At 46.4% G+C, this 57,671-nt stretch carries 47 protein-coding genes and 1 pseudogene (1 of these 48 running past the window's edge); 20 read left to right on the forward strand and 28 right to left on the reverse strand.

Features of this window, described 5'->3' with window-relative positions:
• Positions 1–129 precede the first annotated feature (129 nt).
• The 4 genes from AC3G2T_RS13045 to AC3G2T_RS13060 are packed head-to-tail and all read left to right on the forward strand — an operon-like array spanning position 130 to position 2,686.
• Positions 130–1,041, forward strand: a complete 912-nt coding sequence (locus AC3G2T_RS13045; RefSeq protein WP_474682860.1) for a DUF4915 domain-containing protein — start codon at positions 130–132, stop codon at positions 1,039–1,041.
• A gap of 5 nt (positions 1,042–1,046) precedes the next feature.
• Positions 1,047–1,571, forward strand: coding sequence for a hypothetical protein (locus AC3G2T_RS13050; protein ID WP_474682859.1), 525 nt, complete (start codon positions 1,047–1,049; stop codon positions 1,569–1,571).
• 38 nt (positions 1,572–1,609) lie between these two features.
• Positions 1,610–2,425, forward strand: coding sequence for a hypothetical protein (locus AC3G2T_RS13055; RefSeq protein WP_488435724.1), 816 nt, complete (start codon positions 1,610–1,612; stop codon positions 2,423–2,425).
• Between the two features lie 30 nt (positions 2,426–2,455).
• Positions 2,456–2,686 (forward strand): hypothetical protein, encoded by a 231-nt coding sequence (locus tag AC3G2T_RS13060; protein WP_474682857.1) that lies wholly within the window; start codon positions 2,456–2,458, stop codon positions 2,684–2,686.
• Positions 2,687–2,768: 82 nt separating this feature from the next.
• On the opposite strand, the gene AC3G2T_RS13065 is transcribed toward AC3G2T_RS13060, so the two are convergent.
• The 4 genes from AC3G2T_RS13065 to AC3G2T_RS13080 all read right to left on the reverse strand — a co-directional run bounded on the left by AC3G2T_RS13065 (position 2,769) and on the right by AC3G2T_RS13080 (position 6,317).
• A complete protein-coding gene (locus AC3G2T_RS13065) occupies positions 2,769–4,547 on the reverse strand; it encodes an AMP-binding protein (RefSeq protein ID WP_488435725.1) in 1,779 nt (592 codons plus the stop codon).
• A gap of 21 nt (positions 4,548–4,568) precedes the next feature.
• The gene (locus AC3G2T_RS13070) at positions 4,569–5,069 is read right to left on the reverse strand and encodes a PIG-L family deacetylase (RefSeq protein ID WP_488435726.1); all 501 of its coding nucleotides are present in this window, start codon (positions 5,067–5,069) and stop codon (positions 4,569–4,571) included.
• Entirely contained in the window at positions 5,066–5,242 is a 177-nt protein-coding gene (locus tag AC3G2T_RS13075) for a hypothetical protein (RefSeq protein WP_474682854.1), read from the reverse strand. The genes AC3G2T_RS13070 and AC3G2T_RS13075 overlap by 4 nt, the downstream gene beginning before the upstream one ends.
• Before the next feature lie 277 nt (positions 5,243–5,519).
• The gene (locus AC3G2T_RS13080) at positions 5,520–6,317 is read right to left on the reverse strand and encodes an alpha/beta hydrolase (protein ID WP_488435727.1); all 798 of its coding nucleotides are present in this window, start codon (positions 6,315–6,317) and stop codon (positions 5,520–5,522) included.
• A 268-nt stretch (positions 6,318–6,585) separates the two neighbouring features.
• Between AC3G2T_RS13080 and AC3G2T_RS13085 the strand changes: the two genes are divergently transcribed.
• Entirely contained in the window at positions 6,586–7,215 is a 630-nt protein-coding gene (locus AC3G2T_RS13085) for a hypothetical protein (protein WP_488435728.1), read from the forward strand.
• A 93-nt stretch (positions 7,216–7,308) separates the two neighbouring features.
• On the opposite strand, the gene AC3G2T_RS13090 is transcribed toward AC3G2T_RS13085, so the two are convergent.
• A complete protein-coding gene (locus tag AC3G2T_RS13090) occupies positions 7,309–7,809 on the reverse strand; it encodes a DUF421 domain-containing protein (RefSeq protein ID WP_488435729.1) in 501 nt (166 codons plus the stop codon).
• Positions 7,810–8,575: 766 nt separating this feature from the next.
• On the opposite strand from AC3G2T_RS13090, the gene AC3G2T_RS13095 reads away from it, so the two are divergent.
• Positions 8,576–9,961 (forward strand): TcaA NTF2-like domain-containing protein, encoded by a 1,386-nt coding sequence (locus AC3G2T_RS13095; protein WP_474682850.1) that lies wholly within the window; start codon positions 8,576–8,578, stop codon positions 9,959–9,961.
• Positions 9,962–10,116: 155 nt separating this feature from the next.
• Here AC3G2T_RS13095 and AC3G2T_RS13100 read toward each other — a convergent pair whose 3' ends face one another.
• Both AC3G2T_RS13100 and AC3G2T_RS13105 read right to left on the reverse strand, forming a co-directional pair.
• Complete coding sequence (locus AC3G2T_RS13100; RefSeq protein ID WP_488435730.1) at positions 10,117–11,343, reverse strand: MFS transporter; 1,227 nt, start codon at positions 11,341–11,343, stop codon at positions 10,117–10,119.
• A gap of 68 nt (positions 11,344–11,411) precedes the next feature.
• Positions 11,412–12,560, reverse strand: coding sequence for a serine hydrolase domain-containing protein (locus tag AC3G2T_RS13105; RefSeq protein WP_488435731.1), 1,149 nt, complete (start codon positions 12,558–12,560; stop codon positions 11,412–11,414).
• Between the two features lie 171 nt (positions 12,561–12,731).
• On the opposite strand from AC3G2T_RS13105, the pseudogene AC3G2T_RS13110 reads away from it, so the two are divergent.
• Positions 12,732–13,002 (forward strand): annotated as a pseudogene (locus AC3G2T_RS13110) (Lrp/AsnC family transcriptional regulator).
• 100 nt (positions 13,003–13,102) lie between these two features.
• Here AC3G2T_RS13110 and AC3G2T_RS13115 read toward each other — a convergent pair.
• Entirely contained in the window at positions 13,103–13,651 is a 549-nt protein-coding gene (locus AC3G2T_RS13115; protein WP_474683028.1) for a pyridoxamine 5'-phosphate oxidase family protein, read from the reverse strand.
• Positions 13,652–13,856: 205 nt separating this feature from the next.
• On the opposite strand from AC3G2T_RS13115, the gene pdxR reads away from it, so the two are divergent.
• The 3 genes from pdxR (at position 13,857) to AC3G2T_RS13130 (ending at position 17,325) form a co-directional block, all read left to right on the forward strand.
• The gene (pdxR, locus tag AC3G2T_RS13120) at positions 13,857–15,287 is read left to right on the forward strand and encodes a MocR-like pyridoxine biosynthesis transcription factor PdxR (protein WP_474682847.1); all 1,431 of its coding nucleotides are present in this window, start codon (positions 13,857–13,859) and stop codon (positions 15,285–15,287) included.
• Between the two features lie 76 nt (positions 15,288–15,363).
• Positions 15,364–16,386, forward strand: a complete 1,023-nt coding sequence (locus AC3G2T_RS13125) for a helix-turn-helix transcriptional regulator (protein WP_488435732.1) — start codon at positions 15,364–15,366, stop codon at positions 16,384–16,386.
• A gap of 144 nt (positions 16,387–16,530) precedes the next feature.
• Positions 16,531–17,325: an SDR family NAD(P)-dependent oxidoreductase gene (locus AC3G2T_RS13130; protein ID WP_488435733.1), complete on the forward strand. Its 795-nt coding sequence runs from the start codon at positions 16,531–16,533 to the stop codon at positions 17,323–17,325.
• 142 nt (positions 17,326–17,467) lie between these two features.
• Here AC3G2T_RS13130 and AC3G2T_RS13135 read toward each other — a convergent pair whose 3' ends face one another.
• Together AC3G2T_RS13135 and AC3G2T_RS13140 are read right to left on the reverse strand one after the other, a co-directional pair.
• The gene (locus tag AC3G2T_RS13135; protein ID WP_488435734.1) at positions 17,468–19,036 is read right to left on the reverse strand and encodes an S-layer homology domain-containing protein; all 1,569 of its coding nucleotides are present in this window, start codon (positions 19,034–19,036) and stop codon (positions 17,468–17,470) included.
• Positions 19,037–19,172: 136 nt separating this feature from the next.
• Entirely contained in the window at positions 19,173–21,296 is a 2,124-nt protein-coding gene (locus AC3G2T_RS13140; RefSeq protein WP_488435735.1) for a hemoblobin-interacting domain-containing protein, read from the reverse strand.
• A gap of 381 nt (positions 21,297–21,677) precedes the next feature.
• Between AC3G2T_RS13140 and AC3G2T_RS13145 the strand changes: the two genes are divergently transcribed.
• Both AC3G2T_RS13145 and AC3G2T_RS13150 read left to right on the forward strand, forming a co-directional pair.
• Positions 21,678–22,055, forward strand: a complete 378-nt coding sequence (locus tag AC3G2T_RS13145; protein ID WP_488435736.1) for a MerR family transcriptional regulator — start codon at positions 21,678–21,680, stop codon at positions 22,053–22,055.
• Positions 22,056–22,089: 34 nt separating this feature from the next.
• Positions 22,090–22,854, forward strand: coding sequence for an SDR family oxidoreductase (locus AC3G2T_RS13150; RefSeq protein ID WP_488435737.1), 765 nt, complete (start codon positions 22,090–22,092; stop codon positions 22,852–22,854).
• 121 nt (positions 22,855–22,975) lie between these two features.
• Here AC3G2T_RS13150 and AC3G2T_RS13155 read toward each other — a convergent pair whose 3' ends face one another.
• On the reverse strand, positions 22,976–24,112 hold the full coding sequence (locus AC3G2T_RS13155; protein WP_488435738.1) for an NADH-dependent flavin oxidoreductase: 1,137 nt from the start codon (positions 24,110–24,112) through the stop codon (positions 22,976–22,978).
• A gap of 374 nt (positions 24,113–24,486) precedes the next feature.
• Here AC3G2T_RS13155 and AC3G2T_RS13160 point away from each other — a divergent pair, with 374 nt between their 5' ends.
• Positions 24,487–24,792, forward strand: coding sequence for a winged helix-turn-helix transcriptional regulator (locus AC3G2T_RS13160; protein WP_474682839.1), 306 nt, complete (start codon positions 24,487–24,489; stop codon positions 24,790–24,792).
• Here AC3G2T_RS13160 and AC3G2T_RS13165 read toward each other — a convergent pair.
• Positions 24,775–24,960, reverse strand: a complete 186-nt coding sequence (locus tag AC3G2T_RS13165) for a hypothetical protein (protein WP_488435739.1) — start codon at positions 24,958–24,960, stop codon at positions 24,775–24,777. The two genes, AC3G2T_RS13160 and AC3G2T_RS13165, sit on opposite strands and share 18 nt — an antisense overlap.
• 37 nt (positions 24,961–24,997) lie before the next feature.
• A complete protein-coding gene (locus AC3G2T_RS13170; RefSeq protein WP_488435740.1) occupies positions 24,998–26,101 on the reverse strand; it encodes a glycosyltransferase in 1,104 nt (367 codons plus the stop codon).
• 194 nt (positions 26,102–26,295) lie between these two features.
• Here AC3G2T_RS13170 and AC3G2T_RS13175 point away from each other — a divergent pair, with 194 nt between their 5' ends.
• Positions 26,296–27,087: a PIG-L deacetylase family protein gene (locus AC3G2T_RS13175; RefSeq protein ID WP_488435741.1), complete on the forward strand. Its 792-nt coding sequence runs from the start codon at positions 26,296–26,298 to the stop codon at positions 27,085–27,087.
• Between the two features lie 30 nt (positions 27,088–27,117).
• Here the strand turns inward: AC3G2T_RS13175 and AC3G2T_RS13180 are convergent, their stop codons facing one another.
• From AC3G2T_RS13180 to AC3G2T_RS13215, 8 genes are all read right to left on the reverse strand, one after another.
• A complete protein-coding gene (locus tag AC3G2T_RS13180) occupies positions 27,118–27,468 on the reverse strand; it encodes a hypothetical protein (protein ID WP_488435742.1) in 351 nt (116 codons plus the stop codon).
• Between the two features lie 47 nt (positions 27,469–27,515).
• Positions 27,516–28,865: a hypothetical protein gene (locus tag AC3G2T_RS13185; RefSeq protein WP_488435743.1), complete on the reverse strand. Its 1,350-nt coding sequence runs from the start codon at positions 28,863–28,865 to the stop codon at positions 27,516–27,518.
• Positions 28,866–29,433: 568 nt separating this feature from the next.
• Positions 29,434–29,766: a hypothetical protein gene (locus AC3G2T_RS13190; protein ID WP_474682834.1), complete on the reverse strand. Its 333-nt coding sequence runs from the start codon at positions 29,764–29,766 to the stop codon at positions 29,434–29,436.
• A 114-nt stretch (positions 29,767–29,880) separates the two neighbouring features.
• Entirely contained in the window at positions 29,881–30,303 is a 423-nt protein-coding gene (locus tag AC3G2T_RS13195; RefSeq protein WP_474682833.1) for a hypothetical protein, read from the reverse strand.
• A 1,346-nt stretch (positions 30,304–31,649) separates the two neighbouring features.
• Positions 31,650–32,066, reverse strand: coding sequence for a hypothetical protein (locus AC3G2T_RS13200; protein WP_474682831.1), 417 nt, complete (start codon positions 32,064–32,066; stop codon positions 31,650–31,652).
• Between the two features lie 105 nt (positions 32,067–32,171).
• Positions 32,172–32,330 carry a GNAT family N-acetyltransferase gene (locus tag AC3G2T_RS13205; protein WP_488435744.1) on the reverse strand — a complete coding sequence of 53 codons (159 nt, stop codon included), beginning with the start codon at positions 32,328–32,330 and terminating at the stop codon, positions 32,172–32,174.
• A 236-nt stretch (positions 32,331–32,566) separates the two neighbouring features.
• Positions 32,567–33,001, reverse strand: coding sequence for a PaaI family thioesterase (locus tag AC3G2T_RS13210; RefSeq protein ID WP_474682828.1), 435 nt, complete (start codon positions 32,999–33,001; stop codon positions 32,567–32,569).
• On the reverse strand, positions 32,998–33,939 hold the full coding sequence (locus AC3G2T_RS13215) for a DMT family transporter (protein WP_488435745.1): 942 nt from the start codon (positions 33,937–33,939) through the stop codon (positions 32,998–33,000). The genes AC3G2T_RS13210 and AC3G2T_RS13215 overlap by 4 nt, the downstream gene beginning before the upstream one ends.
• 188 nt (positions 33,940–34,127) lie before the next feature.
• On the opposite strand from AC3G2T_RS13215, the gene AC3G2T_RS13220 reads away from it, so the two are divergent.
• The gene (locus AC3G2T_RS13220) at positions 34,128–35,579 is read left to right on the forward strand and encodes an aminotransferase-like domain-containing protein (protein WP_488435746.1); all 1,452 of its coding nucleotides are present in this window, start codon (positions 34,128–34,130) and stop codon (positions 35,577–35,579) included.
• Between the two features lie 240 nt (positions 35,580–35,819).
• Here AC3G2T_RS13220 and AC3G2T_RS13225 read toward each other — a convergent pair whose 3' ends face one another.
• The 3 genes from AC3G2T_RS13225 to AC3G2T_RS13235 are packed head-to-tail and all read right to left on the reverse strand — an operon-like array spanning position 35,820 to position 38,307.
• Positions 35,820–36,773 carry a prenyltransferase/squalene oxidase repeat-containing protein gene (locus AC3G2T_RS13225; RefSeq protein ID WP_488435747.1) on the reverse strand — a complete coding sequence of 318 codons (954 nt, stop codon included), beginning with the start codon at positions 36,771–36,773 and terminating at the stop codon, positions 35,820–35,822.
• 54 nt (positions 36,774–36,827) lie between these two features.
• A complete protein-coding gene (locus AC3G2T_RS13230; RefSeq protein ID WP_488435748.1) occupies positions 36,828–37,862 on the reverse strand; it encodes a threonine aldolase family protein in 1,035 nt (344 codons plus the stop codon).
• Positions 37,849–38,307: a MarR family winged helix-turn-helix transcriptional regulator gene (locus AC3G2T_RS13235; RefSeq protein WP_474682822.1), complete on the reverse strand. Its 459-nt coding sequence runs from the start codon at positions 38,305–38,307 to the stop codon at positions 37,849–37,851. The genes AC3G2T_RS13230 and AC3G2T_RS13235 overlap by 14 nt, the downstream gene beginning before the upstream one ends.
• A 234-nt stretch (positions 38,308–38,541) precedes the next feature.
• Between AC3G2T_RS13235 and AC3G2T_RS13240 the strand changes: the two genes are divergently transcribed.
• The gene (locus tag AC3G2T_RS13240) at positions 38,542–39,000 is read left to right on the forward strand and encodes an NPCBM/NEW2 domain-containing protein (protein ID WP_488435749.1); all 459 of its coding nucleotides are present in this window, start codon (positions 38,542–38,544) and stop codon (positions 38,998–39,000) included.
• Positions 38,997–39,134, forward strand: coding sequence for an NPCBM/NEW2 domain-containing protein (locus AC3G2T_RS13245; RefSeq protein WP_488435750.1), 138 nt, complete (start codon positions 38,997–38,999; stop codon positions 39,132–39,134). Before AC3G2T_RS13240 ends, AC3G2T_RS13245 begins: the two co-directional genes overlap by 4 nt.
• 282 nt (positions 39,135–39,416) lie before the next feature.
• On the opposite strand, the gene AC3G2T_RS13250 is transcribed toward AC3G2T_RS13245, so the two are convergent.
• Positions 39,417–40,076, reverse strand: a complete 660-nt coding sequence (locus AC3G2T_RS13250; RefSeq protein WP_474682819.1) for a TetR/AcrR family transcriptional regulator — start codon at positions 40,074–40,076, stop codon at positions 39,417–39,419.
• A 280-nt stretch (positions 40,077–40,356) separates the two neighbouring features.
• On the opposite strand from AC3G2T_RS13250, the gene AC3G2T_RS13255 reads away from it, so the two are divergent.
• Genes AC3G2T_RS13255 through AC3G2T_RS13265 form a run of 3 tightly spaced genes read left to right on the forward strand, consistent with a single transcriptional unit; the run spans position 40,357 to position 43,407 of the window.
• Complete coding sequence (locus AC3G2T_RS13255; RefSeq protein ID WP_474682818.1) at positions 40,357–41,208, forward strand: SDR family NAD(P)-dependent oxidoreductase; 852 nt, start codon at positions 40,357–40,359, stop codon at positions 41,206–41,208.
• Positions 41,205–42,215 (forward strand): zinc-dependent alcohol dehydrogenase family protein, encoded by a 1,011-nt coding sequence (locus AC3G2T_RS13260; RefSeq protein ID WP_488435751.1) that lies wholly within the window; start codon positions 41,205–41,207, stop codon positions 42,213–42,215. The genes AC3G2T_RS13255 and AC3G2T_RS13260 overlap by 4 nt, the downstream gene beginning before the upstream one ends.
• Before the next feature lie 31 nt (positions 42,216–42,246).
• Positions 42,247–43,407 carry an SMP-30/gluconolactonase/LRE family protein gene (locus AC3G2T_RS13265; RefSeq protein ID WP_488435752.1) on the forward strand — a complete coding sequence of 387 codons (1,161 nt, stop codon included), beginning with the start codon at positions 42,247–42,249 and terminating at the stop codon, positions 43,405–43,407.
• 349 nt (positions 43,408–43,756) lie between these two features.
• On the opposite strand, the gene AC3G2T_RS13270 is transcribed toward AC3G2T_RS13265, so the two are convergent.
• The 3 genes from AC3G2T_RS13270 to AC3G2T_RS13280 all read right to left on the reverse strand — a co-directional run.
• Positions 43,757–48,751: an NHL domain-containing protein gene (locus tag AC3G2T_RS13270; RefSeq protein WP_488435753.1), complete on the reverse strand. Its 4,995-nt coding sequence runs from the start codon at positions 48,749–48,751 to the stop codon at positions 43,757–43,759.
• A 748-nt stretch (positions 48,752–49,499) separates the two neighbouring features.
• The gene (locus AC3G2T_RS13275; protein WP_488435754.1) at positions 49,500–52,451 is read right to left on the reverse strand and encodes an S-layer homology domain-containing protein; all 2,952 of its coding nucleotides are present in this window, start codon (positions 52,449–52,451) and stop codon (positions 49,500–49,502) included.
• Positions 52,452–53,254: 803 nt separating this feature from the next.
• Positions 53,255–57,671: the 3' portion of an S-layer homology domain-containing protein gene (locus AC3G2T_RS13280; protein ID WP_488435755.1), read on the reverse strand. The gene runs 71 nt beyond the window's last position; only the last 4,417 of its 4,488 coding nucleotides appear in the window; the start codon falls outside the window, past its right edge; it ends in the stop codon at positions 53,255–53,257.

Here is a 57,671-nt window from a genome sequence, read left to right on the forward strand (position 1 = left end):
AAATACAGATTTGACTCAGACAAGTGTATATTCTTTATAAAATAAGCATTTCATCCAATCGCCGTCCGAAGATCCTACATATCGTAACAAATATGAAACTATCGGAATCATGAGGGAGGGACCATACTTGTGCTGCTATACGGATTGGAGAAAGATCAAGATTTTCAATATCTCGATACGAAGCTCCTGGTAAGCTGCCCGGCCAGCGGTCCGGATGAAGGAGGATTATTTTTACTTGATTTTAAACAGAATTGTTTGAAAAAGCTGTACACCGCCAACTGTATAGGAATGGCATGGGTAAATGACCGGCTCGTCGTTACGACCGGCGACAACCGGATCATTGCTTTTGACCGACAGTTTCAAATCATAGCCAAAACGAAACACCGGAAACTCGACTTTCATGGCGTCGCGAAGCTGAATGATAAGGTCGTACTTGTCGTGGAAACGGCGATCAATGCAATCGGCTGCTATGAGGTCGATACATTCATGCGAATAGGAGAAATTCGATTCAATCCGGCAGACAAAGATATTCATCATATCAACGACATTTGGTTGGAAGGAAATACTTTATACGTTTCGATGTTTTCTCCCTATGACAGATGGTACCTGGACCCGGTAAAAAAAACCGGCGGGATCGTCGCTATCGACTTGACCGGCTTTCACCTCCAAGAACGTACCGACGTAGACCCGGCGAATCATGTCGCCGTCAGCGGTCTGTATATGCCGCATACGGTTATGGTGCACAAAGGCCAACTTGCTTATTGCGACTCCATGTCGTTTTGCGCCGTTGCCGGAAACAAGACGAAGATTCAAGTGTCGGGCTTTACGCGCGGGCTTGCAATAACGGACGATACGGTCTTCATCGGACAGAGCAGAATGAGGCATGTTCTGCGAATACCGCATGAGTTCTCCAATTGCTGCCTGGACGGCGGAATCTATGTATACAGTCCCGAATTTAGAATCTCCCGTTTTGTATCGCTGCCTGCGCAACAGGTATACCAGATTCTCGTAATTCATCAGGACTTTCCATTGGGAGGCTAAGAGAAATGTCAAATGACAGCAAACTTAAGAAGGAATTCAAGGAAGCCAAAAAACTCCATAATAAAGGTGTAGACGGAGACAAAAAAGCGGTGAAACATGCAAACGAGGGGCTTACCAAGCTCCGCAAGGCAGATCCCGACAATGCGTTAATTGAAGCCTATTACGGCAGCTCTATGGCTCTATTGGCACGGGATGCCTCTAAACCTTTGGACAAAGCGGACAAAGCGCAAGAAGGACTGGATGCACTGAATCGGGCCGTTGACTTGGATCCGGACCACAAAGAAATTCGGCTGTTACGCGCGAACGTCTGTCTGCGGCTGCCCGAATCTTTTTTTCATTGCTCGGAAACGGCGATCGAGGACTTCTCCTTCCTTCTTGACCGCTACAAAGAAGATTCCGACTATCTTGCCCCAAAGCTCGCTCGGGAAATACTGCAAAATCTGAGTACTGCCTACAAAAATGCCGGAAAACCGGACGAAGCGAATGCGGTCTCGCAGCAGCTCGCCCAAATGAAATTTAGAGAAAAATGACGGATAAAAATCACAACGCGCAGAAAGGAAGGAATCCATTGACAAACCTGGACCCAAAGAACATGGAAGTACCAACCGTTAGTGTGAGTACTGCATTGCCCGGTCAAAGGCCCGTTGATTCCGCCACATTCGCCGATAGGCTCGACCAGATCATCCTGACTTACAAGGAAGGCGTGGATGGCAGTGCAGCCGCCGTTCAGGAAGCCAATCGGCTGCTGGAGCAGCTGCGGCTGGATCATCCGGCCCAGCCTCTTGCCGACGCTTACCACGGCAGCACAATGATTTTAATCGCCCGGGATAAAACGAAGCCGCTGGAGAAGCTGAAATGGTCGAATAAAGGCTTGAAGCTTCTCGACAAAGCGGTAGCCGACGCCCCGCGGGACAGCCTGATCCGGCTGCTTCGCGGCAAGGCCTCGTACAATCTTCCGGAGAAGTTTTTCCACCGGACGAAGACGGCGATTGAAGATTATACTTTCGTTATCGATCAGGAGATAGGCCAAGAGGGCGTGCTTGAGGACGAAGGGGTATCACAACTACTCTATGAGCTCGGCGAAGCGTACTGCAGGATCGGCCGAAACCAGGATGCGGCGAAGTGCTGGAGAAGATTGGAGAATCAAACGAAAGATCCGGAAATGCAGCGGCTTGTTAAGCAAAAGCTGCAGTCTCTGGAAGGCAAACCGGCGGTTGAAAACATCAAAGCCACCGACAACTCCACATCGATAATGATATTCGCCACCCAAGTTGTCGGAACCGCACTCCAAGGCTGGGCGGAAAAGGAGCAGGAAAAAGAAGCTCGCCGGGAACGACACAGGAGGAGAAAGGAGCAGGAAAAGAAGAAAAAAAGTCGGCACTAGGAATCTGTCCGATGAAAGGAGGTGAGATCCATGTCCAGTTCTCGAAAACATCGCCACAGTCAACTTAGGCAGCAGACCAAACATCTATTCAAAACTGCTCTGACAAGCGGTGCTAACAATATCGGCAAAGAACTTCTGGAAGCGGTGAACGATGTAAATCAACCGTCCGATATTGTTTACGAAAAACTCTTCACTGCCCTGAAAACCGGCGCCTTTGCGGCCGGCCTAGAGCTTGTGAAGGAAGGATTTCGATCGCGTTGAAGAGATCAATTCGCCTAACATGGGCATACTGAAAGGCCTTAAGCCTGTTGAAGGCTTAGGGCCTTTTCGCGTCATCCTTATTCTATTCCCCGCTGCTTTCACCTTTTATACGCTGCAGCAATTCCGCCGCTTTTTCATTAAGCGGCTCGCGGGAGAGCGCCTCGTTCAACGCATCCACAGCCATGGCCGGATCATCCGTCTTCATATAACATTCGGCGAGGGATACCCATACTTCAGCCTCGTCCATCCCTTGACCGATGCAGTAACGGAATTCATCGATCGCATCAAGAGCGCTTCCTCCAAGCATATCCGGCGTATTTAACAATCTGGCGCCGTTCATTCTTCTGGCGAGCGGCAGTGCCGGATCGATTTCGAGGGCCGCCGTAATCTCGTTTTCCAACGCCGAGAGCAGCTTGATTTTGTCCGTCATGCTCCAAACGGCTTCGATCAGGCGTCCATATGCCGCAGCCAGCCAAGCGTGCGCTTCCGCGCTGCGGGGACCCAGCGCCACCGCCTCTTCGAACAATTTTCGCGATTCCTCGTACATGCACAGCTTAAACTTGGAGTACCCGCGATTAATCAAGTCGCGCAGCAGAATGGCGCTGATTGCTTCGGGACCGGCGGTTTCGGTTTCGCGCTTGCATATATAGACCGGATTGTTTTCCGATGCGTGGCGAGTGAGTTCATCCCGGTTTAGGAGCGCACCGACAGCGATCTCAACGGTTACCGGTACCTTGAGCATTTCGGACAGTGAAGCCTGAATCCCTTCCGCCGACCTTTCGGCATAATGCCGCGAATCAAAAACCATATGAAATCCGTTCTCCCGCTGAATCGCTTTCCAAGCTTCAGGCACGGGGGTCAACGAGTATATGGCGTCCTGGATGTCCTTTTCGTCCAACACGGCCTCTCCGAATTTAGTTCTATTCTCCAGCCGGCCGTAATGGACGAGCTTGCTTCCGGTTCGGCCGCAAGTGCACAAGCTGCGCTCGACGGAAATAACGTCTTCATTGAGATAACGCAATAACGGCGAAGCTTGATGAGACAATGTCGTGACCGCAGCGATCCCTCTCACACCCGGCGCAGCGGGACCTGAGCCATCCTCCCTCAGCACTTCAACCGCAAAATCTTGCTCTGCGACGTGCATCACGCCATGCTCGCACATAGCGGCCATATTCGCAATCTCGGCAGAACCGTATATATGGAATACGGGTACCCCCCATTGCCGCTCTAAATGCTCCTTCCGCCGTTCGCCCAATAATTCTCCGGTTACGCAGATTGCCCGAAGAGACGGGAAATCCCCGCTTGGTTCAAAGCCAAGCAAGCGCGCCGTCTCGGCCAACAATTCCATTTCCCGCGGGATTCCGGCCAGGACAGTAACGCCCAGGTGCTTTATGAGTTCAAGCACCCTGGAATAAGGCGCATTCGTGCTGCGCTCGCCCGCGGGAACGATTGTCGAGCCCGCTTGATAGCAGGCTTGGTGCATCAGGAATGCGGGCACCGACAACCCATACGGAAAGCGGATCAGCACAACGTCTTCCGCGTTCAAGCCGACGCCGCACTCTCTCATCCGTCTTCCGCCGGTTTCCAGATCCGCCTTCGTAAACCAAGCGGCTGACGGCTCACCGATCGCGCCGAACGATTCGTGATATTGCGCCGCTTCTTTCCGGTCAACGGCAAGACAGCCGAAAGCGCCCGCCTTCCGGAGCTCGGCTTTTACAGTAATCGGCAATTCGCCGATCCGGTCCAATCCGACGTCCATCGTGCTCCATTCCGCCAATTTTTGCTTATACAAAGGCGAGTTCATTAAACGAACCAGTAATTCGCCAAATCTCCGCTCCCGCTCCTGCTTGTCGTTGGACATAAAAAACTCTCCCTTCAGAAATCATCGCACCTGCCTCATGCTCTCAAACCGAATGTATTTTTTCAGCCACCGAATATTTTGACTTTTATAGTATTTTAAAAGCTCTTTTTTCTTTTTTAATATGTTTTCATCCAGCTTTTTTTTGGATCTGTCGAACACATACAAGTTTTTATCGACCAATTTATGAACAAGCCGCGATAGCGCGATATGCTGAGTATGTCCGTATTCGCCTTTCAAGTTATGGGTAACTACTTTTTTAACGGCTTTCCGTGCCAGCACCCCGGCTAAATCCCTCTTTAAACGTGTTCCTTTAAAATCGCCGTCCCATTGGTCTTTGTACTTCCAAATTTCATACTTTGCATGAACCCGCTTCATGACTTTTTTGAATTCCTTGCGTCTTATTTTGTTATCGCCGTTCGTCACACAAATAACAAGCCAGCCTTTCTCCCGGATCAGCTGCGCGCCGCCAAAGATCGTTTCATCATCGGGATGCGCAACGATCATTAATTTATCGTAGCTCACTTTCCGCTCATCTCCCGCAGCTTTTGCTTATATATTCCGCTAATTTTATTAGCTACTATAGAAATCCCCATATTTCGTGCGATAATGTTTCTCAAGTCCTTGCGCCAAGACACTCTTTGACCTTTGGAGTGCAGACCGTTAAGAATCGCCTTGGTGATATGCTTTTCATCCATAGGCAAGTACCCTTACACCTTGATCCTTCAATATTTCCCTCCCCTTCGCCTGAATGGAGCCAAACAGACTAAATTCCTTCATTATTAATAAAGGATGAATGGAAGGGCCGGAAAGAAACGGCCTATGACCATGCTCTTGCAAAATGTACATTGATCCGCGGCCGCTGCTACCGCAGCCTATGTCGAGAGAATGCTTCGATTCCTGCGCAGCCGGCATTCGAAAACAAAACCGCACCCTTGGATTAGGGTACGGTCTTGGGAAAGCTGCCTTGCATAATTATCCGTTTGTTTCATCGCGCTTATTTGTTAATGGCAGCCAGGCCAGCACATCCTGGATCGTTTTATCCCAGAATGCCCAATCATGCTTGCCCGGCTCTTCCGCATATGTAAAATCCAGAGCGGATTGGCCGAACGCTTGTTTCAATTCGACATTATGATCATAAAGAAAATCTTCCGTCCCGCAAGCCTGATAAAACTTAGGCCGTGCACCTTCCATTTTCTCGCACTGCCCGATTAAATGATACAGGTCATTTTCCGTTCCTTCCTGCGAACCTTCCCCGAAAATGAGCTTGAAGAGCTGCTCCCGGTGCATCGTTTCCCGAAATTTCGCAGTCGAGAAATTAGCGGTGGACAGCCCGGCGGCGGCGGCGAATTGATCGGGCTTGCTAAGCGCCCATTTGAACGCCCCGTATCCTCCCATGGATAGGCCGGCTACAAAATTATCTTCTCTCGCTTCGGACAAAGGGAAGAAAGAGCGGGCAATCACAGGCAGCTCCTCCATAAGGAAGGTGCTATACTGCCCTCCATAAGCCATATTGGAGTAGAAGCTTAAATGAACCTGAGGCATCACGACGGCGAGTCCGAGCTCGGAAACGTACCGCTCGATCGAAGTGCGGCGCAGCCAGATGGTATCGTCGTCGGAGGCGCCGTGAAGCAGCCATAGTGTAGGGTGTTTATCCCTGTTCACGACGCCGTTCATGCCGATTTGCCCCCGGGTTTGCTGAGGCAGAATGACAGTCATCGAAGTGCTTAAACCAAGAACTTCCGAGAAAAAATTACATTGCAATAATGCCATTTGCATTTGCCACCTTTCGCTTAAATGTGGTGAACCTTTGTAAGCCCCTATAGCGAGACCTCTTACAAAATACTTCCGGAAAAACGGTTGGAGATTCATGACCAGTATAAATCCAACTACCGATTGATACAAGCCGGCGGCCGAGGACATGCCGATATCTCCAAGGGTCGATGGAGTCTCCTTGCAAACGGCAGTAAAGTTCGCTAATCTGGTAATAAAACGGATGAAGTCCATGTTCTTACACATGGGAAAAAGAGGAGTAACAATCATGAACCGATTCTATTTGGTTGAATACGCGGCCGGCGCCAAAGGATGCCCTTACTACTTAAGTGGGCGCTTCAATATCGAAGAATACGAGTGGGATATTCACGATCCCGGTTCATATGATGGCGAGATCAAGCAGCAATATATTTTTGACGTTACCGACGGTTTGCTGGACGAGGTATGTTTCGACCTATATGACCCTGGCAACACTCCTCATGTTTCGGAAGCGTTTATCGAGCTGTGCGAAAGCTTCCGGGTGAAATTCCGTACGATCCCGCTCACAATACGGCTCCGGGGTTCGGAATCGGCAAAAAAGAAGTACAGTTTGTTCTTGCCGTATCAGCATGAAAGCTTGCTATGTCGAGAACAATCTGAATTTTGTGAAGAAACCGATTTGGAAACAGGCGGCACGATGATCAACCGTTACTTTCCCGAGCATCCCATGTACGCCTGGATCAAGCAATTCTCGGTTAGACCGACAGAGGCCCATCTGTTCAGGTGCATTGAACTGCATCAGCTCGTCGCAAGCGAAGCGTTTCGGGATGAGGCGTTGCGCAGAAATCTTCAGGGCATCCGGTTCACCCCGATCGATGATAAGTTCATTTACGACCCATGGGGAGATCTTGGAGCGTAATTCAATGTAATGGCGTCGACCCGACTGCAAATAAATCGGAACTCATCTTCGAGAAAAGACATCGTGATCACATCACGAAACTTTCCATACACTTTACTGCCTCTTGATACTTTCAAGATCCTGCCAAGTTACGCTTCGGTATTTCCTTTTCTTGAGTACCGACAGCGTTCCGTTCAGCTCCAGTACCGCGAACTCGACCTGCTCGAGTTCGAAAATTCCCTTCCCTCTCAATCCTTGCCTTAATGCTTCCATCGAGTATTTGTACTTCTTCATCTCCTCCTGCAACAGTACGCCGTCCTTAATAATCACGATCGGCTCTCCGGAAATAGCGGCGTCTGCCTTCTTATTGTGCAGCGATATTCTCATCAGCGCATACCCAATTACACTGATGACGAACAAGCACAAGATGAAATTCAACAAACTGATCTTGATATTGAATGCCATATTACCGCCGATCGTCCCGATCAACATCGTAAGCACGAACAAGTGGTACGAGCTCTGCGCAATCAGGCGCATGCCGATCAACTTCGTGTACAACCATAGCCATAAATAAGCAAGGATCGTTCTTATTATAATCTCTAGGGATTCGTTCAAGTTGTGACCAGGGCCCCTTCGTTCTTCGAGTTGAGAGTTGATGATTCGCGAAAAATCCACCTTTTACCACTATTATTGCTAGGGAGATGTTGCTTTATCCATAAGCCGGATGACTTTGTCATAATTGTCGGCTCGCCGTGGCCAAACATGCTATGGGATGGTAATCAAGCACCTGATGATGTTTTAACCGGTCAAGTGATTGACTCTTATCAAGCAGAGTTCAGCTTAATTTTGTTTTGAGGCGATAACAATACAATATGTTGCCGTTACTTACGGTACGGTTCTCCGAACTGTCTGAAACGGCAAGTTTTTCTTTAAATAACCACCTACTGATTTTTGACTACCGGTACCCATCATTCATCAATTGTTGGCAAATAAGCAAGATCATATGAATAAGCGGGTACCCACTCCGTGTAGAGTCGTTTCCATATGTCCCAAGCTGAAACTGGCTGCGCATCCACTTTCTCATACTTTCTCTCTTTCCCTTGTCCCCCTAGGTAGAACAGCGCTGCACCGGTGAAAACTTCAAACTGCTCATTCCGATATAGCCGAATTAATTAAAAAAAGGTGACTATTTACCATGAAATTTCCAAATACGATGATGCTTAAGGCCCTTCTGTGATTCATGTATCACGTCTTCTATCGATAATTAGAGGTAAAATTTGTATTTATGTAGAATTATGTTGAAATAGAGTTCGGACACATCATTGATGCCGCTTACTTATGAACTTGATAACAACTAAATAAGAAATATGGAGTGTGTATAATGTCTGAAACAAGCGTGGAAAACGAAACAAACAAAACGATAATGGAAGCAGGGTCAAAACCGGAGGCAAAAAAATCAAAAATGAAGCTTATCATTATCCTTGGCTCGCTTCTTGTTATTCTGGCAGTGGGCTGCGGAATCGCCTATAACCTCGTGAAAAACTCGAAGCACAAATCGTTGGTCGATGAATACAATAAAAATTTTGAATCGATCGAGACGGCTAGCTCTGCGTTCAAAAAGCAAGTGGAGACGCCTCCTGCCGACAAAAAAACGCTTCAGGAAATTATTGCTTTTTACAAAGACGCTAAATTAACGACCAATTTTGAAGCCCAAGTGAAAGAATTGAACAGCAACCCCAAGTACGCTTTGTTGACAACGGAAAAGAAGGACTACTCCAGTCTTGACGTGGAGAAGGCAATCACAGAGTACAATGATCGGTCGAAGGATATCAACAAACTCCAGAGTGTCATACAGCGGAGTGATAACATGGATTCGGAAATTAAACAATTAGCGAAACCCGATGACGATTTCTATCTCTTTGATAATAAAATCAATGATCTCATCAATAAAAACAATACCCTGAAGGATGAAGTGCTGAGCGTGGTTTTAGCGGCAAAATTAAAGGATGTCCAATCCAAGTTCGTCGATGCCTTAACCTATCGCGGCAAATACCTGACGGAATTACTAGCCGCCAATGAGGCTGAGGACTCTTTAAAATATTTGGTAAAGGCTTACGAGCGCAATATCTCAGAAATGAACAAAAACAAACAACTGGCACAAGTGAATACGTATTCTTATTCATATATCAATGAAGCCTACAAGGCAGCCGACAACGCAGAATCCAACAGAAACTTTTTAATAAAAAGGGAAAAAGCGCAAAAAAGTCATGCAACCGAAGCGGCTAACATGCTGGCTAAATATATAGAACTAATGGGTACCCAATCAGCAGATCTGTCCAAAGGAGCAGCAAATCCCAACCCACTTCCAGATAGCCCGCCTCGATCATCCGGCGATGAGTTAAAAGCAAAAATGATCGTCGAGATTTATTTAGCAAAAAGCATGTGGGCACTCAAAACAAACAATTTCTCCGCCGTCAGTTCGTTTTTAAGCGATTCGAAATACAAAGAACAAAGTGAATACATGAACTACCTGAACAACAAAGGGATTAAAGAAACAATGACTCTCGCAGAGGCTAAATCTGCCGAAAAATTGGACGATTCCAGCTTCAAAGTCACTACATCGGAGAAGTATAACATCACCTATGATGATGGAAGCCGTAAAACAAAGAGCTTTACTTCCAAATATAAAGTTCTGAAAACTTACGATAACGCATTCCTAATCGAGGAATTACTCGAAGCTAAAGAAACGGAAAGTATCGACAACTAAGCAACTAAAGGGAACCATCACTGGATGTGAGCGCTTTTACCTTAAAAGGCAGAACCCTCTTTACTTAAGGGTTCTGCCGTTCTCAACAATCAGATTAGTTCTCCAGAGGAACAATAAGGGATGCAATGATACCCAAAAGAACCTTCTCTAATGCTTTACAATAGAGCCTCCTCCCGCCGTTCTCGTTTGGATGCCCCTTTTTCCTTTATACCTTTGGAGTTAAAGAAAACAATTTTTATGACAATACAAGCAAGAGCCAACACAATAAAAAGCAAGCCGCTCCATATGGTCCCTTTCACGCCTGCAAAATCAATAAACATCCCGCCTGCTGCCGAACCGATGAACACGCCAAGATTGATGAAAGAAATATACAGTCCGGTAGCAAATTCAGGCGCTTCGGGAGCCTCGGATGTTAACCATATCTGCGTTATAATGAGCCCGCTGGTATGAACCGCTCCCCACAAAACCATGATCAAAATAATAGGTACTATAGACGACGTTTCTCCTAAGTAAAGCAAAAAGTAAGAGAGCGCTAATACAATCGGTTGGAACACAGTCGTTCTTGCCATATTGATTCCAATCAGTCTCCCCGCGAGCAAGTTGCCGGCCACCCCTCCAACGCCGAATACGACAAGCATCACACTGACGGTCTCTCCGTTCATACCCATCACTTGCTCCAAATATTCGGCAGAATAACTATAGACTGAAAACATGGCCGCGAATATAAAAGTTGCAGCGCCGATATTGATCCAAAGGGGGATTTTACGCAATATACCGAGTTGCTTCCCATAAGTTACTTTCTCCGCTTTCGGCGTTTTCGGAAGCATAATGGCGATCCCGATACCAGCAGCGATGTTGACAAGGGTACAGAATAGAAAAGCGGCCTCGAATGAGAATTGATGCTGGATATAGGTTGTTACCGGAATTCCAAGTACCATGCCCATACTGGTCCCGACAAATGCTTTGGCGGAAGCTTGCGTCGCTTTTTCCTTAGCATACAGTGAAATAGCCGTGACAAAAGCCAAAGAAAAATAGACGGGATGGAACAAAGCCGGAATCATGCGAAGCGCCAGCAAAACATAAAAATTCGGAGCGTAAGCTGACAATAAACTGCTCCCGGCAAAAATGAACAAACATGTCATCAACACATTTTTGCGGTTAAGTTTGGAAAGCAGCAATACCATAAAGGGACCAAACAACGCGATGACAATCGCAAACGCGCCAACGAGCATCCCGGCCTGAGATGTACTGATGCCGTAGCGTTCAATGATTGCCGGCAGTATCCCGACAACGCCAAATTCAATGGTGTATACGCCAAATAAACCCAGTGCAATGAAAAATATAGGGTTAATGGTCTTTTGAACAGAACTGAATTGAACCAACCTCTCCACTCCCTTGTATAAAAGAGCCTGGTCCGGATCATACCGTACTAGGCTCTTGAACGCATTCTTTATTGCTTGATTCCGTCGTAAACGGCTTTGCAGAGATCGACGGTAAACTGGCCTGACATGCCTTCCAGCGCGGTATTGGTAAATGCCACAACGCTGAGCTTCCGCTCAGGATCAACGAACCACGAATGGCCGTAGGTCCCGCCCATCCGCCAGGTGCCCGGCGATTCCGGCGTGCCTGCGGCGGCAGGATCCTTAAGCAGCGTAAATCCAAGACCGAAGCCTCTGCCAGGCCAATAAGCCATCGGCAGATCGCCGATCTGGTTTGTCGTCATTTCGCGAACCAGCCGCTCAGGCAGCAGCGGCGTTCCTCCTTTGCGCAATGTTTCCAGCAGCCGTAAAAAGTCTCGGGCGCTTCCGACCATGCCGGCTCCGCCGGAAGGAAAAGCCGATTCGTCGAACGCCCGGCTAGGGGCAAGCCGGAAACCCGCCGTGCCTTCCACGAATGCCACGCTGTCGGGATCATACATAGTCCGCGGCACAGGAACATCATTGGCATAAGCAACGGTCAGCCGCTCCGGGTCAACAGCAGTAAACCCGGTGTCATTCATGCCAAGCGGTTTCAGCACCAAGGAATGAACGGCTTCTTGAAGCGGCATTTCAGCAACCTTGGCGATAACGGCACCCAGCACATCGGTCGCGATCGAATATTTCCACTGAGTGCCTGGCGTGTAAAGGAGCGGAACGGAGGCAATACGGCGCAGGTTCTCTTCCAATGTGATGCCGGCCTGGTCCATCCCATCCGACACCCCTGCACGGTGATAGGGACCCTTCTCCTCCTGAAAGAAACGGTAAGTCAGCCCCGCCGTGTGAGTCATTAAATGCCGAATCGTGAGCTCCGCGATTTCGCCGTTTTGCAAACGCGGCTGAAAGTATGGAAGCCATCGGTCTACGCGGTCGTCTAGCTGGAGCCGGCCTTGCGATACGAGTACCAAGGCAGCCGTTGAAACGATCGGTTTCGATACGGAGGCAAGCCTGAACAAGGCATTTTCTTGCATCGGATTGTTCCTCTCACGGTCGGCAAAACCGGCAGCACCGTTATAAACCGGCACTCCGTCTACCGCCACCTTAACAACAGCGCCAACCAGCCGATTATCGGCAAGAGTACGCTCGATAACTTCATCTATGCTTGTATCCAAATTCTTACTCAACTTGCATCATCCTTTCTCAATAGTTAAAGCCTTGATTACTTTACTATTGTAAGTTTATTATAATTATTAAGTTCAGTGATTTACATAAAGCATTCAAGTTATATCTACCCTAAAACAAAGAAAAACGAGTTAGTTGATGAGAAAATCCTTAAATTTAAAGGAGCGATTTCGATGGACCCTATTGATAAACAAATCCTGTATTATCTTCAAAGCCAGGCAAGAATTTCAATGACGGAATTAGGCAAGTGTGTCGGGTTATCGCAACCCGCACAACTATTTATTGAAAGTAATGACTGAGTCCACACGATCACTCGAAGATTTTGGAAATCAATGCGATAAATACGGGACCTACACAATCCTCATCGTAATGTCATCGCCAATCGAAACTAAGTTTCTTATCCCTTCGCTGGAAGAGGCAAGCGTACTTGCCGAGTTAGAATAATGCGGCTCGGCACCATAAACATGCACTGAAGGCCGCCGAAGTAATCGGCGGCTTGGTTATATGCCATTCAACTATCGTTCCGTTAGCTAGTATCTTGTCGTTAAATCTCTCTTCCGACATTCATGACCGTTCTATACATTTTTTCTGCTTCAATTGGACTTTCTTTTGCCGTCATATGGTGCGGAATAACACGGCAAACTTGAACCGGTCCGCCGAACACAGCCGACCTATACTTGTCCACATGCTGCTTCGACAAGGGGCGGTTATAATAGCCGGGTACGTATTTATTGATCATTTCCTGAAGTACATGGGTGGCTTCATCCAAATCTGTGATTGGCTCTGCTTGTCCAAATATTATTACGCTCATATAAGCCGTATCCGTTTTGGCAGGAATCGGGTCCGTGATGGTTCCGTATTCCTCACATACTGTAAAACATACCTCTGGATTTTCACTCATGACATGATTACGTCTTCCATCTCCAGCCCCATGAAAATAGAGCTTCCCCTCAGTCCATACATAATTAAGCGGTACAACATAGGGGAGGTTTCCATCAACCAACCCAAGATACCCAATTCTCGCTTGGTGAAGGAAACTTTCAATTTTCTCTTGATCCCGGCATTCCCTGTTCTTGTAACGAACCGAATCCATTTCGAAATCTCTCCTTTCACTCATAAGATATTCATCCCACTCCAATTGTCTTAACTCCGATAGTGTTCTAGAGTGTGTCAACGACCAGATTGCAAATACCAGCGTTATTACGGTAGTATATCAATGAATGGATTGTGTTAAAACATCCAAACATCTCAATAATGAACAATCCATAATGATTGGAGCCTATTTGGAGGTGTGTACGATGATGAAAGTAATTCGCAATGATAAGAGACCGATCTGGCAGCAATTGCTTGATCAAGCGATTCATAATATTACTAGCGGAATCTGGGCGCCAGGAGAATTGCTGATTCCTTCCCGCGAACTTGCTCACATGATAGGTGTCTCTCGCTCAACGGTACAAATCGTCTATGAGGAATTGCTAAGTCGAGGCTATACGGTTACATCTCGCCGAGGAGGAACGCGGGTTAGTAAATGGACGCAAATCACAGAGTCAACGAAGAAAATAATAACAGATGGCCCCCTCCCCCCTTCACTTCCCTTGTTGAACTCGGCTGTCGATCATTTACATGACTGGTTCATAGGCAAAGAACAGCGAGAAGTGGATATTGATTTTAGTCCCCATGAACCCTATTTGGATGGAAAATTTCAAAAGAACTGGCGACAATCGCTTTTCCACGCATCCGCTGAAATGGATTTATCAAGTTGGGCTTACGGTAATCCCTATGGTTTCACACCATTGCGTGAGCAAATCCAGCGTTATTTATCACTTGAACGAGGCATCCATATCCAAACAAATCAGATTCTGTTGACCTCCGGAGCTCAGCATAGCATTGACTTAATCGCACAATCGCTTTTATCTGATGGGGACACTGTCTCTGTAGAAGATCCCGGTTTTCCAGCTGCCTGGATGGCGATGAAATATCGGCGCATGAATGTGGTACCCGTTCCCGTTGATGAGTATGGCCTAGTGGTTGAGCAAATTCACCCACAATCCAAACTAATCTTTGCGACCCCTTCGCACCAGTGCGCGGTCGGGGTCGTTATGTCGGAGCCGCGTAGGCAACAATTGCTGCATAAGGCTGCTCAAGAACAATTCTGGATCATTGAAGACGATTATGATAGTGAATTTCGATATCGTGGGGAGCCGCTTCCCACGCTGTTTAGTCAGGAACCTAATAATACCTTGTACCTCATGAGTTTTTCTAAAATGATTGCTCCGGGCATTCGTATTTCGGCTATCGTTGGATCTGTCGAGGCAATTGCTCAACTAGCCAAGGTACAGGAGTTGACTTACCGTCATCTTCCGATTATGGATCAGCTAACACTAACCCACTTCATCAAGAAAGGGCATTTTATGCGCCATATGAGAAGAGTCAGGAATGTGTACCGACGAAGACACGAAGCCATGACAAAGGCTATTATGGCTAGCGGTTTAGGGGAGCGATTCACACTAAGCGGAGTAGAAACGGGATTGCATGTGTTACTTGAAGCTGAAGAATCATATGACGAAGAAACCGTGACTAAGCTTGCTCTACAACAGAGAATACGCGTATACCCTCTTGGACCCTATTGTTTGGAAAGCAAACGAAAGGGATGGGTGTTGGGGTTTGCAAAAGTAGATGAAGCATCTATTGAGCAGGGGATTCATCGTCTTGCGGAGTTGATCTTATAGGGCCGTCTTCAACAAGCAAGAGTATTCTTAAGTGTACTTAAAATTCGCCGTAATTGGTTAAAGGAGGCCCATATGTATGAAATCTCATACCTCTGACCGCATTAAAATCCCGCCGGGATTTTGGGCGGGATTACGTCAACTAGGGATTGCCGCTCACGACGTAGCTCGCAAAGCACGACTGCCGCTCACCATTATTACAGAACCAGTTGTTACCACCGTCCAATATTTCGCAATCTGGCAGGCTTATTCCGATCTCATTGGCGACCCTGCCAAAGGAATCATCCGGCTTACCACCGCCTTTGAAACAGCGAAATACCCACCGACCGTCTTAGCGACTTACCATGCTCGTGACTATCGCGACGCTCTTAACCGAATGGCCCGGTACAAACAACTGTGCCCCCCGGAAAGCTTACGAATCACCGAGGAGGGCGAGCACTGTACAATCGAATTGGAATGGCTGCATACCGAGCAGCCCGGTCCGCCAATGCTGGTTGGTATCACACTGGCATCTCTCTTAGAGCTTGGGCGCCGGGGCACAGGTCAACCTTTGACGGCGCGATCCGTCGAATTCTCGCACGCAATGGGCGATGTACAGGCACTTGAAGCTTACTTCGGGTGCTGTATCCGGATTGGCGCAACATGTAACCGGTTGACGCTTCATCGAAGAGATCTGGACCGCCCCTTTGTCTCGTACAACGAAGAGCTGCTGGAGATCCTGACTCCTGCACTGGACCGCTCATTGGATGAACAGCAACGCAGCCGCTCAATCACCGAGACGGTCAAGTGGATCATGAAACGCAGCCTAACAGGAGGGCGACCCGACGTTCAGGCTATCGCGAGCGAGTTGGGAATGAGCGATCGCACCTTGCAGCGCCGGCTTACCGACGAAGGCACGAGCTTCAAGCATCTGTTGACACAAGCTCGGCATGAGCAGGCACGGGAGTACTTGGCAGACCCCTCGCTCGATATTAAAGAAGTGGCTTTCTTGATTGGATATGCGGACCAGAACTCGTTTTACCGCGCCTTCCGCCTTTGGGAAGGTGATACTCCTTCAAATTGGCGTTCTGAACATTTCGGAAGGACGGCTATGAATGCCTAACCAATTCTACAGAGAGCTAATATTTACTAAGATTCATCATTTGGCGGGTTATACAAGAACTTTGGCGCAGTACGCTAGTTACTGAACCATCCGGACAAGGTAATATAATCTCTATCCGGAGTAATTTAAAAGGAGCAATGTTTTATGGATATGGGATTAAGCAATAAAACAGCTTTAGTTACAGGATCAACGAAGGGGATTGGTAAAGCAATTGCCATTGAACTTGCCAAAGAAGGTGTTCATGTACTAATTAATGGACGAGATTACGAAGAGGTAGAACGAACTGTAAATGAAATGAAGTCGGATTTCCCGGCTACTTCTCCTCAAAATGCTGCAGCCGATATTGTGGATATTGGGCAAAGAGAAGCTTTATTTGAAAAATACCCCAACATTGATATCTTGGTTAACAATATGGGTATTTATGAAATTATGCAATACGAGGACGTTGACGACGAAATATGGGAAAAATACTTCCGTACTAATGTTCTCGCCGCAAACGGATTATCTAAATTTTATTTACCTAAAATGTTGAAAAATGATTATGGCCGCATGATCTTTATTGCGAGTGAAGAAGCAATTATGCCTTCAGGACAAATGCCTCAATATTGTATGACAAAATCAATGCTGTTATCATTGTCAAAAAGCTTATCTAAATTAACAATAGGAACAGAAGTAACAGTCAATACGATCATGCCAGGACCAACACTCTCCGAAAATGTGCATCAAATCATTGAGGGTTTGTACCCTAATGAAGATATGACTTTTTCAGAAAAAGAGAAGAAATTTATGACTACAAACCTGCCTCAATCTGAAATACAGCGATTTATCAAGCCTATTGAAATAGGTAGACTAGCTGCATTTGTATGTAGTCCTTATGCATCCGCATTTAAAGGTTCTCCAATCCGTATGGACGGGGGAATGGTACCGACTATTTATTAACATTTTTCTATTTCCAATCTGACTGCTGCGGGAGAGTCAGGGACAGGATTTACATGAAAAAGCCCGGGATCCCGCGAAATATTTTCGCGCAGATCGACCGGGCTTTGCTTTTGCGTGCAGAATCATTTCAAGTTCATTTACTTTACTTGCTCTTGTAGGCCAACATGTTTAGCAGAACCGTTACAGCCTCTGCTCTTGTCGTTTTATCCGCAGGAACAAATTCGTTCGTACCTTTGCCTTTTATAATGCCAAGTTTTTTCATTGCTGCCACTGCGCCTTTCGCCCACGCCGGAATGTCCTTGTCGTCCGCGAAGCCTGTTGCCGTACTCTCTTCGATAGACTGGCCCAAAGCGTTTGCGATCATCGCTGCCATCTCAGGGCGTGTAATTTCAGCGTCCGGACGGAAAGAGCCGTCCTCATAGCCTTTAATAATGCCTGCTTGTACCGCTTGCGTGACCGCTTTCTGCGCCCAAGTACCGATCTTCGCGGTATCGGAGAACGTCAGCGCCGCTCCTTCTCCTTGCCGCTTCAACGCATTCATCAGCATGACCGCAAATTCCGTGCGTGTCACGGTATGATCCGGCTTAAACGTGCCGTCCGGATAACCGCTGACGACTCCGGTGCTTACCGCTTGCTTGATGCCCGCTTCCGCCCAATGTCCGGATATATCGCTGAAGGTAATCGTTGGCGGCGTATCTGCTGCCGCTTGTCCTACAGCGAATACCGCATACTTCGTAAAGTGATCGACCTTTACGGTGATAGTATTGCCGTTCACCTCGCCGCCAACCTCCACCCAGGACTGCTTCGCTTCGTCATAATAGAAGACGGAGGGCTTCTGATGACCCTTCAAGCTTTTCGGATCGAAGGTAAAGGTCAGCGTGACCGGCTTGCTGAAGTTCTCCGAGAAATTTTTCAAAATTTCGAAAACTGGGCTGGCCAGAACGTCTTTATTCGTTAGAAGCTTTTGAATGTCCGACAATTTTTCTATCGTTAATTTCAGTTCTTTGCCCGAAGCATCGGCAGGAATATAGATCGTAACCGCATCGTCCAAACTAACCTCGCCTATTTTACCTGCGGGAAGCGTTAATTTACCATCCTTTGAGGTAACTTTGTCGCTGCTTTGGGTCGTTGAACCGCCGCTGACGCCGCCACCACCGCCACCGCCACCAATGCCGCCTCCTGCCGGTGCGACGCGGTTCACCGCAACCGTATATGGCTTCTTCGATGTGCCGTCCTGCGCTGTCACTACGATGTTGATGAGGTTGATTCCTACGTTCAGATTGATCGCGCCGCTTGCAACCGCTGCACCGTTTATTGTCATCGCAGCGTTGCTATCGGACACGCTGGCCGCTACGGTTATGCTGGATACAGCGTTATCCACACTAGCACTGTAGGAAGTTTTGTCGGGTGCGAACGCAGGAGTCAGCGTACCGCTCGACAGCGTCAGAGCGCTCAAATCCGCATTGCTGCTCAGTGGTGTCGTCGGTGTCGTCGGTGTCTGTGCTATTACATCAAACTGTTTAGTATCCACCTGACCCGCTTGTCCGGCAATAACGGTATAGGTACCTGCCGGCTCATTGCTTCCCAATGTAAAAGAGTCTGAAAATTGTCCGCTCGTTACCTTGGCGATATCATAAAACACCGTGCTGTTGCCGGGACGAAGCACCTGAATAATGACTTCGCTTAAAGTGGTTGTGCCTGATATCGTCACTGAACCGCCCGGTTGCATCGATGAAATGGGATTCACGGAAATCGAAGCGCTGGCTGAAGCAGCGATTGGCACTAACCCCAAGCAAAGACTGAGTATTAAAAGCAAACTAAATGTTCGAAGCTTCATTTTCTCGCCCCTAGTCATTGTCATTGATATAGTCAATCAGTTTTAGATCATATTCGGTTCGCGTCACTTCTGTAGCCAAATTCAAGCCAACATTCGTCGGGTCATTATTAAATTTATTCACCACGAATGCCCGGACGGTATAATTAGGATTCGTTGCAGCGTCTGTTACATTGAAATTGGCTGAATACATTCCTGTATTAACCTGTAAATTAGAAGCTACAATACTAACCGGCGTCGTTCCGTTCATTAATTCGAAAACAACCGATTGCGTTCCTGTAGTAGAATTAGTACCCACATTATTCAATATATTTACCTTGGCCGTAATTCCGTTGTCCGTAGTTACCGCCGGCGCAGTCATATAAAATAGTTCAGACGATTTACTGGCTCGGCCACTAAAATATTTAGTGCTATAGCCATCCGCATTGATCAGAATTTGGTAATTACCTCCTTCTTGAAAAACACCTTTGTTAATCGTAAGCCTGCCTGCAGCCAGAATATATTCTGAACTTTGAAGTGGTCTGGCAGCTCCGCTGTTGGAAATAATTATGTCTCTAACATTGCTTCTCCATTCAGCGTTATCATTGAACAAAAATTCACTTGCTATATCGCTTAAGAAATATCCTGTAATACCAGGCGTGTTATAAGCAATCACTTGGTCAATCGCTGCGTTCCGTGCATTATCGCCCAAATCGCTTAATGCGTTCGCGGCAACTTTTACCTGAACGGTGCCGCTCTTTTTCGCGTCATGAAAGAAAATGCCGATGCCAGTCCCTTGGATAGTCACAACATCCTGCGCGTCCAAAGGGGAGCCGTCAATCGTAATTTGATCTTTTAAGTGCGATACCCCATTAACAATGGTTCGATCCACTAAACCGCCAACCTGCCAGTTCATGCCCATCCTCAACCAACGGCCATCATACGAAATGCTCCCATTTTCGAATATTAACGCTTGACCAGGGTAAAAGTAACCCGCGTTAACATTATTCTTGAGAATGTTCCCGGATGCATCTTTAAAAGAATTCGCATTAAATTGAAACATATATTGATAACCAGTTATCAATGGCGCTGCAAAATGAATGGTTGCCGTTTTACCCGAGAATGTCACAGTTGCATCTGAAGGAATGCTTCTCCACTGCCAGTAGGTAACATTGCCAAAATACTGTATTCCTGCTATAAAACTCGCAGCATCGCTTCGGGCATTCTGCACATCTTTATTAAAAACCAGAGTTAAATCTTGATAACTATTGGTTAAATAGCTGCTTAACAATTTAAGCGCCATCGTATCTTCGGTTATTGCGCCTCCTTGAAGCATAGGGGTTACCGCATTGTCATTAAGAACATTTCCGTCAGTGTCCTTAAGAGCGCCGCCAATTATTTTAATTTGGTTAGTCGCTCCTGAGAGGGCCGTTGCAAAATCGATGACCAGCTTTCCGGAAACAATGGACACCTTATCGTCTGTGGTCAATTCTGTCTCAGTATTCGTATTGGCGCCATCTTTCAACAAGCGAATGTAATTCTTTAAGTTAGAGATTCCCCCGGAATTGGTATTATCAATAACATCTTCATGAAAGCCAATCGTCACTTCGTGATAGTCGCTGCTAATTACTGCGGTTTGGATGACCGGAGGGGTGACATGCAGAGTCAACACATCATTAAGGTTTCCTGCCGCATCCTTCAGCGTGCCGCCGGCGATTTTAATCAGCGTTTTCGTACCTAGTATGACTTTCACTTCATTTTGGGCAACCAAGTAAATTTGAGTTTGACCGGCAGGGCCCGTACCCGGAGGTGATACAACAATCAGTTCCGATAGCGGTACAAAGTTTACTCCGTCAATCGCTATACTCATGTTCTTTTTCAAATAAACAGCATCAGTCACAGTGCTATCAGTCAAAGCATCTGTATTATTAATTGAAATAGCTTCATTAAAGTTCAAATATACATTATTTCCGTTATTAGAAGTAGAACCGATATAAGCAGGCGGGGTAAGATCAGGATTCGGCTGGGCAGATGCAGGTGAAGAAAACGAAGCTAATACCATCAATCCCAGCAATAAATGAATGGAAACCTTTTTCAGCAGCACCGTATTGACCCTGGCCGCTCTGTTTAAATGCTTCATGATACTTGTTATACGCATAGTGCTTCTTTCACTCCTCTTAGTCATATAGGCCTTCTTACAGTTGACGATAAATATCGAAATTTCCGCTCCTTTTTGTCAACTTTTGTCGTTCATGTCTAACTTTAAAACTATTTCAACAATAAAAAAATCCCCCATTCGGGGGAGAAAGGCAAAAAATGTGGGACTTCGCTCACACAGGTGCCTTAATTCTTTGGCACGCTGCAGTGCCGTTTAACATCGACAACAGCCGGATATCAAAAGAATTGCCAATGCAGCCCGCTAAACGCAGTACTTGACGGGACTCTTCCGGAAATTCAAATTTTTTTGTTGACTTAAACCATGGTTTAAGTCGTATCATATTCCTGTCGGCAATGAAACATAAATTTTGGAGGCCTCCAAATGAAGTATTGTTCAATTAGCGAAGCTGCGGCCAAATTCAATATTCCAGAATCAACGTTACGCTATTATGAAAAAAAAGGACTGTTACCGCTCATCGAGCGTGATGAAGCCGGCAGGCGGTTATTTTCAGAAGATCAACTTACGCTCCTTAAAATCGTTATTTATTTAAAAAACACGCATATGCCAATAAGTGGTATCAAACAATACGTTGATTGGGTAGTAGAAGGAGATAGCACCATTGAACTCCGACTTGAAATGATGAAAAATCACAAACAAGCTGTGCTAGCTGAAATTTCGACGATGACAGAATCCTTAAAAGGAATTGACGTAAAAATTACACGTTATACAAAACGCATTCAGGAAAGAAAAGAAGAATGATGGAATGGCAAAATAATGGAAAAGAGGAATTGTAATGAAACTTTCAGGAAATACAATACTTATTACAGGCGGAAGTGCCGGAATAGGATTAGCTTTTGCAGAGCGTTTTATAAAAGCTGGAAATAAAGTAATTATTTGCGGACGACGCGAAAATGTACTTCAAAATGCGAAAGAAAAATTCCCTAGCCTTATTACTCGTGTAAGTGATTTGGATATGGAATCCGAGCGTACAGCATTATTTGATTGGGTAACAGCGAACTATCCGGAAGTGAACGTGCTAGTTAACAATGCAGGGATCCAACAACGCTTTAATGTGTTAAAAGCGGATGCGAAGAACAATTGGAGTTATTTCAGCAAAGAAATCACAACCAACATGGAAGCACCTTTCCATCTCGCTATGCTATTCGCTCCATTTTTTGCAACAAAAGAAGAGGCGGCTATCATTAACGTGACATCCGGGTTAGCTTTTACACCGTTTGCGATCGCTCCGATTTATTCAGCAACAAAAGCGGCGCTTCATTCATTTACAATGAGTCTAAGACACCAACTTTCCGATACGCCTGTAGAAGTAATCGAAGTTGCTCCTCCGGCGGTGAATACAGACTTAGGTGGAGCCGGGTTGCATACGCAAGGAGAACCGTTAGATGCCTTCGCAGATGGAATTTTCAAAGAACTGGAAAAGGGTAGTAAAAAGGAAATCGGCTATGGTACTTCTGCGGATCGCTTACGCATGTCACGGGATGAAGTCGACGAATACACAGAAAAGATGTACAAAGCCACGAAAAACACAATTGAGTAACTACGCTTACGAAAAAATCTTGAAGAGCTAGCGGGTACGATAATTGAATGACTAAAAAAAGCAGGCCAAGACTGTATTGTTCCAGTTTTGGCCTGCTTTTTGTGATGCTCGTGAAACGGGTTTATTCAGCGAGGGGAAACCAGCCGGGAACATGCAGGATCATTTGCCACAACGGTGCGGGAACGACCAGCTTTTGTTGATCGCCTTTCGTCATCGTCGTGGCGATTTCGGCTTCCCTTCCTTCCATCGTTTTTTCCGCCCAGTCCGGATCTACGACAAGCTCGCGGCCAATCGCAACAAGCGATACACCTGTTTGCAACGCCTTCGCGGCTTCTTCGGGGGTTCGGATGGCGCCGACACCCATGACAGGGACTTTATCACCAACTCGTTCCTGTATAATTTCCATTCGCGAACGGGTATCCTCCGTCCCGCGTCTCGGAGCCGACCAGAAATCGTTCAGGGAAACGTGAAGGTAATCCAGGCCTTTATCCGCCAGCGCATCGATTAATACGAACGTTTCCGCCATCGTAATGCCCGGCGTTTCCGGTTCTTCCGGAGAAAAGCGGTATCCGACAAGGAACGGCTCTTTGGCATGCGCCCGTACCGCTTGCAGGACCTCGTCCACAATCGCCATCGGGAAACGCAACCGATTCTCCACGCTCCCTCCCCAGCGGTCTTCGCGGCGGTTCGTATACGGCGAGAAAAATTGTTGGAGCAAATAGCCGTTGGCTCCGTGAATTTCGATCCCGTCGAAGCCGGCCTCGACGGCTCTTCTCGTCGCCTCGCCGAAATCGCGGATAATCCCTTCGATCTCTTCATTCGAAAGCGGCCGCGGCGTTTTCATCGTCCCGAGACCCAAGCCTTCTGCAGGAGGAACCTCGCTTGCGCCCACGACATCGCCGTCCGGCACGAATTCCGCCGGACACATCCGGCCGCCGTGAAAAATTTGCAGTACAGCTTTTGCACCTTTTTCCTTAATTGCCGCCGCAAGGCGTTTCAAGCCTGGAATGAATGTATCGTCATGCACGGAAATCTCACCGGGGAACCCCTTGCCGCTCGAAGAGACATAAGCGCATGCGGTGATGACCATGCCGACTCCCCCAGACCTTCGGGCATAATAACGGATTTCCGCATCCGAGACGCTGTCGTCCGGATTGGCGGACATCGTCGTCATCGGCGCCATCGCCAGACGATTTTTTAGCTTGACACCACTTCTCAGAGTCAAATCCTCGAATAACGGTTGATAATCAGGTCTCATATTTGTTCATTCCCCTTTGTATCGATAATAAACTAACATAGCTAAAGCTGCCAAATCCATGTCGCTATGCACTTTCGCCTTCATTTAAGTGACCGGCACGGCTAATCTTCGTCTTCAAATATTTTTCGTTATACTCAGACATATCCCCCCAATAGGTGAGGGTCTGCCGAAAATCTGTCCTCTCCTCCATTAGTTATTACTAATAAATATATTACTAAAAGTAAGTATTGACTTAAAAAAATAAACTTGATTAATCTTCCCATTCCCAATACTTACTTTATGTAACATAACTATATAACAGTAATTTAGTTATTTCAAGTAACTTTTGTGTTATACTAATAATAAACTTAATCAGATTAGAGGGATGATCCGTTATGCAAAAACCGAGAACATGCATCGTCACCCAAGCAATGGATATATTAGGTAAAAAATGGGCGATAACCATTTTGCTTCAGTTGCTTTCCGGACCGAAACGTTTCTGCCAACTTGAAGAAGATACAGATGTCAGCGGCCGTCTTCTCTCGGAGCGGTTAAAAGAACTCGAAGCCGCTGGCATGGTCACCCGAACGATTTATCCCGAAGTTCCGCCAAGAGTAGAATACCAATTAACGGAAAAGGGAAAAGATGTGGGGCCGATTATTTCGGATATCTACGGTTGGGCGTCAAAATGGCTGCATTGATGCCTTGTTCGACAACCACATATTGAACCAAGCTTGATCGTCTCGTCTTGCCTCATAACCAAGAGAAGGGCGATCTTCTTTACGTACTGCATGGCTGCTTTCAGATAGTGAAACTAATCCCCTCTTCAGGATTTCGACATGAGCAGCTGCCGCGGCCTGCTGCTCCATTCTTGTGTAACATGCCTCCGGTCTGCTGCGATCATCCTTATGCCGTTTTTATAAATTTTCGGTAAAGTACAATATACTGTCCCCCTACTTTACTTATCGAGAAATCCCTCCTTACCATTTTCGAACTGAATTCACCTAACATCCGTATCCGTTGTGGGTATTTCAGGAGGAAATTTATATCTTTCACAAGTCTGTTTGCATGGAGAGATATCATGGAACCATGGTCACCAAAATTATAACTTTTCATCCTAGCAATGGAATTGGGTCCAACGATCCCGCAATATCCAGACACTCCAGCTGCGATAACCGGTCTGGCGCATGCCATTGCTTCAAGCGCGACACGACCAGTTCCTACGACGATATCTGCTGCATAATAAGCATTTTGAATCGAAGTCAGTGGTCCCTTAACAAGAATAACTCTTCGTCCAAGACGTTGGTTCACTTTCTGGGCCAACTGTGAAAGCTGTCGTCGAAAAGGACCTGGACCATATAACACTACCGCAAATTTTTTGTTGCTTCGCGCAACCTTTTCAGCAGCCAAGATGACTTTTTGGGCTATCGGATATTTATCCCTTTCGAACCTTGCGGCATAGACTAAAAGCTGAGCATCTTGTGGCAAGCCGAGGGCTTTTCTCCATCTTTTTTTAGGCTGATTGGCCTGAAACTGCTTAGTATTGATTCCGTTCGGAATAAGTTGAATTTTATACGCAGGGATTCCACTCCTCCGTAACCATTGTGACAGCCCCGGTGAAACCGAAACAATTTTTTTGGAGGAAACGACTGAAGCTCTTAGATCGTTCTTTGGTTCATAGGTACTATGCACTGTAACTATAAGGGGAATGCCAGGATGCGCGCGTTGAAAACGATTGGCCAATCTAAGCCTAGTATTAGCATGAATAATGCCGTACTTGTTTCGGTTAACAATCTTGTATAAGCCTTGTATCTGGTTCATCAACTTTTCTTTTTGCATGGTTAGTATATGCACGAATATCCCCATTTTTCGTGCAGCAGAGGTTAGCGGGCCTCCTTTTGTTGCAATCCCGACCCGATTACCTTTAATAAGCAAAAATTTAGATAAGGACAATACATGTGTCTCGGTCCCACCGGTTTTAAGGCGATCAATTAACATCAAGACCTTCACTTCTTCAAACGCCCCCTTCCGCGATTTTCAGTTCTGCTTGCATAGCTTATGCTTTCGGAAACCGATATGACCGGACAAATGATGATTCATATTTATTTTGGTTAAATGTTACACACAAAGACGATTGACGAATACGATTATCATGAATAGCTGAGTACGTCCACTACTTTGATGAAGGAGACGATTCGTAGCCTATGACGCCTATTACGTTTAAGGATTTGCGGGGTCCCATTTTGATTGTTGCACCACATCCCGATGATGATGTTCTATCCTCCGGAGGAGTCATTCAAAAAGCCATCCGATCCGGCAAACCAGTCCACATTGTTTATTTAACCAATGGCGATGCAAACACAGATTCCATCCGAAATTTCCTTCATGCACCACCTATTCCGGCCTCTTTTCGCAGACTTGGGCGCATTCGGCATTTGGAAGCTCTTAGAGCGGAAGCATTTTTAGGCGTTCCATCAAATAGGTTATACTTTTTCGGGTTTCCAGATGCTCATTCACTCCCTATAGCTAAAAGTACAAATGAAAACCAAGTGTTTCGCTCTCCTGTTACGTTATGGGACCGTGCCAGATATTCATTTTCCTTTCATAGAAATGCACCTTATACAAGAAAAACAGCTATTTCTTTATTTACGGGAATTCTTAAAAAAGTAAAACCTAAAACGATCATTGTAAATCGAGCAGATGATACACATCCAGACCATCGGGCAGCCAGAATTTTCCTAATGGACGCACTCCGGCGTACGAGAATGAAACCTCTTATCCTTAGCTACTTGATCCACTTTCCGAAATGGCCGTCATTTAAGGAAGCCTTTGTGCCGCCAGTAAGATTAAATACTCGAAATGTACGCGCCCTTTCCTTATCGGCATTGGAGCAAAGAAAGAATCTGCAGGCGTTCCGATTATACCGTTCCCAATTTCATGCTCATGATCGTATCTCAAGACTTATACGACAAAAGGAAATATTTTGGTTGGGTTAACTTTCTAAATATTTGGACAGGACAGAAGTGTTAGAGCAGTATATTAAATATTAGAAATGAGTTGATCCCATAATACAAGTAAGTTAATTTCATTCTCTCGAGCCATTCACTCACCAAATAACCGGAAACGGCATTTTTCTTTACATGTGCTTCTAATTGAATGTATGAATCAAACTTTGTAGTATTTATTAGTGGAACTTCTATCCCATTTGTTATAGCAAGAGGCGGATAAAATTCAACCCAAACTTTATTAGTCCAACGATCTGTTTTATATTTCATGTCACCTTCATAGTTGTTGTAATTCCATCGGAAGCTTGCAAACACATTTAGCATAACAATACAAATAATAAGGATAAACAACGTTAGCTTTCTTTTATCCAAATTATCCCCTCCTAATTGCATGCACAATGACATCGGTATCCAAATTATTATTTCAGCGAAGCAATCGAATCGACTTCGAGCTTAACGTTTGCGTAGTGTTTCAAACTTCCGGAGATGACACATTCGAATGTAAAAGGCGTCCCTTTACCGGGATTAGCAGCATCGGTAATCAGTTCAAGCGGCACCGTCCCCATCAATTGACCCTTCTGATCCGTGAAGGTGATTCGTCCTTTCACTTGATTCGCTCCCTTCGCATCAAGCTCATACTGCCCATTGACGATGCTGAATTCTCCGTCCTGTCTCACACTTACATTTCCAATCCGTAATTTCGGCTGCGCAGGATCGGCGATGTCCATCACCGTAGAAGCATCAAGTTCAGGGTCTTTTTTATCGGACATTCTGGTGATCTGTATCGTTGCGTAAACATACCCTTGATTCAAGCTGCCATCCACCAATATATCCACTGATTTCGAATCAGCACCGTTTAGCTCAGCGCCACCTGTCCTGGAGGCAGCAACTCGCTCTCCCTTTTCATTATAAAAATTGATTTTGAAATCGACGCTCATAGCTTCCTTCACCGCACGCCACTTCGGTCCAAGCTTTATGTCTACAGTCATATGTGTCAGCTTAGGATCTTTTTCATCTATGTGCCTGTAACCAAAGTTGACTTCAAGATTGTGGCGCGCATCCACCGCATCCGCCTCGTACAGCTTAAACCAGACAGGCCCTAGCCAGGAATCGATTCGATGCCACTCGCGCCATACTTCTTTGACCTCTACAGTTTGCGCTGATAGACTGGAGCCTGTTTCCAAACCGTAAGGATATCGCATCAGCGGCGTGAGATTCAACAATTCTACTTCCTCCTGAACCTCTTTTACCCCTTCTAAAAAAGGATATGTAGGACGAATCCATTTGTCCCCGGACCTCGTTTCGATCAAATAATGTTCATCCCATTTCGCTTTCGTTATTACAATTTGAGGCGCCAATTGCCCGCCGGTTGGCTCAGACAGCAAAGGATCGTTATAAAGCCGTTCGACCCGGCTGAGATCTAGTTTCGTCGCCAACGGCTGCGGATTCCCCAGCAAAGCCCGGTTGGGAGCAATCCACCGATCGCCAAGCCATGTGGGGATTAAGTAAATGGGTCTTCTGTAGCCTTCGCCATGCCCCCATCGAACCTCCCTCGTCTTAAGAATTTTCACCGTCTGTGGCCCTAGCAGTCCTATCTCTTTCCGTTGATCATCATATAAGGGGCTATCTTCCAGTATAGTAATCGTATCCTCACCTGGATGAGGAAGCTCTAGGACGGTAGATTCCGCATAGGCAACGTTCGCCCTCCATTCGCCACTCGTACACAGAAAACAGCTGATTGTTAAAGCTAACGCCAATTTTTTTCGCATCGTTTGCTGCACCTCCGTTACTTGCTATTAGATCATCTGCTTAAAATCTGTGGCATCCCCCTAATGATTGCTGGCTACACAATATATACCCCAATAAATGGGAAAAGTTTTATAATACTTATAGTAACTTTCGCACTTCGGACAATATGGCGCATGAGTCATCCAAACACCTGCTTAACAGCGTAGAGAGAATCACCCGTTATAGGAGCACGATTGCCTGGCTGCGCGGAGAAAGCCTGCAAAAATACATCTTTTTGCTCTGTAAGGCACTTGCAAAGTAAAATTCCTGCAATTGCGCAGGCTTTTTGGTGTCCAGATGAGCCTAGGCCCGTTTGAGTCGAAAATTCCTGCACATTTGCAGGCTTTTCTCAAAAACGGACCGCTTTTTCCGAAAAAGCCTGCACTTTCGCAGGTTTTTCGTTTAGCCAAGCCGCTTCACGATCGGCTGCGCACTTTTGAGCAGTTCGGCTCGCTGGGCACGCAACATGTCTTTAAAAATTATTCTGTTTCGCCGACAAGCTTAGCAATCGATCAGTTGTAAGCGCTTAAAAAGGTCCGCTTAACTGCTTTAATTTTTTGTCATCTCGAGTTTATCTACAATCCAACCTAAATCATCTATTAAATAGAAATTATATCTTTGGATACCTCTGTCCTCTTCGTTTTTAAAATTACAATCGCATTCAACCAAATAGATACGATTTCTAAAATTTCTTTCTTTTAAATTAACACTTATAATCTTATATTCATTGGTATTGGATCTCAAATATTGTTCAATTGAAGCTTCCGGACTAGAATCAATATGACTTGTATCTTTGAATAATTTTATAATGTTCACAGAATAAGCAATGGAAATAATCATGAAAAAACTAAGGAGTGCTAATTTAATCTTTGTTGACTTCATAATTACCACCTTATGGTAACCTGATCTGGCTTCCAAAGAACCCCACAATATCTTATGCCCACAACAATGTCGTTTGTTACGCTATGCTACCCGTTAGTATTCATCTACTAAGCTCTAAACAATTGTAGCACAGTATCCTGTTTTCTTACCTTTTTCAATTGCCTCGATATAGCCATCAAAATAATATGATATCTCATCTTCTTTACCATTCTTAATTCTGCATCTTACTTTATCGAATGCAAATATTGAGATTGAATATTCCGGCTCGCCAGTAACTAAAACAGGTTGGTCTCTATCTTGTGCCCAAAAGTACTGGCCGCCATAATTCCTTCTTGCCACTTCGAAAATGTAACTTCCAGCCATAGAAGAAACTGAATCCAGTTCATCATTATCTAATTTATACTCACGTAACTCTTCTAGAATATCGTCTATTTTTCGTAGACTTTGCACACTAAAATCAAAATGTCCTTTATCAGAAAAATTATTTGTAAAGCTTTCTGCCGTTGATATTATGTCTTGTTCTAATCGACTTTTCATAAATTCTAAGCTCCTTAATAGGCTGCCTATCTTGCTGGCAACCTGCAGTGATTGTACTATAGTATCCGTTAGTCACAATGGAGATGCTTAATGGAAATTGGGGTCAATCCTCTACGTTTCCTATCGTTATTTGACCAGTTCCCTTCACCATAAAGTCGGAATGCAAGATCTCGGAATATTTCTGCCACCTCATTGAATCCGTCATGTCGATATGCGTAAAATACTTCCCTAAATCTTGTATTGCGGTGCCCAAAGTGAAGAAATAGCTTCGTTTTCAACAACTGATTATCATCGTTGTATTGACTAACTGTAATTAAATAGTCTCCATGAAAATATGTAATTCTTAAACGACAGTTTTCATTCTTAAAGGATATTTCTTTATCTAAAAGAGCAGGTAACAAGCTATCATCCCCTAAGTTGAAGTTACTATATTTCCATACTACATGTGAATTGCATTAAACTCCCATTACTTCAATTAAAAAAGGAGCTCCATCACTATCGTATCCGTTAGAGTTTTCAGGATATGAGGTTAATCAAAAAGCCCACCTATGGTCGGGAGGCAAGCATTCATCACATAGTAATTTATTATTGTGAACCGCTCCGCTGTCTAATCCAAAAATTGAATTGTTTTTTTCCATGTCTGTTGTCCAACAACCACAATTCGCGCATCTACCGCAATTCATAATATCTGGATTCAAAACCTTGAATGAAGATTGGTTCCATTTTAGGAACACTTTCTCGCCAGCAGACTCTAATGTTCGATTCTCGCACAATTGATTTTCGATTCCTTTGGAAAGTTCATATACATCTTCATCTATTTCGACATAGTAACTGACATTATCCTCATACCTTCTTTAGTAATAATTCAATTGATTCGCCGAAGTGATTAAGCGATCCTGCCCATAACAAGGCTTCCGATTCATGCCGGTAGCTACCGTGTCTCCCATTGGTTTTAAAAAGTAATTAATCTTTGATTAATTTGTCTTGTTAAATCAAAGTTCGTTCTGTATTAATTGAATTATCCTTTTAATGCGTCTTTTGCTGTATTTACTACATAAATAGGAAGCAGACTTCTCCATTTCCCAATCTTCCATCCTCAGATTCTTCTCAATCACTAAAACTTCGTTAAGAAGCTTCTTTTTATTTTCGTCTGATTCCAACTCACCAAATAACTTAATTAGATCTGTATCTGACAACTGGAGCACATCACGATATTGATCCATAAAATATAAAAAAGTGGGTATCTTCACTTCTTCACCCTCAAATAAATTCTTGCTTTGGTGAACGCATCTACATCCATATTTTAACACGATTTATTGAAGATAACTGCCCGTCCCTTAACCATTTTATCGAACCCAATTAGCTATTGTCTCATCTTGCTTTAGGTCGTTCCTCTTATAATAATAGACCGTTCTTTTTACATAGGTAACATCTGAGGAAACAAGAAAAAACTTGTGCTTATAGACCTTATCCTCAAGACATATGACAATCCCTTCGTGATACCCGTATGACCAATCGCCAAGTTGTTTGGATTCTTCCACGGTTGCTAAACGAATTGTATCAATCATAAACAGATTAAGCGGACAAGAGATAAACGAAACTTCGTGGAAGTTAATCTCGATATTGTGATAATAGCTAAAATCAAAGCTGCCTGCCAGAACAACATTCCCTGCATGGTCGGTACTAATTACATAAAAATCACCGATATTCATTTCGTCAATGTGTTGCTGTATTTCTTTTAGCCTATCACTAATGGTCTCCATCAATTTCGTCTCCTCTTCTCACAACCAATACCATATTAATGTAATATTAGCATAATCCTCGTATCTTCTTTCAAGCTAAACTGCTCGTTAGCACAACGCGGCCGCCTAATTATGCTGGCAGCCGCGTCGTAATTGTGCCCATTCCTTTGCCTTGTTTAGCAAGGCGGTTCCTATTCCTTTTCCTCTGCTATTTTCTAATACAATAAGTCTGTCGATAGAAGCAAAATAAGATTCTTCGCTTGTTCTTAATCTTATATGCCCCAAACATTTTCCTCCGGAATAGTATAAGAAAATTTCGGTATAAGTTTCCCTATGACCAAGAAAGGATAATCTTTGCGTTCGTAGTCATCTTTATTATCAAATATCATTTCAACAATTGCAATTCCTTTACATTTCTCCAAAATATCTCTCCCTTCATGCTGGACCTTTTTATATATTCAAAAATAATCTAATTTCATAAGCAGCCATCGCCGCTCGTTTCATGGGCATGTCCTGCGGGCCTACCTGCCTTGCGCCTTATCGCCCCTTAATGTCATACAAGTGCTTGAGGCATGAGCGATGAGTTTACCGTTCTCGTCAGTAATATTGCATTGGATGAACCCGATGGTTTGTCCCCGCTTATACAGCGCAGCATGGGCTTTTATTTTGGCGTTCCACACAGGTCTAAAAAAGTTTACTTTCATCTCGATCGTGGTGAAGGTTTCGTCTTTTTGCAAGGTAGAGCCGTAGGCAATGCCCATGGCCATGTCAGCGAGAATGCCGATGATGCCGCCGTTGCATGTGCCTTGCGGATTCGCGTGTTGTTCCGAAGCCTGCATTTCATACGCAGCCTCGCCATCTTCTACGCTAATTAGCTTCAGTCCCATAAGGCGCTCAACGGGAGACTGCTCCAATTCTCCGTTCAGTACTTTCCGATAATGCTCAAGAATGGTCATTTTGCATATTCACCTGCTTTTTTCCTTTGTCTCTGAATCAAATTATTCATCACCAGCGCGATGATTACGATGAGGGTCCCTGCAAACTGCAACCTTCCGACTTCAACGCCCTGGAGGGCACTGATCGTGACTGTCGTAACAGGGACGATGTTCATAAATAGCATGCCGTTCTCCGGCTTCAAAATTTTATTGCCGACGTTCCACGTGAACACGGCAAGTACGCCTGCGATCAAGATCATATACAGCAGTTCCGACCCTGCGCTTCCGATCCTCTCCACGCTTGGCATCGTCAAGGCTCCGAAAACCGTTGCCGACAGCACGATTACAATATTCATCAAGGATCCGAAGCACGTTGTCAAAGCGGTGTAGCGAAGCGGCGACCAGCCTGCAAATTGACTGCCACCCATCGTATAAATGACCCAGCATAGAGCACCGAGCATAATCAACAGACTGGCGCCAATATGCTCTTTGGTTTGAACGATTAGGGAGGGATCTCCATTTGTTATGACTAGCAGTGCGCCTGAAAGCGCAATGAAAATTGAAATAAAAGTAGACAGCTTGGGTTTACTTTTATTCATAGCCCAATTTACGCACGTCGTCACTAGTGGCATTAACGCCATGATAACGGAGGCAATGATTGCGCCTGACGGTCCGCTGAGCTGTTGTCCGACAAAGGTAAGAAAACCGAAGCCCGAAAACCCTGCAGCGCCAAAAAACAATAACTTCCACGATTTCCCCTCCAATCGGAGAACGTTCTTCCCTTCGAAAACGATCAGCATTCCCAGAAGAATGAGGCCAGCACATATGTAGCGAATCGTTGTGAAATAGAACGGATCGAGAACCTTCAAAGCAACTTGCATGACGGGAAACATGCCTCCCCACGCCAACACAGGAATCAAACAATAGGCGATACCCGTTAGTAAAGTGTTTCTGTTCATTCCTAAAACCTTCTTTCATGAGCTATGTGGATTTTCCGGCAGAATTGATCAGCCTCCTTATTTTCCATCATAAACGAAGGTGAATAGAACAGATCGAGTGGACCAGAACAGAAGGCGGGAATTTCCTGTATAATTGAGACACACGCGCAAGTGCGTATTTCGGGTTAATGGGCTTGGGGGCAAAACATATGAAAAAAACAGTTCTTTCAAGCGGATATGCAGGCAAACTGTTTGAACAAATCTATGACTATATTCTGGATCGGATCCGTCGCGGAGAATGGAAGCCGCATGAAAAGCTTCCCTCCATCCGCTCGCTGGCGATGGAATTCAATGTGCATCGACTGACGGTCTTTAAAGCTTATCAGCTGCTGAAGGAGAATCGGATCGTCGAAGCAAAGGACAAATCCGGCTATTATGTGAGACCGGACAGCAGTCTTCCTGTAGATTCGCTGAATAATCCGATCATTTCCGCTTACGTACATGAAAGCCATCTTTCTGAAATCCATCAGGTGCAGGCCGAATATGTACTGTCGAGATCGCTGCTTGACCCGAACCTGCTCCCCAATCTTTATTTTTCGGAATATGTGAAGCAAGTGTTCGATTTGTATCCCAAAATGCTCGGCACCTACTTTACCTCGCAAGGAGACCAGGAGCTGCGGGATGCGTTGTGCCGTTACTTTACCGATTGCCATAGGTTTCACTTGTCTGCAGACGAATTGTTGATCACTTGCGGATCGCAGGAGGCCATGGATTTGGTTGCCAGAGCACTGGTCAAGCCGAGAGATGCCGTTATGTTGGAGCGTCCTACCTACAGCACGGCGATTGATATTTTCAGAAGACAAGGCGCAGCTATCGTTCCGGTCGAGATCCACCCGTACGGCTACGATCTGGAGCAGGTAGAGAAGCTGATGCAAGCCTACAAGCCGCGGCTGTTTTATCTAAATCCCACCTTTCAAAGTCCAACAGGCTATATCGTACCCGCCGAACAAAGGAAAAGGCTCGTTGAGCTTGCCGAGCGGTATCAATGTCTGCTATTAGAGGACGATCCTTACCGCGACATTTATTTTGGCGAAGAGCCGCCACTGCCTCTTTTTGCTTACGATACGGCAGGATGGGTCATTTATCTTCGCAGCTTCAGCAAATATATCGCTCCCGGCCTCGGCATCGCCATCGTTGCGTGCCGCCCTTCCATCATGAACTACCTGATAAAAGCCAAATTGTTGTCGGACAGCGGGACGCCTTTGGTGAATCAGAAAATTTTTCTGCATTATTTTTTCTCCGAGCGGCTGCAGCAGCATATGGAGAAGCTTCGCATTGCGCTTGCGGTCCGCAAGGATATCGTAGAACAGGAATTATCCACTACCGACTGGCAGTGGAACTCCCCTGCAGGCGGATTCAACTTATGGGTGAAGCTTCCGGAAACTGTGGAGATTGAACGTTTACTCAGTACATGCATCAAGCAATCAATCACCTTTGTGCCCGGAGCGATTTGCGATCCGCTCAAGGAGTACAAATCATGGATACGCCTCAGCTATTCCTATCTGAATGAGCAGCTATTGAGAGAAGGCATCCAGAGGCTTGTCGAATTGGCAGACGGGGACAGCGGTTCACCTAAGAGAAACAATAACAATTTAATATAATGAATCCATTAAGTTTTTTCCATACAACTTCTCTAAAATTATGACCACCTACTTTTTTAATGGTTCCTTAATTTCTTATCCTATATCTTGGGAATTCGTGAAGTTATTCAACAAACCTCCCATCACTTCAACGATCAGGAGCAGGTCGCCGCGGCGCCTGCTCCAGTTGTAGTTATTTCACTATTGTATCCGTTAGCATAATCCTCTAACTTCATCAAGGATACCCTAGTCTCGTATTCTCTAGTGCCGTGTTGAATACCAGTCTAGTACTCGTAAGGCGCGGAGAGTGTTCCAGCGGCTAGGCTCGCCGTCCACACCTTCCATGTCGAAGTGAACTCGATCGGGATGAGAGTTCTCGAGCGGCCATTTCCCGTCTTGGTCTTGTTTCTTCGCCACCAGACCGACGGCCTCGGTGACCCGTTCATCGGGTTCGACACCGGCACTGCGTAAGTAATCCAGACCTCGCAGCACGTCGTAATGCCACGTGGTCGGGAACGAGAAACGTGTCCAATTTGGATCGATCACCTCGCCTGATGATAGGGACCTCAACATGCGACGCTCCAGAAGGTACTCTTGTGCCCGGACACGGGCTTCGGTCACCACAGCAGTTTCACCCTTAGCCTTCTCGTATTCTAATAGTCCTTCCAGGACACAGATGGTGCTGTGGAACGAGGAACGTCGACTTTGAGGTGCGTCGCAATTCCAGCCTCCGTCCTCAAGCTGCTCACCGAGGAGTCGATCAACTAGCCGATCGCTTGCCTCTCCGAAGTAGGCCCCCACTCCAAGAATCCAACCATTGACACAGGGTTCGGTCTCGCCATCGAAGTAGGGTCGGCCACCCATTTGCCGCGGCCAGGTGATGTGGTCACGCACGAGGCCGATCGATCTGCGGGCGTCCTCACCCGACGGATCCAAACCCATGTCCTTTAAAAGCAGCAAAGTGTAGCTCGTGCAAAGCCAGTTCCGAGCGTCGGCGTCACCACCCCAGTTGCCCTCGGAAGATTGCAGGTCGAGAACCCGGGCACCCCAACCTTCCGAAGCAATCCGCGACCGCTCTGCGGCAACAATGCCATCGGGCTCTTCGGTTAGGTCACGCATCACCTGCCAACGGATCGAAGGGTCCGCATCAAGCAGCCACTCTATTACTGATTTCTTTGGTTTCGTGATTTGCCATTCGGGATTTTTCGTTGTCATCTAATGGTTCCTCCTTACTTTGGTCAAGAGATGGCGTACGTCACCAATCACCTATTATAATGCCTTAATATCCCCTATCAGCATTTCGACATTTTCCTTTTTTGTAGCCCAACTGGTACAGAATCTCACGACACTGTGGTTATCGTTGAATTTTCCCCAAATGGAAAAAGAATACTTTTTGGCCAATTCCTTTAACATATCATTCGGCAAAATGGGAAACTGTTGATTTGTTTTGGAATCATATCGGAATGAAAAGCCCTTTTCAACAAATGCCTCTCGAATCATCATCGCCATTTCTACGGCATGGTTAGAAATTTCATAGTATAAGCCATCTTCAAATAAGGTTTCAAACTGAATCCCCAATAATCTTCCCTTAGCCAGTAATCCTCCCTTTTGCTTGATCAAATACCGAAAATCTCTTTTAAGATCATCGTTTATAATGACTACTGCTTCCCCAAACAATAATCCAATTTTTGTTCCCCCGATATAGAACACATCACAAAGTCTGGCTATATCTGCCAAGGATAAATCGCTGTCTTTTGAAACTAGACCATAACCTAATCTTGCGCCATCCATAACCAATGGCAAACCGCATTCCCGACAAATTTTGCTTAATTGCTCCAATTCGGATTTACTATAAGTCGTTCCATTCTCGGTAGGGTTTGAAATGTAAACCAAGCCTGGCTGTACCGTATGCTCATGAGTGACATCATTCCAATGAGCGTCATAAATTTCTTTTACCTGTCCAGCTTGAATTTTCCCATCCTCACTCGGTAAAGTAATCACTTTATGTCCGGTAGACTCAATTGCTCCCGTTTCATGTACAGCTATATGACCCGTAATTGCTGCAACCGCACCTTGGTGTGGGCGCAATATGGAAGCGATAATAGTCGTATTCGTTTGTGTTCCTCCAACTAAAAAGTGTATATCTGCATTCTCTGCACCACACGCTTTTCTAATATAAGTCCTGGCTTTTTCACAGTATTCATCCGTACCATATCCAGGTGTCTGCTCTTCATTGGTTTCCCATAAACGTTGCAAAATTCGCTTATGAGCACCCTCTGCATAATCATTATCAAATCGAATCATCCTCTATCCTCTCCAACCTATCCAATTTTTTCTGAATAAACAACATGGAAGCATGTATATCTTTAATTTCTCTTTGTGATAAACCTTGCATTAATCTCACTATTTGCTCATCTGATCTTTCATTCAGCTGCTTAAATAGATCGGTTCCTTTGGGGGTCAATCGAATCAGACTCGTCCTGCTGTCTAAGGGTGAATTTTCCTTAATAAGGAGTCCGTCTTTACTAAGCTTGGCAATAATTCTGCTCATGTAGCTGCGATCAATTTCCAGTTTTTCAACCAAATTGTTTGCTATACACGGCTCCACGAAACCAATCTCTAAAATTACCCGAGCCTCTGTTAAAGAATATCCGGTATCCAACACATGCATATCCAAAACACCGAGTATATTCGTGTAAAACCGGTTGAATTTTCGTATATCTGCAATAATATTTTCATTAAGGTTCATGGCGGCCCTCCTTTTTAATGGACTCAGTCAACAATTAATATAGTTTATTTAGTGGACTACGTCAACGTTATTTGTTCCGGTTATTGAAAGCGCGAATAGTCGAGTTGGAATGGTGATATAATCCATTGGAGGTTATAAATCCAATAAATGGTTGCGTAAAGGCAGTGTAGTGCCGTAATACTCAATAATGGAGATGGATGAAAGCTAAAGAAATCTGAGCGGGTTCTCACTATTGTGTCAATAGCGGTATTAGGCGTATTAGGTCAAACAAGTACGGCCAGCATCACATTTAACGGTGTGTCCGGTACCTACGATATCCTTACACGTTATGTCGGGCAAGTTCAAAATGGAGTAAGCAGTACAACTTCGACCAGAAACATGTCGCCTGCAAGCAATGCGGTAACTGTAACGACACCGGTCACACCGCAGGTTTATTTGAGCGATCTTACCTGGGTATCTGCGACAGCGGGCTTTGGTACTGTGCAAAAGGATAAGAGCGTGGACGGAAAGACATTAAAACTGAACGGAACAACTTATTCTCAAGGTCTCGGAACACACGCCACAAGCAACATTACTTATAATCTGAACGGACAATACACATGGTTCCAATCGTTTATAGGCGTTGATGATGAGGTAAGTTCAAATGCGACCGTAGTCTTCCAAGTATGGGCGGACGGCAACGCCAGACGATGACTCCAACGAGTGCAACGAAATCCGTTGATGTTAGTGTAGCAGGTGTAAATCAATTGGTGCTAACTGTAACCGACGCAGGAGACGGAATAAACAACGATCATGCCGATTGGGCGAATGCGAAGTTATCCAGGTAATCATATATACAGAAACGGGACGGAGCAGTCGTCATACCTGCTTCGTCCCGTTTTTTAACTTTTCGATGCTTAGCCTTGAATCGAATTCTGTTGGGAGACAATTAAGTTTTGAAGTACTTTTTACAAAGCATATACCCTCAGTTCGCAAAAGTCTTTTAAATTATCGTTCAGGCTGCACAATTAAGTCGCAAACATAATCATGTAGAGTCTGGTTTACTGGAGCAGATTTTTACAGAAAATTTTGTGCAGTGTGTGACTTGTCAACCGGAGCAGGATCCCGTATTAGGCGCTATGATCTGGCAACAATGATCTGGAAAGTAAAGACAACGTTTGTTTGTATACCGCATGGGCCGATTGTACATTTCCTAAGTGTCCACCCATGTAAAGATGAATAACGCCATGGAGTGAGGCCCAGACGATACGTACAACGGATTCCGTGTCATACTGGCCGGGAATCAACCCTTGCTCTTGCGCATTGCTGACCACGGTCAATAATTGCCGCATGGCTGTTACGGTGCCATGCATACTTTCCTCGTCCGGTTTGAAATCTGCGAAGGCTCCTCCGAACATCAGCTTATAATAGCTGGAGTAACGCTGCCCGAATTGCCAGAAGGTTTCACCTAGATTCAGCAAATGCTGCGCCGGATCAGCTGCTTGCGGCGTCCCCTCGAATTCGTTAGCGAGAAGCTTACAACCTTCCAGATACAACTGCTGAGCCAAGCCCTCTTTATTGACAAATAAGCTATAAATGATTTTTGTCGAGCAATCCATTTTCTGCGCTACTTTACGCACCGTAACGGCTTCTGGACCCTCTTCTTGCAAGAGCGTTGCCGCGGCATCAACAACAAGTTTGCGGAGATTTTCAATATTTTGTAAGCGAGCCTCTTGGTAGGTTTTCAGCACTCGTGTGTTTGTATGAACAGAGTTATCCTGGTCGCTCATAATCATCTTCCTTCAGTTATCATGTTTTCGTTAGGAAACAAAGTTTCTTAATTTCTTATCAAAAATTTTATACAGTTGATGGGTAGTTGTCAATGAGACATGGGATGTTTCTAAGATCGTATTGACTTTCTTAAAAAGCGTAGTTACAATGATATTAATTAGAAACACTGTTACCAATCATGTGGTGACTCTTATTTTTTTGGGGAACTGAGGATTCCTTTAACTACATGGTAACAGCGTTTCATTATTATAACATAGTATCTAAAAGGAGAGTAGCACTATGAAAATTCAAGGAAAATGGGCGCTCGTCACTGGAGCTTCTTCCGGTATTGGAGAGCAATTCGCAAGACAACTAGCCAAACAAGGCAGTCACTTGGTACTCGTGGCTCGATCAACGAGTAAACTTGAGAGCCTGGCAGATGAGCTTAGAAAGAAGTATGGCATCAAAGCCGAGGTTATCTCTATGGATCTTGCGAAAGAGGGCGCACCCAGCGAGTTATATCGGCAATGTGAACTTTTGAAAGTGGATATCGAACTGCTAATCAATAATGCAGGCTTTGCTACACATGGTTTGTTCGAGCAAGTGTCAGGTGAGCGTCAACATGAAGAAGTTATGCTCAATGTCGCTGCTGTTGTAGATATGACGCACTTGTTCTTGCCAAACATGTTGCGCAAAAACTCAGGAGCAGTTATTAATGTGGCTTCAACCGCCGGATTTCAACCGCTTCCCTTTATGGCCGTATATGGGGCGACGAAAGCTTTTGTCTTGTCGTTTACTCAAGCATTATGGTGGGAAAATCGCGACCGCGGCGTGAAATTCTTCGTACTTTGCCCTGGTTCGACGGACACCAGCTTCTTTAATGTTGTAGGAACGGAAGAAGCCTCTGTCGGAAAGAAAGATACGCCGGAAAGAGTCGTAGAGGTTGCACTTCGCGCGTTGAAGGAAGGGAAAATATACGTCGTTCCGGGTGTGCAGAATTATATCGGGGCGCAGTTATCGCGATTCATAACACGCAAGCAAGGTCTTCGACTTGTTGGAGGCATGCTTCGTCCGCGCGGAGGATCCGGCAATAATAATAATTATAAGAATGCAGGTAATCAATCTGATCTTGCTGGGAGGACAATTCAATGAAAGCTATACAACTGACAAACGGCTTCGGCTTTGAGGAATTAAACTTAACGGAACTCGACATACCAACGCCAGGCCCCCATGAGGTGCTGATCCACATGAGGGCAGCTTCTCTCAATTACCGGGATCTAGTGATCCTCAGCGGATTAATGCCGATTGAAATTAAATTTCCTTTCATTCCATTATCAGACGGAGCGGGAGAAATTGCAGCCGTTGGCCAAGGAGTAACAAGGTTTCAGGTAGGAAATAGAGTAGCGGGTAATTTGCAACAGCGATTCATGGCTGGCAGTCCAAGAGCAGAAGTATTAAGAGACAGTCTAGGAGGTCCGTTGAACGGAGTGGCGGCCGAGTATGTCGTTCTACATGAAGACGGAATCGTTCATATTCCCGATCACCTCACTTGGGAGGAGGCTGCCACCTTACCGATCGCGGCATTAACCGCATGGAGCATGCTAATCGAATACGGTGGATTGCAAGCGGGTGATACCGTGCTGCTGCAAGGAACAGGCGGGGTTTCCATCTTCGGGCTTCAATTCTCTCTCATGGCTGGTGCACGAGCGATCGTTACATCGAGCAGCAACGACAAGCTGGTACGAGCAAAAGCTCTCGGTGCCTGGCAAACGATCAACTATTCGGAAGTTCCCGATTGGGATCAAGCCGTGTTAGAGATGACTGGCGGCGTCGATCATGTTCTGGATGTTGGAGGAGCGGCAACGATGGTCAAATCCATAAATGCACTTCGCATTGGAGGGACCTTGAGTATGGTCGGGTTCTTATCGGGCTTGACCATTCCGGAATATGATGTCACGGGCATCTTGCAGAAAGCAGCAACTATTCGCGGCAGTCAAGTCGGCAACCGGAATCACTTTGAAAAGATGAATCGAGCGATTGTCCATCATCGCTTACATCCCGTCATCGACCGTGTATTCCCTCTGGAGCGAATTGGAGAAGCCTTCGCGCTCTTGGCTGAAGGGAAGCAATATTTTGGGAAAATCGTAGTCCAAATTTAAATCTCACTTAAAAGACATAGGAGGCACTCTAATGCCAAATGCACAAGTTCGTTCCGTTAAATCTACTGAAGGTGTGAATCGCCCTAAACGCTCAACACGTATAGTGCGCAGAGCAGGGCTATCGCTGCTTACGGTGCTCCTTCTTGGAGTCATCGTTTTCTTACTAGTTCCTTCACCTATCGAACCGGTAAAATGGCTGGCGCCGACGGCTCCCTCTTTTCAAGAAGCAGGCCCATGGAAACAGAACAACAAACTTAGCGCTGCTCAGCTAGTCACAGATGCTCCACAATTCCCGGAATTCATAACATTTGATAAAGATGGCCAGCTATATACAGGAGATTCGGACGGAAAAATTTACAAGGTTCCTTTCGATGCAGAAGGCAATCCACAAAAGGCCCAGGTGTTTGCAGATACCAAAGGAACGCCTAATGGCCTTAAATTCGATGCCAAAGGCGATTTGATCGTTACGGATATCAAGAGGGGACTGCTGTCTATAAACCCATCCGGGAGCATAGAGGTATTGGCTGATCAAGTGGACGGCAAGCCGATCTATTTAGCTAATGAGCTTGATATTGCCCGGGACGGCTCCATTTATTTTTCGGATACCTCGAACTATGGACGTGTGACATTCAGAGAAATTGCCGAGAACAAGCCGCATGGACGCTTGCTGAAGTACGATCCAATGACCAAACAGACGACCGTCTTGCTAGAAGGCCTTTATTTTGCAAACGGGGTTGCCTTATCTGCGGATGAAGATTTCGTGCTTGTGGCGGAATCGTATCATTATCAGTTGACCAGATACTGGCTCAAGGGTCCAAAGAAGGGGACATCTGATATTTTTGTGGACAATCTCGCAGGCTTTCCAGACAACATTACTCGTGATGAGCAAGGTCATTTCTGGGTCGGGATCTTTACGACTCGCCTTTCTTTTGCTGATCAGATGCATCGCAGCCCGTGGTTGGCCGGTTTCATGGCCAAATTGCCGGAGTCGCTGCTTAGCGGCGCAAGCGCACCGGCGAAGCATGGGCTTGTCGCGGAGCTCGGCCCGCAGGGAGAGCTTATCGGAAGCTGGCATGATCCGGATGGTTCGCTAAATGGCATAACTACGGCTGCAAGCCATAACGGATATTTATATATAGGAACGGCACCAGGAGGCAGCAAGGGCGTTCATCGCGTGCATTTAACAAGATAATGTTGGAATCCGTGCTAGTGAGATAGCATCCATGTCAATGACTATCTTTTAAGGTGGTACTTACATGGATGTTTCTTTCTAAATGCTAATCCAATACTTTAGTATCCCTGACCTTTTCGAATCTATGTATAAGATCCACTGGGAGATTTTATTTTCTTCCAAATCTTTTTCGATTTCAGTGTTCTTCCCCGTCAGGCTTTCGGATGACGTTAATAATATCCAGTATCTACCACTAACTGCATAACTCATGAAGCTAAATATATATCAAATTTAAAATATAGCAACACCGCCGATTGAGAGTTCTACCTCTCAATCGGCGGTGTTCTAAAACTCAAACTCTATATTGAAATTAATCTATCAAATTAGATTTTTTCAATAATCTTTCAACAATAACAGCAATCTCTGCTCTTGTGATATTTTGATTTGGTGCTACTGTTGAATTTGTTTTTCCGTTAACAATACCAGCATTTACGCAAGTGGCTACAGCAGATTGTGCATAGTTTGCTATATCATTTGCGTCAGCGAATTTCGCAAGAGAAGAAACGTTACTATCTCCGTTTAGTTTTGTAATGTTCATCACTCTTGCAATCATCACCATTGCGTCTTGCCGTGTAATGTTTCCGTTAGGGTTGTATTTGTTTTGTCCAACGCCTTGTACAACGCCATACTCATAAGCTGTTTGTACATAACCTGTAAACCAATCATTTGTTGTATGATCAGCAAATGAAGAAGCGTTGGCAGATGGTTTTAGTCCAAGTGCATTGACGATAATAGCAGCAAATTCTGCACGAGTCATATCTTTGCTAGGGTCGTACAAGTTATTTCCAACTCCGCCTACAACCATTTTAGAACCCATATTATTGATTGAAGATTTTGCCCAGTTGTTTGCAACGTCGCTAAATGCAACAGGGTGTGATACAACAGCATATGTGCTGTTTGTTAAGCTTTTAATTTTTGCAAAGTGTTTGCCATCTATTGTTGCTACAGTCGTTGGAACATGGCGTACTGCACCGTTTGGATCGATGACAACACCTGTACTAACCTTGCTAGGGTCAACACCATCAGGAAGCGCAATCGTACGCTCAACAAAGGAACTAAACTTGCTAATATCTACTGTTTGACTATTGTATGTGCTTGAGATATCAAAGTTAATCGGTGCTGTCAAGACAGTCATATTGTTTTTTGCAGCTGCATTTGAAACAAGCTGAGCTTGCTCGCTTGTAGCATTAGAGATTGAAACATTAAAATTGATGTCTGAAAGAGTTACATTTTTGCCAAGAGCATTTGAAACTGCACTGATGTTGATTTGTGAAGCAGGTAGGGAATATGACGCAACTGGTGTTTGGATAACAAGGGTTGCTGATTTGCCCTCCATATTTTTAAAATCCTGTCCACCAAGTTGTACACTCATAATGTCTGATGTTTGTGTGAACGGGATCGTGAATGTTGAACCGTTTGCACTACTATTTAATTGAGCTGTCAAACTTGCTGAGTCAACTGCGAAAGAAGTATTTGTTCTACCATCGCTTGTTTTGTTTTGAGTAACTTTACCTGATAGGGTACCGTTGATTGTTGTTGGAGTAGTGCCACCAGTGTTTTCTCCGCCAGTGTCGCCTCCACCAGTGTTGCCTCCACCAGTATTGCCTCCACCAGTGTTGCCTCCACCAGTATTGCCTCCACCAGTGTTGCCTCCACCAGTATTGCCTCCACCAGTGTTGCCTCCACCAGTATTGCCTCCGCCAGTGTTGCCTCCACCAGTGTTGCCTCCGCCAGGAGTGGTAGTAGTCAAATAAAGTGCACGTATTACGTTATTTCCCGTATCACCTATATAAATACCGCCATCAGGTCCAACAGAAATTCGGGTAGGTTGGTTAAGCTTGGCAGATGTAGCAACATCTCCATCGCCGCTATAACCTGCTTTACCGTTTCCTGCAACTGTTGTAATAACACCTGTTGTTTTGTTCACCATGCGGATGGCATGGTTTCCTTGATCTACAATATACATATTGTCTGCCGAGTCAAAGGCAACGGACGAAGGATTAGTAAGCTGGGCAAATACGGCGCTACCCCCGTCGCCACTATAGCCTTTCAAACCATTTCCTGCAACGGTTGTAATAATACCTGTCTTTTCATTCACCATGCGTATTCTGTTGTTGCTATAGTCTGCAATATACAAATTCCCTGCCGAGTCAAGCGCAACCCCTTCAGGGTTATAAAGTCGAGCATCTGTAGCAGCGCCGTCGTCGCCGCTATATCCGGATCCTTGTCTACCTCCTGCAACTGTTGTAATAACGCCCGATGTATCCACCTTACGTATGGCATGGTTACTGCCATCTGCAATGTACATGTTTCCTTTAGCGTCGAATACCATTCCATAAGGATAATTAAGGTTAGCGAATGTAGCCTGACCATAGTCGCCGCTATAACCTGGATAACCATTTTTTCCACCTTGATCGTATTTACCAAGTCCTGCGACTGTATTGAGAATATTTGTTGTTTTATCCACCTTACGTATGACATGATTTTGCCAATCTGCAATATACAGATTTCCAGAAGGGTCGAAGGCAACTTCCGTAGGAAAATTAAATCTGCCCGCACTCGCATCCATTTCGTCCCCATAGTAACGGGATATACCAAGCGGTCCTCCTGTCACTGTTGCAATATTTCCGGTTTTGTCCACTTTGCGTATTGCGTTGTTTCCGGAATCCGCGATATACATATTTCCTTTAGAGTCAAATGTAACGTTGCCGGGTAGAGATATTTGGGCAGATGTAGCTGGTCCTCCGTCACCGCCGTACTTCGAGGTATGATCTCCGACTACTGTTTGGATGTAGTAAGTCGGCGGTTTTGCATTAGGGCCAGCAGTTACTGCATTGGGAGCAGCGATACTCGCAGTCCCGCTGTATCTTCCAGTGCCTGTCGCGACGGCATACAAATATTTGCCAACATCGGCTGAACTCGGAATGTAGGAAGCCAATGTGGCCCCCGGAATAGCCGTACCGTAAGTCGTGCCTGAAACTGTATTCGTGTACCATTGATATGTCGCTGTAACGTCAGTCGGCAACGCAGTCGCAGTTATCGGTGTTCCGGATTGCGGGCTGTCGGAGTCGAGTTTTGCATCGGTGAAGAAAGTAGGTATATAAAGTGTATATACCGTGCTATAGATTGAGCTGGCTGCATATATATTACCTTTCTTATCAATGGCAAGGCTGTAGAAATTTGCCGAAGACTTGGTCGCTTCCGGCCCATATCCTGAACCATTCCCGGCAATTGTGTGAATCTTGCCCGTTGGATCCACCATGCGCAATCTCTTGTCGGCAATATATAAATTTCCTGTGGCGTCAAAGATAAGAGCAGTAGGGCCATAAAGCTTAGCCTGTGTCGCTGGTGTTCCGTCGCCGCTATAGCCTTGTGTACCGTTTCCGGCAATTGTCGTAATTTTCCCAGATGCATCTACCTTACGAATGACATAATTATTAGTATCTGCAATAAATATATTTCCATTTGAGTCACAGGCAATTGCGCTAGGCTGATTAAGCTTAGCCTGTATCGCCGCTCCTCCGTCTCCCTCATAGCCTGGTGTACCATCCCCGGCAATTGTCGTAATTTTCCCGGATGTATCCACCTTGCGTATGACATTGTTACCGGTATCCGCAATATACATATCTCCTTCCAAGTCAAAGGCGAACCCTTTAGGCTTATTAAGAAGATTGCCGGTATTCACAGGTAACCAATTTCCCATATATATCTCATTGGAATTGGTCGGTATAAAATACAAATTATCTTGCGGGTCAACGGCAATTGCATGAGGATAATTTTTGTAAGTAAAATTAACTGGCAGTGTTGAAATTGTGTCAGATGTATCTACCTTGCGTATGACAAAATTTATTGAATCCGCAATATACAGGTTTCCTGACGAGTCGACGGCAACTCCCTTCGGTTGATTAAGAAGGGCGGATGCCGCCGGTCCGCCATCTCCACTATAGCCCTGAGACCCTTGCCCGGCAAAGTTTCTGATGTAGTAGTTCGGCGCAGTGTTACTGCCAACGGTTACTGCGTTTGCAGTAACTGCACTTGCACTTCCAGCATAAAGACCTGTTGCCGTTGCAACTACATATAAATATTTGCCGACATCACTCGCAGTTGGGTCGTAGCTAGCCGATGTGGCGCCCGGAATAGCCGTACCGTAAGTAGCACTTGAAACTGTGTTCGTGTACCACTGATAACTAACCGTCGCATTAGATGGTTCAATTGAAGCGTTTAATGCTGTTCCTGTTTGCGGGCTGTCGGAGCCGAGTGTTGTACCTGTAAGAAAAGTAGGTATATAAAGCTCATACACGACATTATTTCTCCAATCGCAAACAAATACATTGCCGTTAGGTCCAACTGTAATTCCGTAAGGGGAATTCAGCCCGGCTATCATTGTCGAAATATTGCCGGATGTATCCACTTTGCGTACTCTTTGATTACCAGTATCTGAAATATATAGATTTCCGACAGCGTCGCTGGCAATCCCCTGAGGTTTATTAATCTCAGCAGATGTCGCCGCTCCTCCATCACCCTTAAAGCCTGCAGTGCCATCCCCGACAATTGTTGTAATCTTGCCGTTTGTATCTACCTTGCGTATGGCATGATTGCCATAGTCGGCGATATACAGATTTCCGGCTGAGTCAGCGGCAACTCCATAAGGCTCATTCAGCATGGCAGATGTAGCAGTTGCTCCATCCCCGCTATATCCTTTTGTACCACTTCCAGCAACTACAGAGATATTCCCTGAATTATCCACTTTGCGTATGACATTGTGTTGCGCATCTGCAATATACATATTATCATTCGAGTCAAAGGTGATTCCGCGAGGAGTATCAAGAACACCCTTTGTAGATGTTACCGCCGAAAAAATTCCATCATTCCCCATATTACTTACGACATTATTGAAAGTATCTGAAACATATAGATTTCCTTTTGAGTCCGTAGCGATGCCTTGAGGAAGGTTAAAACCAGAACTTACTTTTGAAATAGTACCGGATGAATCCACCTTACGTACCATAAAATTGGTAGAGTCTGCAATATACATATTTCCAGATCGGTCAAAGGCAACTCCGGTAGGGTTTCCAAGGACAGCGGATGTAGCGGGGCCTCCATCACCATTTCTAGGCGGAATAGCACCTCCGTGTCCCCCAGCAACTATTCTGGCGTAGTATTGCGGTGCATCATCTGCTGCATAAGCTTTGCTGAAATTAAAACCTCCGAACAGGCTAAAAACCAGTGCAATAACTAGACAGAAGCTAATGATCCTGTTTTGTTTCGTATAAATAATAATCACCTCATTTAAATTTTGACCCATCTTCCGTTAGTCTTTTAGTGCAGAAAATAGGGAGAGGAGTGGTCGAACCGTTTCTTGGATAAAACTGTTAATCCTGAATCTGTTTGATATTTACGAGCAAACCAACGCCAAGGAATCATTTTTTCATTCAATCAATCGCTACGCTGCCTCAAAAATTCTCCCTTCGTTAGTATCATAACATTATGACAACGACTACTAAGCTCCCTAATTCGACATTCTTCACATCGAATCTGAACCTAATTTGAGGATCACACCACATTCTATCAAAACGTTCTCTCAAAATTCTCACAAACTTCGCCGAATTATGTCGAAACGGCCGGGCTACTCATCTCCTTTGGCGGTTGTAGGCTTCATTTCGTGACGATAGGCATTCTCACGTAAGTTGGAAAATTGCTCCTTGTTATGCTGTTTGAACAATGATCCAGCAAAGTCTGATTCATTTCCTCATGCAGGAATACACGGATAGGTACTCTTCAAACACACGCTCCGCCTTTTTCCATCCCCCCCGACCAAATCCTGCCAGTTCTCAAAAAGCAAAACTAAAAGGCATGAGCCCGGTACGGTACCGGACTCATGCCCTAGAAGCTGCCTAACAATATACTGTCTAACTTTTTGGGGTCACTTCATCACTAATAGTGTGACAAAGCTCCTTTTTGATTTTGTGGATTTAGCTCCTGATCAAGCCCATAATGCAGTTCAGTGGTACTAGCTTGATATCTTTAAGCGTCAATCCGTGCTTTTCCAATCACTAAATTAACTTGGATTTTTGTAAAAGCCTTTGAATAATAGTTGCAACCTCCGCCCGAGAGATGTTATCATTCGGCGCCAACCGGCCGCCGTTTCTGCCTGACACAACTCCTGCCTGCAAGCAATCCGCAATCCCGCTTTTCGCCCACTCCGATGCTAGCTTCGCATCTGCGAATGACATCAGCAGCTTCTCTGTATCTGCTGACGAAAATTTGTCTTTAAGTCCGGTTAGCGTCATCGCTCTTGCGATGATGGCCATCGCCTGTTCCCGGGTAATGCTGTCATTCGGACGGAATGTGCCATCTTCGAATCCGCTGACCAGATTATACGCGTAGGCAGTTTGCACCACACTGCTGTACCAGTCTGATGACTTTACGTCTGTAAATCGCGCGGCGCCATCCCCCTGTTTAATGCCTAATCCTCGTACCATAATCGCCGCAAACTCCGCACGCGTAATCACTTGATCGGGAGCAAACAGGCCTTTGCCCGTACCATTAATAACCATGCGGGAGCCCATATCGTTTACAGCATTTTTCGCCCAGTGGTTCTCTACATCATTAAATGCCAGAGGGTGCCAGATCACGGAATACGTGCTGTTCGTCAAACTATTAATTTTGGCATAGTAGGTACCGTCAATCTTGCTAACTGCCGTCGGTACATGACGAACGGTTCCGTCCTTTTCTACGACAACGCCTGTTGTGATTCGATTCGGATCTACCCCAGCAGGAATGGCAATGGTTCGTTCCACATAAGCGTTGAACTTGGAAATTTCAATCGTCTTATCCCCATATACGCCAGTAACTGTGAAATTGTACGTTGGAGCAATGATCGTAAATTGTCCTTGTGCTGCCGAGTTTTCCACGAGTTGCGCAGTTTCTGCTGTAGATTTGGAAATCTCAATCCTTATTTTAATATCTTGCAGGTTCACGCTCTTGCCTAATTGCCCCGATATGGCGTCGATGTTCATCTGTTGTGCAGGCAGCGTATACGATGCTTGCTCTGTTTGGATGACGACCAGCGCCTGCTTTTGCTCCATGTTCTTGACCATCTGTCCGGTCAATTCTCCGATCAAAACGGCAGAGCTCGTCTTCACCGGAATGGTAATCACCGCATGCTGACCTTCCGCTGCCAGCCTGTCGTCCAGCTTCTTCGCATCAACCGCAACCGTTGTAACGGATCGGCCATTGACTATAGTTGTGGTGGCGATGCCTGCATGTTCAACTTTCCCGTTCACATAAACTTCAACCACGTTGGCAGGTGTAGCAGGTGTAGCTGTACTGCTTCCCCCGCCGCCTCCGCGGTCTCCTCCGCTCTCGCTAGGAGAGGCTGATTTTACGGTTACCAGGCTCGTTGCTGTCTTGCCGCCGTCTTCCGTTGTAACGGTTATCGTCGCCGTTCCTGCTGCCTTTGGCGTCACCACACCCTTCACATCAACAGCTGCGACGTTTGCATTACTGCTGCTCCATGTGACTTTCTTATTGGTCGCGTTACTCGGATACACCGTTGCCGTGACGGTTGCCGCGCTTCCTCCCGCCGCCAAGCTCAACGTTGAAGGATCCAGCACTACGCTTGTTACGGCTATGGTTGCTGCCTGCACCGTCACCTCACTCGTTGCTGTCTTGCCGCCGTCTTCCGTCGTGACGGTTATCGTCGCCGCTCCCGCTGTCTTTGGTGTCACCACGCCCGTTGCATCAACGGTTGCCACGCTTTCATTACTGCTGCTCCATGTGACTTTCTTATTGGTCGCGTTACTCGGATTCACCGTTGCCGTGAGACTTCCTGTTGCTCCTCCAGCTGTTAGAGTCATTGTTTCCTTATCCAGCGTCACATTCGTGACCGCAGGAAGAAACGCCATAACCGTGGCTTTATATCCTTTCGCTTCATCCGAATACACTACATACGGTATTCCGTTCGCGTCAATCGCAAGCGAAAGAGCAAGAGCTGTAGCTTCCGAGAAGCCTTCGGTTCCTATCGTCTCCCAACTTGCCCCACTATACTTCATTACCGTTGCTTTTAGATCTTTCTCCACATCAATGTACGCTACGTAGGGTGTTCCATCCTTTGCAAGTGCAAGCGAAAGGTAATCTATTTGACTTGCTGAAAAATCGGCATTCCCTACGACTTCCCAATCAGATGTAAACTTCATAACAGTTGCTTTGCCATTATCCCGAAAAGCGATGTACGGTGTTCCATCCCGTGCAATCTTAAACGATTCAGCAGACGTACCTGTAAAACCTGCACGTCCCACGTACTCCCAGCTTATCCCATTGAACTTCATGACTGATTCTTCAAAATCTTTTTCTATATCCTGATAGGCTACGTAAGGTGTTCCATCAGGAGCAATCGCCAGCGATATCGCATAATTCAGACTTTCGTTGAATCCTGTTTTTTCAAATGCCTGCCAACTTAAACCATCGAACTTCTTAACCATTACTGCGTTATGACCGTTTCCATCCTGATACGCTACGTATGGCGTTCCATCAGGAGCAATCGCAAGCGAAACGTCACTAGCCACGCCTGTAGAGATGCCTCCTGCAGCTCCTACTGGCTCCCATTGCGCCCCATTAAGCTTCATCACCATTGCTTTTCCGCCGTTTAGGAGATCTTGATAGGCAACATACGGCGTTCCATCCGGTGCAATCGCAAGCGAAACGTACAGAGGCGAGCCAGTCAAACTTGCATTCCCTGCCAACTCCCAGCTTGATAACGTCTTGTTAAACTTCATAACAATAACTTTTTCTGTATAGTTCTCCGGATACGCTACGTACGGCGTTCCATCAGGAGCAATCGCAATCGAAGCATTGGGAATAATTTCTTTTGAAAAGCCGGCATTCCCTACTAATTTCCAAAATGAACTTGCATACGCGATACTCTTGGACGAACTCCAAGCAAAGGTAGACAAGACGAGGAAAATTGAAAGTAAACATATAGAGACTGATTTCATTTTAAGCATAAAGTTTTATGTCCCCCCTGAGATTAATGTACAGCTTCGAATTTTTGAATAGCCCATTATGCCAATAAGGATGAATCCCGAGCCGTGGCTTGGTAGATTCACAGTTCGCTGTTGCAATGGCTGGCGAGTGTCCCCCTCGGCTGCTCATTTCCCTCATCTTAAAACTGCGATATTTCGATACATGTGTTCCCTAATTCGACATCATACACATCTTATCCGAAGTACATTCTATCAAACGACTCTCACAAAATTCTCACAAAACCGTGAATAACTGTCGAAAAAAAGCAAAAAAGCAGAGATAATGACTCTCCGCTTTAAGTCCTTGTGCCTATTAGCCGCTTCTCTCAAATAGGATGCCAATTACGAGGCTACTCATTCAACTATGGTATTCGTTAGCTGAACGCTCAAGGATATTACCCAACCGTACATAATCTAGTCCAATCTCATTCCTCTATAACACCAGCACTTCAAAACTCCGGCTAATCATCCTTGCTGGGATGCCTCTGCAACAATTCTCTCTCGATCACCTTTCTTAAGCCATTTTTAACTCAGCAGAGCTGCCAGTGAGGCACTGCATTTACTTTTGGAACGGGTAGCGGAAAACCCGCCCGATTTGTGCTTTTTTTTTGCCCGCGCTTTCGTGATTGCCCGTACAATACCAGCCCAAGATGCGAGGTGATCGGCCGTCGAAAATTGATCCATTTGGGACACCAAAAACAAAGGAGTTAAGCACATACAGGCTACTTAACTCCTTTGTTCATTCAAATATTCACTTTTTTAACTAGCGCATTGTCATTGGTGGGTTAGATCAGTTCTGAATTTTTAAGCAATCGATGGATGATCGCTGCAACTTCGGCTCTGGTCATATACGCCTTTGGTGCGAGTTCTGTTTCGTTTCTTCCCGTTACAATGCCCGCCTCTATCGTTTCGGCAAAACTGCTTTGCGCCCAACTTGAGATATCGGCAAAGTCTGCGTATTGATGAGCGGTTTGGTTTGTCGATGGCAGAGAAAGCTTGGCTTTCAGATTGGTGATTGCCATTGCTTTGGTGATAATGACCATCGCTTGCTCGCGAGTGATTTTGTCCATCGGGCGGAATGAACCGTCCTCGAAACCGCTGATCAATCGATAGGCATGAGCTGTGTTAATCGCGCCGCTGAACCAATCCGATGCTGTGACATCCGAGAATGCTGTTGCTCCGCTCTCCAGCTTAATGCCTAGCGCGCGAACGATAATTGCTGCAAATTCAGCACGAGTGATGTCTTTGTCCGGGTTAAATATACCGTTACCTGTTCCCTCAATTACCATTCGTGAAGCCAAATCGTTGATGTCATTTTTGGCCCAATGGGTTGCTACATCGCCAAATTCAAGCGGATGCCATATCACAGAGTAGGTACCGTTGGTCAAACTGTTGATTATGGCGTAATGCTGTCCTTCAGATCTAATGACCTTTGTAGGCACATGTCGAACCGTTCCGTCCGGATCGATGACAACACCCGTTGTAATCTTGTTCGGATCAACATCGGCTGGTATGACCATCTGTCTTTCCACGTAAGCTTTGAATCGGGACAATTCAATCTGTTTATTTCCAAAAGTAAAGGTGGCTGTGAATGAAAGCGGTGGAACAACTATGGCAAATTGCCCTTTTGCAGCAGAATCTTCTATCAATTTCACAACATCTGCTGTTGGTTTGGCAATTTCGAAATGAACTTGAATGTTTTGGAGGTCCATTGACGTATCCATCTGAGCGAATGCGGAATTCAGGTTGATTAGCTGCGTAGGCAGCTTATACGTCGCGCGATCTGTCTTGATTTCCAAAACCGCTTGTTTGTTTTCCATAGTTCTCATCATTTGACCGTTTAGTTCCATGATACTCACATCAGACTTGATGTTCATCGGAATCGTTACTACTGCGCCTTGACCTTCTATCGCAAGTTTTTCTTCCAGCTTTTTCTTATCAACAGCAACGACCGTGACCGTTCGATTATTTACGTTCGTTGTCGTTGCCGTTCCGATATTTTCGACCTTGCCATTCACGAAGATTTCAACACCTGTTTGGATTGGAGATGTTGTTGTTACAGGTCCAGAGCCGCTGCCATTGCTGCTGTCGTTGCTGCTGGTGTCGGCGTTATTGGGCGGTCTAGGCACGACCGAATTGGAAGTGGTGGAAGAGGCGCTTTTGCCCACACTATTTATTGCTTTCACTGTAAAAGTATAGCTCGTGCCGTTTGTTAAACCTGTTACCGTAATCGGACTGCTTGTTCCATTTAAGACAATGTTCCCTGGCGAGGCTGTCACTTCATACCCCGTAATGACGCTTCCGCTGTTGATCGCTGGGACAGTAAAGGTAATGGTGGCCTGTCCATTGCCAGCAACTGCCTCTACATTCGTAGGAGGGGCTGGAACCGTTGCCGGTGTCGCATTCGCTGAATTTGATTCTGCGCTCAATCCTCCCGGGTTCCCAGCTTTTACGACAAAATAATAGGTCGTTCCATTGATCAGATTCTGAACGTTGTACGTTGTGTATGTCACGGTTGTAACTGCAGCGTTGTTAAATTGACCTGAAACGGTTGTTAAATAAATGCTGTAATAAGTTGCTCCGGTTACTGTTTGCCAGGTTAGTGCAACTTGACTGTCTCCTCCGACGGCTGTAAGGTTTTGCGGAGTTAAAGGAGCGTTCACTACCGCGTTCACTGTTACCGCCGCTGCGCTGGTTGTCACCGTTGCCGTATGCGCGCCGCTCACGGCGTTATTTGTGTTCGTCACGACGGCATAGTAGTACGTCGTGCCTACGCTTCCCGTCGGCGCGGCGTACGAAGCGCTCGTCGCACCGCTGATGGAACTGCCGCCGCTGTTGCTGTTCGTGGCGTTGCTGTACCACTGGTAGCTGAGCGTACCGCTGTCGCTCACCGTCGCCGCCACGCTCAGTGAGGGGCTGGACGCGCCCTGATTGACCGTCGCTCCTGAAGGCTGCGTTCCGATACTCGGAGTCGCCGCGTTTACCAGCGCGTTCACCATGACCGCCGCCGCGCTGCTCGTGGCTGTTGCCGTGGGTGCGCCACTCACGGCGTTGTTCGTGTTCGTCACGACGGCATAGTAGTACGTCGTGCCTACGCTTCCCGTCGGCGCGGCGTACGAATCGCTCGTCGCACCGCTAATGGCGCTGCCGCCGCTGTTGCTGTTGGTAGCGTTGCTGTACCACTGGTAGCTGAGCGTGCCGCTGTCGCTCACTGTCGCCGCCACGCTCAGCGAAGGGCTGGACGCTCCCTGGTTGACCGTCGCTCCCGAAGGCTGCGTTCCGATGCTCGGGGTCGCCGCGTTTACCAGCGCGTTCACTGTTACCGCCGCTGCGCTGGTTGTCACCGTTGCCGTATGCGCGCCGCTCACGGCGTTGTTCGTGTTCGTCACGACGGCATAGTAGTACGTCGTGCCTACGCTTCCCGTCGGCGCGGCGTACGAAGCGCTCGTCGCACCGCTTATGGAGCTGCCGCCGCTGTTGCTGTTCGTGGCGTTGCTGTACCACTGGTAGCTGAGCGTACCGCTGTCGCTCACCGTCGCCGCCACGGTCATCGACGGGCTTGACGCTCCCAGGTTGACCGTCGCTCCTGAAGGCTGCGTGCCGATGCTCGGGGTTGCCGCGTTTACCAGTGCATTCACCGTGACCGCCGCCGCGCTGCTCGTGGCTGTTGCCGTGGACGCACCACTCACGGCGTTGTTCGTGTTCGTCACGACGACGTAGTAGTACGTCGTGCCTACGCTTCCCGTCGGCGCGGCATACGAAGCGCTCGTCGCACCGCTAATGGAGCTGCCGCCGCTGTTGTTGTTCGTGGCGTTGCTGTACCACTGGTAGCTGAGCGTGCCGCTGTCGCTCACTGTCGCCGCCACGCTCAGCGAAGGGCTTGACGCTCCCTGGTTGACCGTCGCTCCTAAAGGCTGCGTTCCGATGCTCGGGGTCGCCGCGTTTACCAGCGCGTTCACTGTTACCGCTGCTGCGCTGGTTGTCACCGTTGCCGTATGCGCGCCGTTCACGGCGTTGTTCGTGTTCGTCACGACGGCGTAGTAGTACGTCGTGCCTACGCTTCCCGTCGGCGCGGCATACGAAGCGCTCGTCGCACCGCTTATGGCGCTGCCGCCGCTGTTGCTGTTGGTAGCGTTGCTGTACCACTGGTAGCTGAGCGTGCCGCTGTCGCTCACCGTCGCCGCCACGCTCAGCGAAGGGCTTGACGCGCCCTGATTGACCGTCGCTCCCGAAGGCTGCGTTCCGATGCTCGGGGACGCCGCGTTTACCAGCGCGTTCACTGTTACCGCTGCTGCGCTGGTTGTCACCGTTGCCGTATGCGCGCCGTTCACGGCGTTGTTCGTGTTCGTCACGACGGCGTAGTAGTACGTCGTGCCTACGCTTCCCGTCGGCGCGGCATACGAATCGCTCGTCGCACCGCTTATGGCGCTGCCGCCGCTGTTGTTGTTCGTGGCGTTGCTGTACCACTGGTAGCTGAGCGTGCCGCTATCACTCACCGTCGCCGCCACGCTCAGCGACGGGCTTGACGCGCCCTGGTTGACCGTCGCCCCTGAAGGCTGCGTGCCGATGCTCGGGGTTGCCGCGTTTACCAGCGCGTTCACTGTTACCGCCGCTGCGCTGGTTGTCACCGTTGCCGTATGCGCGCCGCTCACGGCGTTGTTCGTGTTCGTCACGACGGCGTAGTAGTACGTCGTGCCTACGCTTCCCGTCGGTGCGGCATACGAAGCGCTCGTCGCACCGCTTATGGAGCTGCCGCCGCTGTTGCTGTTGGTAGCGTTGCTGTACCATTGGTAGCTGAGCGTGCCGCTATCACTCACCGTCGCCGCCACGCTCAGTGAGGGGCTTGACGCGCCCTGATTGACCGTCGCTCCCGAAGGCTGCGTTCCGATGCTCGGGGTCGCCGCGTTTACCAGCGCGTTCACCGTTACCGCTGCTGCGCTGGTTGTCACCGTTGCCGTATGCGCGCCGTTCACGGCGTTGTTCGTGTTCGTCACGACGGCGTAGTAGTACGTCGTGCCTACGCTTCCCGTCGGCGCGGCATACGAAGCGCTCGTCGCACCGCTAATGGCGCTGCCGCCGCTGTTGCTGTTGGTAGCGTTGCTGTACCATTGGTAGCTGAGCGTGCCGCTATCGCTCACCGTCGCCGCTACGCTCAGCGAAGGGCTTGACGCTCCCTGGTTGACCGTCGCTCCCGAAGGCTGC

This window comes from Paenibacillus sp. sgz302191 (assembly GCF_057749925.1).

Coding starts and splice junctions, on each gene's coding strand:
- AC3G2T_RS13255 (WP_474682818.1), top strand. CDS start 40,357: ATGAAAATTCAAGGAAAATGGGCGCTCGTCACTGGAGCTTCTTCCGGT.
- AC3G2T_RS13270 (WP_488435753.1), bottom strand. CDS start 48,751: ATGGGTCAAAATTTAAATGAGGTGATTATTATTTATACGAAACAAAAC.
- AC3G2T_RS13210 (WP_474682828.1), bottom strand. CDS start 33,001: ATGACCATTCTTGAGCATTATCGGAAAGTACTGAACGGAGAATTGGAG.
- AC3G2T_RS13140 (WP_488435735.1), bottom strand. CDS start 21,296: ATGCGTATAACAAGTATCATGAAGCATTTAAACAGAGCGGCCAGGGTC.
- AC3G2T_RS13165 (WP_488435739.1), bottom strand. CDS start 24,960: ATGGAGCAGCAGGCCGCGGCAGCTGCTCATGTCGAAATCCTGAAGAGG.
- AC3G2T_RS13230 (WP_488435748.1), bottom strand. CDS start 37,862: ATGATTCGATTTGATAATGATTATGCAGAGGGTGCTCATAAGCGAATT.
- AC3G2T_RS13225 (WP_488435747.1), bottom strand. CDS start 36,773: ATGACAACGAAAAATCCCGAATGGCAAATCACGAAACCAAAGAAATCA.
- AC3G2T_RS13065 (WP_488435725.1), bottom strand. CDS start 4,547: ATGTCCAACGACAAGCAGGAGCGGGAGCGGAGATTTGGCGAATTACTG.
- AC3G2T_RS13185 (WP_488435743.1), bottom strand. CDS start 28,865: ATGCGAAAAAAATTGGCGTTAGCTTTAACAATCAGCTGTTTTCTGTGT.
- AC3G2T_RS13200 (WP_474682831.1), bottom strand. CDS start 32,066: ATGGAGACCATTAGTGATAGGCTAAAAGAAATACAGCAACACATTGAC.
- AC3G2T_RS13155 (WP_488435738.1), bottom strand. CDS start 24,112: ATGAGACCTGATTATCAACCGTTATTCGAGGATTTGACTCTGAGAAGT.
- AC3G2T_RS13160 (WP_474682839.1), top strand. CDS start 24,487: ATGCAAAAACCGAGAACATGCATCGTCACCCAAGCAATGGATATATTA.
- AC3G2T_RS13215 (WP_488435745.1), bottom strand. CDS start 33,939: ATGAACAGAAACACTTTACTAACGGGTATCGCCTATTGTTTGATTCCT.
- AC3G2T_RS13265 (WP_488435752.1), top strand. CDS start 42,247: ATGCCAAATGCACAAGTTCGTTCCGTTAAATCTACTGAAGGTGTGAAT.
- pdxR (WP_474682847.1), top strand. CDS start 13,857: ATGATGAAAGTAATTCGCAATGATAAGAGACCGATCTGGCAGCAATTG.
- AC3G2T_RS13150 (WP_488435737.1), top strand. CDS start 22,090: ATGAAACTTTCAGGAAATACAATACTTATTACAGGCGGAAGTGCCGGA.
- AC3G2T_RS13060 (WP_474682857.1), top strand. CDS start 2,456: ATGTCCAGTTCTCGAAAACATCGCCACAGTCAACTTAGGCAGCAGACC.
- AC3G2T_RS13250 (WP_474682819.1), bottom strand. CDS start 40,076: ATGAGCGACCAGGATAACTCTGTTCATACAAACACACGAGTGCTGAAA.
- AC3G2T_RS13130 (WP_488435733.1), top strand. CDS start 16,531: ATGGATATGGGATTAAGCAATAAAACAGCTTTAGTTACAGGATCAACG.
- AC3G2T_RS13245 (WP_488435750.1), top strand. CDS start 38,997: ATGACTCCAACGAGTGCAACGAAATCCGTTGATGTTAGTGTAGCAGGT.
- AC3G2T_RS13175 (WP_488435741.1), top strand. CDS start 26,296: ATGACGCCTATTACGTTTAAGGATTTGCGGGGTCCCATTTTGATTGTT.
- AC3G2T_RS13075 (WP_474682854.1), bottom strand. CDS start 5,242: ATGGATGAAAAGCATATCACCAAGGCGATTCTTAACGGTCTGCACTCC.
- AC3G2T_RS13220 (WP_488435746.1), top strand. CDS start 34,128: ATGAAAAAAACAGTTCTTTCAAGCGGATATGCAGGCAAACTGTTTGAA.
- AC3G2T_RS13190 (WP_474682834.1), bottom strand. CDS start 29,766: ATGAAGTCAACAAAGATTAAATTAGCACTCCTTAGTTTTTTCATGATT.
- AC3G2T_RS13145 (WP_488435736.1), top strand. CDS start 21,678: ATGAAGTATTGTTCAATTAGCGAAGCTGCGGCCAAATTCAATATTCCA.
- AC3G2T_RS13095 (WP_474682850.1), top strand. CDS start 8,576: ATGTCTGAAACAAGCGTGGAAAACGAAACAAACAAAACGATAATGGAA.
- AC3G2T_RS13080 (WP_488435727.1), bottom strand. CDS start 6,317: ATGGCATTATTGCAATGTAATTTTTTCTCGGAAGTTCTTGGTTTAAGC.
- AC3G2T_RS13235 (WP_474682822.1), bottom strand. CDS start 38,307: ATGAACCTTAATGAAAATATTATTGCAGATATACGAAAATTCAACCGG.
- AC3G2T_RS13085 (WP_488435728.1), top strand. CDS start 6,586: ATGAACCGATTCTATTTGGTTGAATACGCGGCCGGCGCCAAAGGATGC.
- AC3G2T_RS13125 (WP_488435732.1), top strand. CDS start 15,364: ATGAAATCTCATACCTCTGACCGCATTAAAATCCCGCCGGGATTTTGG.
- AC3G2T_RS13195 (WP_474682833.1), bottom strand. CDS start 30,303: ATGAAAAGTCGATTAGAACAAGACATAATATCAACGGCAGAAAGCTTT.
- AC3G2T_RS13275 (WP_488435754.1), bottom strand. CDS start 52,451: ATGCTTAAAATGAAATCAGTCTCTATATGTTTACTTTCAATTTTCCTC.
- AC3G2T_RS13050 (WP_474682859.1), top strand. CDS start 1,047: ATGTCAAATGACAGCAAACTTAAGAAGGAATTCAAGGAAGCCAAAAAA.
- AC3G2T_RS13115 (WP_474683028.1), bottom strand. CDS start 13,651: ATGGATTCGGTTCGTTACAAGAACAGGGAATGCCGGGATCAAGAGAAA.
- AC3G2T_RS13260 (WP_488435751.1), top strand. CDS start 41,205: ATGAAAGCTATACAACTGACAAACGGCTTCGGCTTTGAGGAATTAAAC.